Here is a 43,770-nt window from a genome sequence, read left to right as displayed (position 1 = left end):
ATGTCAACAAAAAATTCAAATTTTCCATAAAAAAAGAGGAGCACATTTTTTGTGTTCCCCTCAAAGCCGTCATTTCTTAACTTAATGACATTGGCAAATAGCCAGCCTTTTTTTATAATGAGTTCAGAATAGAGATTCAACGATCTCTAAAACTTCATCAAGAGTGCTTGCCGGGCATTCTTCTTTTAATTTTACTTGCATCATTACCAAATTCAGAATAATTATTTTTTGGTATTTTTGACCATAGAATATCAATATTAAAATTTGATTTTTTAAGTTTTGCAAGCAATGATTGCTCTTTTTGATTAATAAAATCGCTTTTAAAATTTGACTTTGATTTACTGTTAGTGAAATTTCTTATTTCATCTATATCAGTACAACGTAGCAATTCATCTTCAAAATTTTCTACCTGTGGGATACAAATTACTTTATAAACATTTTTTGCTTTGTTTAATCTTGCAATATTTTCTCTCAATCGATTTGTTGCTTCACGATCCGTATCATAAATTAATACTACAATAGTTTTATTTTTCAAAGCACGAATTCTAGTGTTTGAAATGCATTCCTGAGTAGCGTTTATCACATCTATAGCTCCAGAATAAATATATTCATTATTCATTTTAAGAGTTTTAACTAAAGTTTCTTCGCATTTTCCTTCAACATAATAGTGATAAAACTTACTCATTCGATTCCTCACACAATTTTTCTAATTTATAAATTTGATCTAGATTTGGAATAGTATTAAAAATATCGTTCTCTACTGCATTTCGTAGCGATTCTGTTCCTTTTTTTAAATATAAAGATGCGTCAAAAGCTTCAATTTGAGACTTATTGTTAATCATTCTTTTTCTCAAAAATAGAAATGAATGTTTTGGCAAATCCATATCTAATAAATCCGTATTATGGGAAGTGAAAAACAGTTGTTCGATTCCGTTCAATTGGGAAATCATAACCGAAAGAACTGCTTTTTCAATATCAGTTTGAATATATGAAAATAGTTCATCACAATAAAAGAAACCATTACGATGATCAAATATAGCAGATAGTAAAGTTGCAATTTTAATCCCGGATTTAGTTCCGCTAGATAAAAAATCTCCTTTAGTAATCTCACCGTCATGAATTAAAGGTACCTTTGAACTGTTTTTGAATTTTATCGAATAAGCAGCATTATTTTTATCATTTTTAATTTCATTTTTTTCAACAGATTCTATAGATGGATCTAATACCTTAAAAATATTCTCAAGAATATCACTAAAATCAATAGAATGCAAACCAGGGTCAGGTAGATGAATGGAATACTCAACGTCATATGGATAGATAAAATACCATCCAAAACTCTCAATCGGCTTAAGCGCATTTGCCAAATCAGTTGAGTATTCATTATCTTTAATCGTTAATCTTTTTGCGCATCTTTCATAATTGTCTTTCTTTGTTATTTTTGCTTTTTTCAATGCTACTTTTACATCGAATTTTTTGTCATCATTATCTATTGGATCTATTTTTAGAGAAATTCTATATAAATATTGCTTTTGTGGTATAAAATCCATTTCTATATAAGCCTTTTTGCTTGTATTGTTAATTGAATCAATAATTCTAGATACATCGGTTCTATATATGAAATTAAAAACATCCATTAAAGTCTTTCCCAAAGCTGTTTTTCCAGTCGCGTTTGCTCCCATTATTATATTCAATTTTTTATATCTAAAGTTGGGAAAACCATCTAAATATTCACTATCTATCGTTGATCCAGCAACCTTTCTAGGATAAGAAAAATTTACATTAAAGTCTTCAAAAGACCTTATATTATCTAAAACTATATTCATTACTATCATATTCTTGTTCTCCTCGGAAGTATTATAATATCCTCTTATCGGATATTATATAGTCTTATTTTATCTATACCTTTATAAAAAATCAAATATCAAAAAAATCGGGATGACCGCTAAAGCCATCCCTTTTTTACTCGATAGAAAATAGTTGTTTATTCAACAATCGCCGTTTTTAGAAACAGACGCAAAAACAATAAGCATAAATCGACAGAAAAGTATTTGCCACTAATTTGCCACTAATTTGCCAGTGGATTTCACATCATATCACACAATCATATACAATCACCTACTTTTGCCTATTATTACCTATTTTTGCCTACCTATGTGCCTAAAAAAGCTCCTCTGCGAGCTCGTAAGTCTTCTCAAAAACACCGGGCTTGCAAGGATAGTATTCGCCATCCACGCCCTTGATAATGTAATCTCCATAGGAAGCGTACATGCACCCTTCCAAGGTCTGCACATATGCACCAACTAGGTAGCCGTCATCCCACTTGAGTGTGATATACCCTTTCGCGAAGTCGATAATCTTGTCACGATTGCACATATTGAGCTGCATTGCCTCAATTACGATAGGCTTCTTCCGGTAGTGGAGTGCCATCTACTGGCCTTCCTTGGTCTCATTCAGGCATCTAGCTTTTAACCAGTAACCGAGCTCATTGATGTATACGGAATCGCTTGGTACGTCTACTTTTCCAACCGTCATTTCATGTGGAAAAGCGAAGCCCGATCCAACATTAAGGATCTGATCTTTCTTGCCATCACGAGCGTCCACTTCATCAACATCTTTTGACGGGATCCAACCGCCGGCGACGGAGTTGTAGATCATCTGATTGGCCACATCGACCTTTTCTACCAACATACCGATAGAGCGGACCTTACTTCCTACAGTCAAGATCTGATCAGGCAAGTTGCCTTGTACTTGGTTGGTAGTTGGCTTAGATCCGGCCATCATGGCTTTTACATCTTTTACAATTTGTGGCATACGGGCATGAATCCATTCGCCTGGGCATGAAGTAGGTGCGAACATTCTATGTTCCGTAAAGCTTGCATTTGGTGTTCCATCATACGATGGTGTAATTCCATAGCGTCTGCAAATATCGGCGCACAATTCAATTAGTTTGCTATATGCCTTGTCTGAAATGCTCCATGTGGATAGATTGTTATCTGCCACTTCAATAGTAATTGCTTGTTGATCGTTCCAGTTGCTTGAGCTTGTCCATGCTCGGCAATTTTCATCAACGTAACAACCTACACGACCATCTGAACCAATACCATAGTTGCTTGATGCTTGTCTTGCCGTATTCTGAAAGATAGCACCACATTGTTCAATCGAAAGGTTCCCTGCCATGTGATGAATAGTGACCTTTGTTACTTTGCTTGTTCTTTGTCCACTGTTGTTTGGAGATAGAATAATCTTGTTCGTTAAGCTACTGTGCATATACTACTTACCTTCTTTCTTTTCTTCTTCTTTATTGTTTGAAAGTTCTTCTTTTGCTTCGTTGCTTAATTTTTCAAATTCGTCTTTTTCTGCCATATTATTGCCCTTCTTTCTCCTCTAATCGGGCGATTCGCCCACACGCACTGTCCAGATCTTCTTCAATTTTTTCCAGACGGAAGTCATGCTCGATTTGCTTTTTTGTCATTTTTTCGATATCTGATTTCATGCTTTTGAGATCCAGTCTTGTTTCACTTGAATCACGACATAGTGCATCAAGTTTGATGTTAGCTTTTACAACTCCTTCATTGGCTTTAGATACATCTTCTGCATCTTTTTTTGAGTTGTTTTTTATCGTAAAAATAATATTAACAATCAATCCTATAAAGGCCGCCGAAGAAAACAAAAATTCAAACGTCATACCGTCGTTTTGATTAATCATCCGTCTACCTCAGGTAAGCCACCAAGGCTTGTAAGCAGTGATACCAATCCGGCCAAAAGGCTTGCGGATAGCACTACCTTCCAGTCTACTGACTCGATCATGGTACTAGCTCCGATGGTGCCGACCGCCGTTTGACATACCGTTTTGATAGCTCGTGTAAGTGATGCGTCCCACCACTTTTTATTTTTTAATTTATCCATATTAATCTCCTCATAAAAAGGGCTATTGCTAGCCATCGTAAATAATTAATTTGTAATCCATGTTGCCGATGCATTACGCTCAATGCTTCCGGTCGTGTTCGAAAAATCTCCGACACTTCCATCAGTGTCAATATACCATTTTCCGTTACCGTTTGCTGATGAGCCTGCTATGCCTGTATAATAGATTAATTGTTGCTCAATTGGCCTAAAACCTTCAGGTATCGTTGCTAAACCACTATTGTATCCACTTTTTGATACTGTGCCTGACTGCCTTATATTTGCATTAACAACATGTCCACTTTTCCATAATTTTATAGTTATACCATTGTTTGTTACTGTAGCCGTCTGTACGTCAATATCATCTTGTGTAATTACTTTATAAGCGGTAGATTCTGCCTTTGCATTTAGCATGATACCACCGCCTTTTTGACGATTTCTACAAGGTCACTAAGAGTTAATGACCCCCCCCGATTTACACCAATGATGCTATCAATTGCGCATCCATAATTTAAACTTTTCGATACCCACTCTGCAGTATTGATTTTCATGCTTGTGCCTGATTGACTTCCGATTGCTATATATATATTCCGATAATCAGTAGGCGACGAGTTAGTATACCATACGTCACCATGCTTTTTTGCATAGCACATTCTACTGCTATTGGAACTTCCACTAGTTACTAGAATAATCAGATAGGCGAAAGTGGATGGGTCCTCGCTCAGGGTCACATTATGTTCATAACCGACACTAGTTTTTGACTCAAACAGTACGGTTTCTTTTATATCTTTCTGCTCCACAAGATTGTGGATCATGTTATTCATTTTTGCGATTATCATTAAGATTCCTCCTCGAAAATCATTAATGTGGTTTCTCCGGCCAGTACCGCTTGTTTCCAAGCATTGAGCGTGTCCACCTGAGCTTTGTAAGGCTCGAGTGCTGTTACCTTATCCTGTAGTGTCGTGATCTGATTGGCCAGTTTTGCGGCCGTGTCACCATCAAGCGTGCCCTTGATGGACTCAAACCAGGTATTGAATTCGCTCTGATTGGTCTGCATAAATTCGGCCAACTGGCTGGCGTATGAGTCTGTTGGTATCTTAGTAAGCGTATCCACGCATAGGCCACAGTACTTGCTGTCCATACGTGTATCCGTGATATCTGTTGTCAAGATGCTTTCTGACGACGCACGTACGTGTACGATAGCTACGATGATCTCCCATATCTGCTCAGTCCGTACTGGACTCGGTTTGGTCGTAGTTCCGACCACATATTTTAATTCGACCTTGTTTGATGCTTTTGTGTATCGGACCGCAACATAGTCATATCTGTCATTTGTGTCTGCGATTTGTCCAGTCAGTTCAACGTTTTCGGTCGAGCCGTAGACCAATCCGCCATAAGAGCCTACAGCGTCTCTAATATAGGCGAATCCTGGCGAAACGTTGACGTTGATGCCGTCAATTGGTGTGACCGTAAAGTCTGTGCCAGTCGCATTGATAATCCCGGTCGTTCTACCTATATGCCATAGTCTTAGGTCTTGTGCCAGATACGGGGTATCGTCAAGTGGAAATGCCGTTTGTGACATATGATCCCTCCTATTCTATTTCTTCGAGCACCAAGTTGACTTTGGTACTGTCTTCTATAACTAAGTTTGCGCCTGTGATGCGCATTTTGGTATTGATGCCGTATTTGACGGATTCCGTCGGCACGATATCGCCGACGAAATAATCTTTTCTGTACGTGTACAGAGAGTCGTTACTGTTTACGGTACATTCAAACTCACTTTTTGCGCGATGTTCCATCAGCTTGCTATAGCCGTAGTTATATACGACCTGATGATACTGATCGTCTGTATACGTCTGCTGTTTCCCGTTCGCATCGGTATAGGTTCTCTGCACGTTCTTGGCATCAACATAGAGCTCTCTTCTAGGCTCCCCATTTTTGCGCAGATCGATCTCGATCACATATCTTTCATCGGATTTTCCAGCACCCGCCACGTAAGCATAGTTATAGTAATCTGAGGTATCTCGTAGGAAAGATTGCGCCTGTATGTTGCCGATCTTGTCAGAAAACTTCACGTTCTCGTTAAGCCCTCTTTCGTACAGTTCTATCTGATTCAATGTATTGCCATTCTTGAGCATCCGATAACCGTAGCCAACCTCCTGGCATATTGCCTGGAAGCTGTCACGCAGTGACTCCCATGTCGTATCATGATCGACCGTAGCCGTAAGGCCTTTGACCGCAGCGCAAGTGATATCCAGATCTCTTTTGTTTTTTTCGACGAGTGCGTATAAATCAGTCTCCACATTCTTGACGGATGACATGGTTGGATTGATACGCAGATCCAGATTATCAAGGTATCCGTGTATCTCCAGTTCGTCATGCCCTTCCATATCAATTGACGGGTATGTATACCGCACGAAACCAATCTCATTGGTATCCGTGTTCCATATCCGGTAGCCATCCCTCAGATATGCAAGGTTCGATTCCGTCGCCTTGCAATGGATCTCAAAGGTACCGGTCGTGTAGTAAGCGGTATGCCACTGGATAGAGCTTACGTTCTGTAAGATATCCACCTTGGTACCGTCAGAATCTAAAATATAAAATTCCATATATCAAATACCCACATATGTATTGTTGAAGATCAGATCGCAATACACGCCACTTTCTCCGGATATCGCGCCGCCACGGACCGAGTTATAGCCGACCGCCAACTTCCAGAAGCTAGCATCATCATCAAAGGCATTGAAGATATTGCTTGTCACGCCATCTCTGATCAGATGCGCGTATTTGTTATCATCATACGTTGATACTTCTACGATATCCCCGGCGCGCATTGAAAGACTCGTAAAGCTGATCGTTTCTTGTGAGTCGACCTTCGTGATCCTCGGCCCTGTCGCATCGGATTGAGCCGTCCATCGTACGATGAATCCGGCATCCGTTGACCCGTTGTTGAATATAGTTTGTAATGGCTTGCTGTTTCGTCTTGATATATACCAATGAACTGTGCTCGAAAAGCTTCGCGGCAGCATGAACGCAGAATCGACCGAAACAAAAGAAACAACTGTATCATTGATGTCCCTCCAGTACGGAAAGAATACGTGGAAAGTAAACTGGAAGCTCTGCCAGGTCGGATTGTTCGAAAAGCTTGGGGTCCGACTTGGCGTGCCTTCGATATATCTGTCAATTCCAGCCAAGTCATCGATATATCGGATCCTTGCCATCTTGCATGGCAGTATGGCGGCAAGGATCGTTGACCGTTTGAGTGGTGTATATCGGATACGGCCTTCAAAGGTGATATTTTTCGGCTTTGTCCGCAGATTATCCCGTGATGATCCGGCCTGTGTAGCAAGCTCCGTTTCATTGATCGTGATGTCGTTGTAAGAGAGCCCGTCAATATCGGTTATATACATCTCTGTATCTGTTGAGAACTCCACACTTCTTGAACCGCATGTATATATGATCCGTATCATACCCAGGCCATCCTCCTTTGCATATCTCTTGCTTCCTGTGCCATTTCGCTCGGCTGTAGTACTTTTGCCGAGTTGATCGTCTGACTGAAGTTGTTATTCGTAATCGTTGCCTTTTGGTCAGATAGACCTGTTCTTTGCGCGATATCCAGTCCGGTCTGCAACATCAAAGCCTCGCTTGATCCATCCAAGGCCTGGCCAAACTTCACACGAAATTGGTCAATCTGTCTGCCAAAGGTCCGCAGTGTTGACGGCATTGCCATATCAACACCCATCGTGATGCCTTTCGGAATCCATTGACCTACCTCACGCGCAAATACTCTTGACGGTGACTCGATCTTTAGCGCGTTCTTGGCGGCATTCAAAGCGTTGGATGCTAGATTTTTCAACGCGTTGAAAAGGCCTCCGGCGGCGCCGTTGATACCGCTGATGATGCCATGTACGATCTGGCTTCCAACGGATGCCATCTGACCAGGTAGACCGGCCAAACCATTACGCACGTTTGATGCTAGAGTGCTTGCCGCTCTTGCACCTGCCGAACCCATTTGGGCTACCCATGAGCTCAGTGACGCCAAAGTCTGTGAGATAAAGCTTGCTACCCTACTAGGTAATTGGCTCATATAAGTAACCACGCCATTTAAGAACCTTGTTCCGGCAGATACGGCCTGTGATGCCATGCTGCCTGCCCAACTAGCCACATTACTAATGATCGACGACAAAAAAGATGCCACCTGGCCAGGAAGACCGCTTATTGTACTAACTACATTGGATACAAAGTTTGATACCGCAGTTACGCCATTGGTGACAAGGTTAGATCCCCATGTGATCACGGCATTTACGATCGTGTCAAAAGCCGTTTGTATATTGGATGGCAGATTGGTAAACCAGGTAATTACCGACGTGATAAAAGTACTGATCGTCGTATAGATCGTTTGTCCAGTTGTCACGATAGTGGTTACCAAATTTGTGATGAAGGTAATGATATTAGTGATCACTGTACTAACCGTTGTAAATACATTTTGTACGGTCTCTTTAAAGGCCTCCCATACGGCATTTACTTTTTCTCTGAAGCCATCGTTAGTCTTATAGAAGTATAAGAAAGCTGCAACTAGCGCACCAATTATGGCAATGACGACCGTTACCGGACCACCTAGCGCGGCAATACCGAACTTAAGAAGCGCAAAAGCGCCGCTTAATGACTTGATCATTGATACGGCTGTCAAAAATCCTTTGATCGCAGTGACCATAGATACGATGACAGTGTAGGCCTTCAGTGCCAGTAAGGCAGTCGCCACACCAAGCAGTGCTACACCGACGGCCTTGATCGGCCCTGATAGGTTTTCCATGATTGATCGTACTTTTCCGGCAACGCCATTGTGTGTCTTCCAATCACTCATCAACTGTTTGACTTTGTCTTTGAGCCCCGACATCTTTCCAGTAAGGCTTTGGATAAGAGGTACCAGGGCATTAAGCACCGGGGTACCAACAACAGCAAGAAATTGCTTCCATGACTCTTTTAGGTTGCCCATGACATTTTCCCAGCCATCAGATTCGCGAGCCGCTTGGCCTACGGCACCGGATGCTTCTTGAGCATCTTTGACCATCTGAAGCAATACTCTTTGCTTCTGGATCTCGGACAGATCCTGATATTTTTGGCCGAACAGTTTCATCGCTTCGGCATTTCGTGTCGTTTCGGTACATGACACACCCAAGGCCGCATCATTCTCAAAATTACCCTTCATAAAGGACTGTAAGGTTTCTGTAGAGTCCTCCAGGCTTGTATCATAGTAAGCGGCGTTATCTGCCGCTACTTGCAGAGCGTCACTCATCAAGTCTAATGACTCTTTTGAGGTACCGCCCGAGGCTTTAGCAAAGCCATATATTCTTGTGGCGGACCCTTGCAGACGGGTATCTAAAATACCCGTATTCTTGCTGATATTACTGATGATACCGTCAGCTTCTTTACGCACCGAAGTGCCTGTCTTTCCGAAGGTCTGCGCGTATTGCGAATTCATGGCCTTTACATCGGCCGCCGCCTCGATCATCTGCACGCCCATATCCTTAACTTTATCGGCAACCATGGCAATTCCTTGCGCGGCAAGATTGGCGGCGATGCCTTTTAAGACCGTGAAGCCTTGGCCTAGCCGGGTCGTATGACCGTCGGCGTCTTGCATATGTTTGCCCATATCATCGGTTTGTTGCCCGGTCTTGCCCATTTGTTCGCCGGCGCCTTGTGCCGATTGCTTTGTTTCATCCAACTTTTTTGCCGTGTTTGAAGACGACTGTCCCAGTGATTCCAATGACTTTTTAGCCGATGCACTCGAGCTTGTCATAGAGGACGACAGCTGTTTTCCAAAAGAGTTGGAGCTTGATTCCAGTGACTTTAGCTTGGATTTGAATTTTGAGTCTTCGATTTCGATCTCAATCGAGATCTTTCCATCAGCCATATGCATCACCTACTTTCCAGTTTTAATTTTTTGCAACAATTCTTTTTCTATTTCTTGTGGTGTTTTCTGAGATACCACTTTTGTGTCGTTTATTTTCCAGTAATTCTTAAGCCTTAATGCTTCCTTGCGCTCGTATTTAGGCAGTTTTGCGATATCCGCTGTCCGATACTGTTGGATCTTGACGAACATCGTATCTGATGTTAAAGCGTCAAATAAGGATTTGTAGTAGAACCAATGCATGTCGGCAGTTAGTAGATTGATCCCGTATTGTTGCCGAAAGGCGGCGCATATCAATCCCCAATCTTCTTTATACCGGTACGCTATATCACTGGTCTGCTTTTGAGGTGCCTTAGGCTCTCTAAAGCACAGAAAAAAAGCCAACATAGCATTAAGTACTGCGTCTGTCGGCTCGTATTCAAAGACATTGATATCCAAACCAACCACTCTGGCGCAAAAGAGCGCCTTGAAGTTGTCCAGGATATTTTTATCTTCGATGATTTCCTGAAATCGGATCCACGCACGAAAATCGGTATCAACTGTGTATTCGTTACCGTTATCGGTTACGATGCTTGTTGGAAGCTCGCTTTTTGCTAACCATTCCGCCATAAGCTTTGTTAAAGTAGTTCATCTGCATATTCATCTGCTTGATCAATTCTGTTTGGTTGCGAATATACTCAGATGCCTCTTTTTCGTCCTTTTCTTGCTTTTCGCGTTGTTCTTTGAACATTTCATCGCGATAGTAGTCAAGCACCTGTACAATTACTTTTAGAGGTGCTAGAGAGCGTGTATCACCAAACAGCTTTTGATATGTACCTTGACCAAAAACGATATCAAGTACCTTTTTGCTTTCTGAAAGCATCAAATCGGTATCATCAAAGTCACCGGCTTCTCTTTTTGCTTCATACTCTTCGAGCGCCGTGATCGATTCAAGGTCGTTCACATCGCAATTAAATATTTGGCCACCAATATCTACTTCTCGAATACTGTCATTCAATTCAATTTTCATGCGTATACCTCATTTCTATCCGGCTTTTGTAAATGTTTTTGTCGAAATGTTAAAAGTTCCCTCTTCCACTTTTCCTTTTTGGGCAAAGGTACCTTCCATGGTCAACTTGCCACCACCTTCACCGGATCCAGGATTGTCGGGCTGTACTTCGTAAGTTCGATGATAGGCATGGTATGTACCGGATGCACTTTCTACCTCGTTCCATGTTTCGACCTCAACCTCGTCAAAAGTCTGGCCAATTTGCTCAGTTTTTCCGAGCGTATACAACCATTGCGCGAATGGGTCAGATGGGTAGGCCGTAGCGCTATAGTCAACACTTGGCGCATAGCCTAAGATCTGACTTTCTTGATTGCTTTCGCCAATATATTGCACACCGTCATCTGTATTCGGGTTCATGGCGGCGGTCCAGTCAGTGATACCTTTATTGGCCAAGACATAGGCATCCTGGCCTTCAAATTTTACATAGTGTAGATTGTCTTCTGTTTTCAATTCTCTTACTGGAACAGTCATTCGAATCTTCCTTTCTTTTCATAACTTAATGTATATCCGGCCATAAATGTGGTCAGTTTAACGCCGTCTCCCTCATATTCGGCCGGAACGGATGTCATATCCAAGCCAATCGGCTTGGTCTTTTCATCAAATTTCAATGTTGGAAAATCATTGGCTTCCTCATTCTGCATATAGGCTTCTAGCGCATAAAGCAAACGCGACACATCAAGCAGATTCTTTTTGTCTCGGCGTGACAGTTGGACCAATATAGAAAAGGTCACATCTGCCTTATATCCGCCGCCAATGTAAGCTTCTCGCACAACGGTGTCGGCGTTACGTTTGACGCACATGGCCGTGTTCTTGGAGTCCGGAAAGTACTCCAGATAAACAGGTATCCCAACCGACTTTCCAAATTTTTCAATAAACGCTAAAAAGCCATCGATTACTTGATTCTGATCTAATCTCATTGAAAATGCTCCTTAAATGATCGTTTTGCCACGTTTATCCACTTGCTTTTAAAAGCATCCATCGCTTTATTGATCCAGTCTTTACCGCCTTGCGAGTAAGTAAGGTCTCTACTCGTATAGATCTTTGTTTCTCCGTGATGCGCCCATGGGCTATGACTTTTAGATCCGATCATGACCTTGCCGTACCATTGGAAGTGCGCATACGGTGTATCCCACGTCAATTTAGGATTCGTGCTTCCAATATCCTTCATGACAGAGTTTCGTAGCGTTCTGGATGTACCAATAGGAACATATTTATTCGTACTTTGCGCAATGGCTTGCTTTAGGTCTATAATTGCACGATTCTTCGCGTTTCTCTCTTTGGCCATAATAGCGCCTGTATTTAACTTTACGCTTATGTTCATCTTCATGATGCATACACCTCAATAAAATCGGGGTCTGTCCCTCGTGGGCTGATCTCTTTAATCTGATTGATCATATAGGTATCGCCTTCATACACGATCAGATCATTTGTAGCAAATGTGAATTGTGTACTTGGATCGGTAAGCTTCTTACTATACGTCTTGTCCGATTGGTAGTCGTGCATATCAATGACTACTACTACAGTATCGGAGCTTGTGATACCACGACTAGATTGCGTGATACCGTAGGTACCATCAAACTTGACGCGTCCAACAGTGGTATCAATTAACTGCTCTTCGCCGTCTTCATTCTCTCCGACATGATTACGGACGATGATTGTATGAGGTCTTAAAAAACGTGGTGATCTTACCATACACACATACCTCCTAACCCACTGCGAAGCAATTGACTATCTATCAAGCTCATGACCATCGGGTCCATTGGTACGCCGTGATAGTCCATCAATCGGCTGTTATCTACCTCATAAGAGAAGCCACTCGTTGATGCAGATGTGAATACAAGGTCTGATTTTCCATTAAAAGAATCGACTCCGCCATTGTTAGAGACGAAGTCAATTTCTAATGTGATGATTTTATTCAGGTCCAAACCATAGTCGTCAAGATTGTCTTTTTGTTTCCAAAAAGGGACCTTATCCGCGATGATGCACTTTATCAGGTCAACGACTTTGGGATACAGCTCGGAGTAGTCTTCCTCAAGCAATACGCCGCCATTGTCGGTGTAATCATCATAGGTCATCATCGTTCACCTCCTGACTAGGCGGCCGCGTCTGCTACGATTGCCACGCCGGCTTTCTTAGCCTCGATCAAGAACAAGTCGCCGTACTTGCGGTTTTGATAGATATATCCGTCTGCCGTACGGCTGTCACTGCCAGGAGAGAAAGTACGGATATAGGCATACTTGTCAATCGCCAAAACACAAGACGGCTCAACCAGAATCATATTGATCTGTACGGCATCGGATGTGGCCGTATAAGCGCGGTCTACACCAGATCCGGTGTCTTGGTATGCTGATTTCATTCGGCTTGAAGGCACCTTGATGATCTCTACGTCATCTAAAGAATGGATCGTACGATTTGCTTCTTTGGTATTGCGACCTGTAATCTCGATAGTGCGTTGGATGCCTTCGGCGGTCTTCAATAATTTGTAAACTTTAGGTGTTACATAAAGCAAACGACCTTCTTCTTTAACTTCGGCCTCGTCCATGGCTTCCATCAAATCGTCAAATTTACCTAATACATTGGCTACTGTTAAGGCCGTAGTATCAATAGTGACGCCTTTAGCCTTTGCTTCTTTATACAACTTCGAGAAACGATATTTGTCACGTTCCGGAATGGCCACGTCTTCCTCAAATGCGTTCTGGATATTTGCAATAGACAACGCTTGGTTAGTTTCATCGATGTCCATAGGGTCGATGAAAAATTCTACATCGCGATCAAACGCCAATTTGTATGGTACATAGGCGTTAGATAATGCAGATGTGTTAAATCCAGCTGTTGAACGGTCATGATCTCCATATCCGCCTAATTTGATTTCTGGTACTTGCACGATCTGCGCTCCGGAAAAGCGGACTTGTGCCGGGTTGGTTGACAAGCCTTCCGATTTGCTTTCTACCGCATACTTTTCTTGCAAAACACTTTCAAAGGTTTGTGCATAGTTTGTTACTGTCATAGTTTATGTCCTTTCTATTTTGCTTTAAGACCAAACGCTCCTCTTAATTCTGCCTCCTCGCTTTCCGTAGAATTGGTATGCTGTCCGCCAAGGTTCACTTGCTTTGGTTTAGTACCCCCGCCATTATTCTCGGCAAACAAGAAGGATTGGTCTTTCTTAGCTTTCTCAATTTGTTCATTCAGTCCGACCAGATTGCCTTCTTGGTCAAACTTGATAATGCTTTTATCGATATAAGGCATCAATGCCTTTGAATCAATTGGATTGGCCTTGGCCACTGCCAATTGGATCGCAGAGTTTAATTTTGTTTCACTGATGTCTTTATCATATTTTTTCTGCCATTCGGTCACTTGATTTTTTAAGCTATCGATATCAACGCCATCAAACTTTTTGACGGAGTCCGTCAATTCTGAGATCTTTGCGTCTCTTGCTTTGATATCGTCGTCATATTTTGCTTTTGACACATACTCACCACTAGCCAAATTGGCAAGGTTGACATCCTTGTTATCTTTTAGTTTCGCTTCAACTTGTTCGTACAGTTCATCACCCAATACAGGTTTTAAAAAATCTAAGTGTCCCATATGTTACCTCCGCGTTTTTTATATCTGGTTCACTCCAGTAGTAGGGCCGACAATTTATATCTCTTGTCATCGAGTAGTTTGGCCGTTTTATATCTCTTGCCGTTGAGTAGGTAAGCCTTTTATATGCCATGCTCAGGGCATAATAAAAAGACCTAAGCGTCACTTAGATCTTCGTGAATGAATTTAGGTAGCTTTCGCTTCGGCGGATCTTTCACGTATATCGTCTCCTTTTCTGTCTTTCCGCAAAGAATACACGTACGTACTCTCTTTTCTGCTCTGCATTGCAAATTTTGATCGTAATAAGATTTCTCAATCGATTCAGTATAAATATGTCTGCACATAAGTTTTATCTCACTAAAAAAGCACACCGTTTCAGATGTGCTAACTAACGATTTCTGCAATTCCTTTTGCAAGGTTTGCCGCTTTTTTCATCAGGCTGTTGTCTTCCAGATATTCAAGACCGTCAATTGTTATCTTGATGTTTTCAATACCAATCACAGTATTGTATTTGTCGCCAATATATTTTTTAACTTCGATGCCATCTATATATCCTTTTTTCAATAGCATTTCTAACAGAGCATCACGACGACTTGCAGAAATACCGAGTGCTTCAGGGCTCAATCTATCGACATCGAATTCAGGATAATCCATGGATTGTTCAAGTATCTTGAGTATCTTGTAAATTAATTTAATACTTTCGGACATAATTAATAGCTTTCCAATTTCATTTTTGCGTTTAAAGAATCTTTACTTTTTATGCTTCATTAATCATGAAAAGTTACATCTTTATTAACAAAATTTCCACTGCCTTTAATACCGATACAGTTGGGTAGATCGTAAGCAATTGCAGTAGGGTACTCTTTACCATCAATTACGGCGTAATTTCCAAAATACGTTTTTTCTGACACTTCAATAACCGTATATTCTCCCGCGGGCAATTGTTTAACTATTTTCATGCCATTTTCCTTCTTTCTTAAGTTTTTCCTTTTCTTTCTTATAAGATTCCAATTGCTTTTTTGTAAGTTCTACCTCTTCTAATGGTATTTTATATTTTTTAGCGGAAGATAGCAAATATTCCTTTGCGTCAATTTCATTTAAAATAGCGCGTTCTTTTACTCCTAAATGATCATTCATGCCCTTCTTATTTTGATAAAAATGGTGAATTTCTTCTAATACATCGGAAACCGTAGCTTCTTTACTAAAAAAAATAATATTTCCAATCGATACTGCGCTAGCTTGCTGATTTTCTAAATGCTTTTGCCATTTATCATCCGCAATACGTATATCAGCACCCGCCTTTATAGCTGGTTTAGTTATTCTATTGTATAAAGCCTTATCAATAATTTTTCCACCATTGTGAGCCGTTTTTCTGTGGGTATGCCCTTTTCTTCTATACATTTCTATCGGCATGACAGCATAACCTTTTTCATTCGCATACTGTCGCTTCAAATATTTGCTTGACTTGATCAACGCATTGTTTCGTTCTGTCCATTCACGGATTTTTTGGTTTTCCAACGTAGTATCTAATCCGGCTTTTTCATAAACGGCTTTACGACGCTTCCATTTGCGGATCATGCGCTCGTTGTATCTTTGCTGTTGCGTTAGTTCATATACTTCCTGATTACCATTCGTATCAACGTCTTCATAAGGGTTACCCATCTCCGGATAATATGCAAAGAATTGATGGCGGCAGTTCCATCCGCCAAGTCCCGCGCCCGTCCCATATCCGGTTGCTTCTTCGAAATTTTCGTAATCGCCTTCCGGATGATCGCGCCAATATATCTTTCCTTGCCATTCTGCATGACTTGGTCGGGCGCCCATATGTGCAGATACGACTACTAAGTTGTGCTCCGTAGCTTCAAGTAGCTGCTCTTCACACTTCAACGCATTTTGATTTACGCCAGTGCGAACGGCAACCCTAACGGCCGTATCTATGTTTCGCTTAGTTCCGGACCTGTAAGTTACCTGTCCGATACCTGTGTCGATCAACTCTTTAATAGCTTGATCAACGGCCTGATTCAATGAATAAGCTCCACTTGATACTTTCATGTAGGCGTCATCAAACGTACGAAGCATGGTATTTGTGGCCATCCGTGCTGTTGAATTGGTCAGATTCTTAAGTTCCGCATTTATGGCTGTCTTGCTTTGCAATATCTGCTCATCAAAGCTAATTGACGAGCCATCCACAGATTCGTACGTCTTTGCTCTTTGCAAACTGTCACGCATGGATTGATACGTACTGTCGTCAAGTATCTGACTTACTTTCTGTTCAGATATGTTCATGATCGAGGCCAGTCTCCTCTGGATATATTCATGTTGGTATCCCATCTGCTCAAGCTTCATGACCAGATACTCGGCCGTGGTGGTCATACGATCGCCATTGATCTTTAAGCGCTCAGCAATATCGGCAATGATCTCCGTTTCAAGATCATAATATAAATCCGATAGATCAGAGCCGACCTGTTCCAGGTACTCCGGTGTAAGCATCAGGCAGTACCGCCGGATCCGCCAAAGAACATATCATCTATACCGGCCGATGCCGCCGAACTGCTTTCCGCCGCTCTTGCTCTTGCGGTCTCTTCATCTTCGCCAAGATATTTCATCCGGTACTCATACTTGTTGACGATTCCGGCCGCTATCTCTTGCATCATACGCAAACGCTCGGATTCTTCGTCCGCAAACATCGTGTCGTCGAACTTGATCGTGATGCGTGCATCCGGATTGACCGGTGCGCCGCACTTTTCTTTGCCGATGATAAGTATCGCTCTTGTCAGGTCTGTAAGAGCTTCCTGTATCTGGATCCGTTGCTTCCAAACCGACTCAGTCAGGTCTTTATTTGATGCGCGTACCTCTGTGGCAGTTGCCATGGATTGCGTTCCAAATTGGTATCGATTCTGCCCAAATCCAACCTTGGCGGATAGAATATTTAAATTCAATTGGATGTTCTCCTTGTTTTCATCCACGCGTAGGCTCGGATTGTAATCCTGGATAAATTGTTGCTGATCTGGTAACCGGTCACCGGTAACAACGTATAGGCTTGATTCTATCGTGCCCGGGATATCAAGCGTCAGGTTACCTTTTGCGTCGTCACCGTCGACATACGCACTCTTGAGCTTATACATGGCCTGATTCATGAACACACGCTTTTTGCCAAGCAAGATATCGTTATACAGATTGTCGTACCCAAGATCACAGCCTTTCAACTGGTCGATGGCGTTGGCATAGATCGATAGTCCCATAGGAACCGGTGCGATATTATTCTCAATATTTGGCGTCAAGACAACAAACGGCTTGCACGGAAGCAGATAACTCTCTGCCTCGCCGTTAAGGTTCGGCACTCTCTCATAGTTGCCGTTAGTCTTGATCAGGTAGTAGTAGTTACGTACTTCATACTGTCCTCCATCCGCTTTGCAAAAAATCTGTATGTAAAAATACTTATTTCCCTCTCGCATATGTTCGGATGCCAAAGCCAACTCAGTAATCTCGCCATTATCATGAGAAAGCGGCACGATCATACGTGCGTCACTGATGTACTTGATCCGCACGCTTGAAGCGCTCAGTGTCTGCCCGTCATACACCGGGCTCACAAGGTCCAGATACATACAGGCCGTCCCTGTCGCGAATTCTTTTTCCACCGTACGATTGCCGAGCTTCCAGAACTTAGACGCACCAAGTACACCACCACTCTGATCCACATCGTCACCGGTCAAAAAGACTTGACTAGCGTCATCTGACACTTCGATATATGTCTTGTCATTGAGCAATAGATTGGCCCAATCTTCGCAAACTTTCTTCGCCATCTTCATAGTCTTTCGTTTCATGACGATCGCATGACTATTGCTAACGATCTTGTATCGATGAAACTCTGGATCGAACCCTCGCCACCAGGCCATCCAGGTATCAATCTCTGAGTAATAATTCTGTAAATCATTGGAAACTGTGTATCCAAGATTCTCTATGATCTTAAAAAGTACTGACATTACATACCTCCATAACCTGTGATGTACTCCATATATCGGCTCCAGCTATAAAAATGGGCATCGAAAGTATCGATGTCCGTCGTGAAATCGTCGAGGATCGTATCCTCCTGCTTTTTCGTATCATATAAGGCCGTACTTAGTGACTCGATTACGTTAGGTACGGCCCGTGTAAATTTCATTCGGTTCTGATTTAGGAGTTGATTATATATCAATATCCTTGTCTTTCCGGTAACCTTGCGGCAATCAACCACCTGTGTTGGAAGCCCAGCACCAAATACCGCCGCCCGGATAGAGTTAAGAAGTACCTGTTCGGCATTGTCCACGAACACATAGCTTGCCACGATACCGGATTGATACAGTGCCAGGATCATCGATACCGTTTCATCGCACAAACGCTTGGCATCGATAGTGCCCTTGCTATGTACGATCTTGCGCTCTGCGAACGTCACTATCGATTTATATCCAACTTCTATACCAGTATCAACCAAAGTACTGTGCGATCTTGTCCCTCCAATATCAAGCCCAATGTTGACCTGTTGGAACAAAGGAAGATCGTCCACTATCCACTTATCCGGATTATCGGCAAACTGGGGGAATAGCAAACCTTCGGCATTGCACCACTCACCAAGGATGTATCGATTGTAGTATACCGTTCCGCGGTACTCTGCTTTCAACGCGTCCACGAAGTTTTGAGGCAGAAAAGGATTGTCATCAATCGTGTATTTCTGCTGGAATATATCGGCGCCCGAATCAAGAAACTTCTTAAACCAGTGATTCTTATTGTCCGGGTTACACGTCCCATCAAAGCACGAATACGGTTTATCAAGACGTGATTTCAACATCTCGAATATCTCAGGGCTCCAGGTCGCTACCTCATCACCGTAACAGTATGAGATGCTCGCCCCTTGAATGCGCTTGGTCTGTGTCTTCTTGTCAGCGCCCAAAGCATAGCACTCAACGCCAAACAAACGCACCTTGTTATCATTGCGGATGCCTCCTACCAGGTCACCATATAACCGCCGCATCGGCTCCAAAACATTACGTTCAAGGGTTGCTTGCGTGTTGCCCAATAGAACTACAGTACCGGGCTTTCCGCGCCTCTCCCGTATTCTTCTAGGAATCATATAATAATCTAGCCATGTCTTCCCAGAACGCGTGGCACCTGTCTTAACATTCCAACGATGGTTGGCGTCATTCCAAAACTCTTTCTGCTTGATCGACAGTTCAAAGCTCATGAGCCGTCACCCTTTGCAACATTGGTTATATCCGATAGCAGCTGATCAAGCTTAGACAGTTCTTCTTTCTCGCTCTCGATCTGGAATCGGTCCGTAAAGAGTCCATATCTTTTGCCAATCAATTCCGCCGCTTTTAGTCTGTCTCTTTCTTCCGGTTTTTTCTCGATAACTTCCTGGCAGCCGCTTCCACACAAGGAAAGCACCTCAGATTTAGACTCGCCACGCATGACCGATGTGAGGTACTCAATGACTTCTTTAGCATCTGCGGTTTTTTCGTCGTGAATTTTTTCCAGTCGGTCTTCTATATAGGCTTTGACGTTAGCTTTTGTTAACAATTTAGAAGCACAAGCACTTGCAACGCGCTCACTTTTAACGTTTTTATAAACCGCCAAATAAGCTCTTGTCGCATTCAGGTCTTTCAAGTACTCTTCTGCAAATAGCATCTGCTTTTCAGTCACGCAATACCTCCTTTCGTTCAAATAGGCACGATAAAAGGCGGCATGCTTATTGCATCCGCCTCGTGTGCTTATTTGTTAAAGTCCGACGAAACAAGGTTGAACATGACCGTTTTCCGACCGCCTTAATGTACCTATACGACGGCCTCTTTTCGTTGAACTTCGTACACTACCATATTACCAAATAAAAGTGTGACATAGTATGACATGTTTTACATTTTATCCAAAATTCTTTGGAACTCGCCAAGTGCTATCGCATGAAGACGATGCACGTGTCGAACCGAGTAATTGAGATCCGTACTTATGCTTTCCCATGACTCAAATCGGACATATCTCAGTCGGAGTATGCTCTGTGATAGTGGGTCATCCATCTGCGCTATCAGCCGGATTGCCTTCTCCATTGCAAGTATAAGCATGTCCGACTGGTGATCCAGTTCGTCTTTCAAGGCCGTAAGGTCCATGATCATGTGGGCATTCCGCTCTGTATCGGTGTGACCGGACTGCGTCCCGTCGGATTCAAAACCAATGCTGCCTCCCTCTATCTGAGCCTGCAGTGTTGCAATCTCTTCACGCTTTTCCTTTATCTGGTAGGATATCTTCCTAATGCCTCTTAAATACTCTTTTGCATCCATTTGATCACTCCTCTATCCTGGCCAGTGTCTTTCTGCCGTGAAAAACGATCGGCATCTCGCCCGTCTTGCCGTCGTGCTTTTTCTTATAGTGCGATATGCTAGAATACAAGCTATTTACCGAACGTTCCAGATACCGTGCCACCTCACATGTATTACCAACAAAGAGGCAGTCATCGCCATCATAGACGGCATATACTCTTGCTTTCACATTGATTTCCTCCAGTTGATCGCATCAAATGCCTTGGAAGACTCATACACCTTTTTGCACGATTTCAAGGTCATATGATGTTCGATGATATAATCAACAAGCTCCTGTTTGCCATATTTTCGAATCGAGTCCATCTACATAAGATCCGCTTTGGTAAGGCCGTACTGGATACATAATCCTCCAAGTTCCATTTGTCTCTTCATATTCCTTTTCTGTATGTCATTCTGCGATGATTTGTTGCCCGTAGGCATATGCCCCCCTGGCAATCGAATCACCATACAGAGTATCCTCTACAGCCTGCCACGATCCCAAGCTGTTCAGATGCCGTATCGCATCAACAAGGCGCCTTACTGTCGTCGGTCTAACGCTCTTGCCCTTCTTGATCTTCTCGTATGTTGCATAGGCTATGCCTGCATAGTCATACAGCATACGCTCTTTCAGCTCCGGGTATTTCTCCAGGATCTCATATATCATTGCCTGTTCCGTAGTCTTGTATTTTTTCGTCATTTGTTTTCTCCATCGTCATATATCCCACTCCTCCGGAAGATCGGGTGCAAAGCGCCACATCAGTACGTCAAACGGGTGCTTTGACAGCAGACGCCCGTCAATACCAATCAGCGATCCACGATGTAAATATTGTGCCATGGCCTCCGCCTGCCGATTCCATGCAACACAGTTGATAAAATCAGCTTCAGGTTGGCCTTCTACCTTTCGGCTCCGGTCAACGGCAAGTGCAAAGGATACATACGTCTTTCCTGTCTTTGTTGTCCTTGGCTCAGGATCTTTGGTCAGACGACCGGTCAATACGATTCGATTGATCATAATACTTTATCCTCGTTCGATTCAATGTCATTATTCAGTTCTCTATCAATCGCTTTTGCTTGAGCCAAAAACAGCAAAGCTATTACTTTTTCTGTACCTAGATCTTTTTCCACAAGCTCGCAAAACCTTGAAAATAAATTTATCGAAAATTTTAATTCAATTTTTGTTTTTTCCAATTCAGTCATTGTTTTTCCTCCGCATTTTTATTTGATCGAAGATATGTAACTGTAATATCATTAATGTTATTTTTATCATCGGGTTCATATTTGATATCCAAATCTTTAATTTCTTTTAATCCAAAGCCATAACCACAAATCGCTTTTATCTTGCACCCCGAACAATCGCAATCGCTATCATTGATTGTTGCTTCACAAAAGTTTTTGAGCACGGAAAGTAGTACATATTCATTTAAATCATCTGTTTTGATCATTTCCAAAAGTCCTCCAATTCTTTCACTTGTTTTTCAATTTTGCTTGGATGTTTCTCTTTCATCGCTTCCAACTTGCTTTTTGGGAATGCTTCATCTGGAAGCAAGATATCTGCTTCGTCGCCATACTTCATCAGTTGTTCCCATTGCAGGGATATGGCACGCATTACGTGAGGAAAGCGCTTGGCCGAATAGCATCCGTTAAATTTCATATAATCGTGATGATTGGCCAACCACTCGGTAACGTCGTAGATAGCTTTGTGATATCCTTTGCGATATTCTGCATACGGTTTGAATGCACTAAGCCTTGTCATGATCGTTCCTCCTCACTCATTTTCATATGTGTCATCCTCCTCGTATCTGTCGACCCATCGTTCTTCGTAGTTTGGCGACCGCCAGTCTAATGAATCTTCTGCTTCACGTTCTTCATCAATCAATTTAAGCTCTTCGTCTGTGATTACTCCATACATGGTTCCACTCCGAAGATATACTTTTTAATTCTATCTTCTCCAATTTCATAGATTACGTTTTCTGCATCTTCACATTTTTCAAACAAAATCGCACCTTGTGGAAACCAACAAGTATCGTTTGCCCATTCGACGTCTAATGAACCACCACAGGTAATGAACACAGGGTCATTCCACTTATTAATTCGGCTTCCACCGAATCTAAGCATTTCCGTTTCAATTTTTCTTCGCTCTAGTTCAAACTCGGCTTCTTCTTTTGTTAAAAAAGCATTGCCCATACTGCGTGAATTAAAATCATATTTTTCACAATCCCAAACAAGTTTGTTCACCTGATTATGACCAATTTCGATATGATAATACTCATCGCCAACTCCTAAATCCCATACAGATTTTTGCACGGGCTTTAAATATATTTCGCTTTCAATATCTGAGCATTTACTGTCTATCGCTTCCATTCCATAGATGTATTCGTCTGAATCAAAACGATATTTTAAAATGTTGCAAATAATGTAAGTTTCACCGTGAATGTCCGTGACTTTATCTCCTACTTTGTATTTTGGTTCACGAATTTCCATGCTGCTTATCCTCCTTTTTTTGTCATAATTTTTGTTCGATTTTTTTCAATTCTTTATACAATTGTTTCAGTTCTTTTGGTGATAGATACCCGCTCAAAAATAATGTGTATTTCTTCTGTACTCGTCTTTTCTGCTTTTTCCACCAATGATAGCTTTTCATTTTATGCACCTCCAATTGCATCATCTACACTGCTTTGACCAAAAACCTCCAATTGCATAGTCTGGACATCCTTTAGCAGTTCCAATCGCTCTGGATCTGAATTATCTGGAACAAACCGCATTCGTTTAGCAAGATCTTCCGGCAGATTGTTCCAGTCCTCAAACGTTGCCCATTCGACATCCCTGTCGTTGTAGATGATCTCTCCTTTTTGCGGAAAGTGAGAATACCAACGCTGGGAAAAAGAATTATCATTTGCCGAGCCTTCGGAGACGTTCATGTATCTTTCCAGTTCACTCACGTAAGGAAAGAACCTGGATACTTCCTCATGCCGTGCAAATGCCTCCTCTACGCTTTGAGATGGCACATTGTCAAAAGCTTTATGCCATTCGTCGATAAGTGCCCATTTCTGTTCTTTGGACAGTCCGGTCAGATAGGTCGTATATTTCGGTTTTTTCTTGTTGATGAATTCGATCACTTCATTTTTCGTCATGACGGCTCCTTACTAAATAAATCCACTGCACTGCTAAGAACGCTCGGCCTTCTTATACATTCTTATTCATTCTTTATACATTCTTGTATGTGGACATCTGTTGGACATCTGTTGGACATTTGTTGGACATTTGTTGGACAAAAATGTATTTTTTTGAGTTTTTGAAGTCTATGAAATGCCTTAAATACGGGCTTTTAGCGAGTTTGGTTTGTTGGACAAAAATCGGACCTTTTTTTAAAATCACATAATTCTTTGACAAAAAACGGCCTTTTTTGCTGGACACGCTATTTATTTTGGTATTTTTCCCAGTTGAGCACGGTGACGATGCTGTATCGGTTCGTTGACCGGATGGACAGCATCTCCATCTCTTCGAAAATCTTCAGCCAGCGGATCAGTGTTCTTCCCGTTACAAAGTCTTCTTCTTTACAGCCTCTGTTAAACTCACGTTCGATATCATTTCTTCCGGTGATAAATTCGCCCTTTTTCAACTGCAGGATCTGATTCCCGACAAGGGCCTTTTGAGGTCTATGACACGCTTTCATAAGGCAATAGGACCATAATTTGAATTTATAAGCATCGCACCATACATCACTATCGATGATCTGACGATACATCTTTATATATCCCTTTCTTGCCATTCGCTACCTCACTAAAAATTTTAAAAATATAAAAATATGAAAAAATTAAAAAATATAAAAATAAAATAAATAATAAAAAAATTAAAAAATAATAATTGTTTTGGCTATATCAGACCAAACTGGTCTTTTGCCAAATACAGATCATGGAAAGCTACGGCAACCGCCATAGCCGACCATATGTCTTTCTTGAATCCATAAAAATAGCCTGGATCCTTCTTTGTACCGACGCCACCGAATCTATCGATCAATGCCTGTCGGATATTGCTATCTTTTGCCCTCATAGAGTGGCATAGACACATTTTTTCATCCTTGCGGTATATAAGTGTCGGGTCCTTGTCAAATATCGTCTGACACATCAATTTGAACTGTCCTATCCATACACATGTATCAAAGACCGTTGCACCGACCGCCATGCCGTAACTGGCTATCATCTCGATCGCGATATGATCTATATCGTGTCTTGGAAGGTTACGGATGATATCCATCAGTTCATCATTGGATACCTTCCCTTTTTTAAGTACCTTATCTAGATCATTCTCAACGACGACAAAGGCGCTTTCCTTGTTCCCCGGGTCGATGGCCAGTATCATACGAGGCTGAACCCTTCTTCGGCATCGATATCGATAGTGTCCGCTTCTTTGTGTTCTTCACTGTTGGTCGCATTGGTCGGTACGTCTTCGATGGCGCTGTTTTCCGTGTCATTGTCTACATATACCGGCTGTGCGTCGAATCCGTCCTTATAGCTCATATCATTGGTGAATGCCTGTTGCATATCGATGCTCATGATGCCCCATTTGGAGATGAGCTGTCTGAGCATGGTCTTGTATGCCATGCCGTCAAAATCCTTGTACCAGAAGCTTGAATACAGCCATTCCGTTCTTGGGTCGTAATTGCCGGATTCAAAGTCTTCAAAAGACACCCTTTTCACCGTTCCATTTCGTGTATTTACCGTTCCTTCATCTTTATGGAATGCCTGACTGTATCTGTCGGCATGATAGAGCATCTTTTCCTTGGACCAGTAGATAGCCTTCCTGAATCCATTGACCAGTTCAAACATGGCGTAATAACCGACCGTAGGCGTGTTCTCACGAATGGTTTCATCCATGATAGGTTCTACATCGATCTGTTCATCAAATGGATTATAGCCAATCAATTCGCCTTCCTTGACAGCGACCACATTGATCCGTTTATACTGTCCGGATCGGATAGCCAACTGGATATAACCTTTATATCCAAGCTGGAAGGTCGCTTTTTTTGCACTGTTCTTCTTGTCGTTGAACGGAACCATGTAATAATGGCCAAGCTGTGGACTTGGTGACAGGTTTAACGCCTCTCCCAGCAATGCGGCGCTCACGATGGATGCCTGATCACATTCGCTCAATGCCGGATTCGTCGAAACCGACGAAATTAAGCTTGCGATAAATTTTTTGCTTTTTGTTTCCGAGCCTAATGTCTCGGTGATGTTCCTCACCACGACCGGTGATTTCATGAAGCTCTGAAAGCTCGGTGCTTGTTTCTTGTTTCTTTTTGTTAGGCTGTTGTTCATTTATGCTTGTCCTTTCTTATCGACCTTCATTTTCATGCCGATCTCTTTTTGTGCCTGAACCAATGTCTTGGTCAAGGCTTCCAACTGGTCTCTTGTTCCTTCGACCGTGAACTGAGCAAAATAGATTGGTTCAGTTTCCATCGGTTGCACTTCTTCTTGTGATGGCTTTTCATCCTGTTGGACCGGTTCAGCTCCTTCACTTGTCTCAACTGTTCCGTTCGTGAAGTTAAGATGTGCCTGTTCGGCCTCTTTCTTTTTTTCGGCTTCTAGTCTTTCCTGTTCATGTGCGTCCCTGATACGGTCCGCTTCTACCTTTGCCAGGGTCACATCCAGGCTTTTTCGATAGACATTGAAAATCATCTTCTGTTCGGCCCGGTCATCCGGGATGAACGTCTTCAGGATAAGGATATCTTTATCGATTTTCTCTTTGGCCTTGGCAATGTCTTTTTCGATATCAGCAAAGGAATAGGATTTGTTGAGCCATTTCTTGTTCCATAGGGCCTGGATATTGTAAAGTTCACCGACTTCTTCATTCCACTTATCGATGATCCTTTGTTCTTTTTCCTGTTTCTCTTTATCATCGATAGCGGTGATGCCTTCACCTAATTTGGCCGAGCTTGCCTTTATCTTTTTCTCGACCTCCATAATATCCTTCTTGTCCTGGATCCAGTTCTTGAATACATCATTCTCGATCCGTTTTCTTTCATCGGAGATACGTGTAGCGATCTTGTTCAAACTTGCTCTGTCAGTCTTTGCCTGTGAGTACGTCTCTTCAGTAACGACGTAGTTGTACTTCTGCAATGGCTTTTCGATCTCTTTCAACAATTCACTTGCATTTGTTTTGATATGCCCATCTTCTCCAATGGATGGCACTAATGTAAATTCCATATCTTTTCCTCCTCCTATAGATCAAACTGGAATGGCGGTTCTTTGTCCGCTAAGAAATATTCATTCCAAACTTCAATTTCCTTATTCTTCAATATCTCAAGATCATCTTGTACATCCTTTGTCTGATAAGAGCGTTCGATGATCTTGGACGATCCATCGACGAATCGAAGCTCGGCAGTGTATATGACAAAGTCGAACTTAGTAACCAAAAGACCGTGCAGGGTCTGGATATAGTATTGGTCAGGCACCTTGTCATCTTTCCAGTTCTGATAGGCCATCGAACTGTTTATCATTGACGTTTTGATCTCCAGGATGCCTTTTCTGCCTGTATCCTTGTCATACAATAGCCCGTCCGGACTGTAACGCATAAATCTGTTTTCATTGGATTCGAGCGTTACATCGTCCATATGCTGGACGTCAAGTTCCGGATGTTTTAATGTGAAAAGTTTCCGTAATGGCGCTTCGGCTTCGGTGCCGTACTTTATGGCATAATTGCTTATTTCCTCTGCACCGTACTTCTTTTCACGCCACAGCTCTTGCAGTGATTTCCATGGGCTCATGCCGATGACGGCCGCCGCATCGCTTCCGCCAATGCCTTTGCCGCGCTCTTTCAGCCATTGTTCATGGCTGTCCATGACGATGGTCGTATAATCATCCGATTCAAATAAATTCATGATTTTTTGGTTTTCTTTCTCCTCTACATCCATGAGCATGACGGGCCAGGCAGACGATATGAATAACCATCAACGATGCAAGTGTGAGCAAATGAAAAAAATATAGAAAGGAGGTGTCACACTAAGATTTCAATCATGCAATCAAAAACTGTAGAATTTGCCTACCCAGTCCGTCATGCTCATGAATTTGTGTTATACTGTTGCTGGATAATTACATATCCAACTGAGCGCTACGTCCGTCAAATCTGTGTAGTCGCTCTTTTCTTTTTTCAAGCTCTTTTAAGCTGATATGCATGTACTTGGCTAGATCCGCCGGATTAATGAAGTACTTAAATCTAGTACTTCCTCGGATCTTGATGGCAATACCGATAGGCAGCTTTTCCTGCTGCAGGGCTATCCGAAGAAAATCCGGGCTTACATCAAGCAGATCTGACGCCTCCATCACCGTTATTCTCATAGCTCATTCCTCCTTTCTAAACGATGTGATTGATCACATCGACGATCATTGCTGTTCCGGAATCTAAACTGACATTGACATGCTTTTGATAGCCGTTGTTGAACGTAGCAATGACAATTTCATCGTCACCTTTACGCTTGTATTCGAGCTCTTCCAGATCGTGAAGATTTCTTGTGCGTCGTAATACCGGTAACAGCAGAGTACAGATCAACTGTTTATCTTCTTCATACATGGTTTCACCACCTTTCTATCCAATTACCCATGCAGTGACTGCAAGCATCAAGTACATCAGTACTGCTGCAATGGCACCTGTATAGGTCAATTCCGCCAAGAAACGAATTGCTCGATGTTTCTTCTTGGCATGCTTCAATTTACTTCGTACACGCTTTGCACTTTCCTCACGTTCGACTGCTAGATCAGTCACATATTCCATCATTCTGTAGTCCATAGTAATTTCCTTTCTATTTACAGTGTTCCATATTTATGGCACATCTCTTTTAAAAAAAATAATGTCTTCTAAAGGTATTTCGACTAAATCACTAAATTTACATGCTTCATCAATATAAAATTTAGTATCACCTTTTTCTTTATTAATATAGGTATTTTCTGAAATACCCATAAGTTTTGCCATTTTTGCTTGCGAAATACCTTTTAATCTTCTGGCTTGCTCTGGGGTGTATTTATCCAATTAAATCCTCTCCCTTCTTTTTCTGTTCCGTATTTATGGCACATCTATACTATACATCACGTTCCGAATATATGCAACAAATTATTGTTGAAATATACCGTTTTTTTGGTACAATTTAATTATAAAGAAATTAAATATATAATTATAAGGATGTGATAATATGCCAGATAAAAACATAATTGATATGGAATTATATGCATCTATAGGTAAACAACTCAAAGCTGCAAGAAAGTCAAAAGGCATCAGTTTAGATACTCTTTCAGATTTGATTGGTGGCATAAAAACTAAATCAACTCTAAAGAGATATGAAGATGGAACATCTCGAATAGAAGTAGATACTTTAAAAATTATTTGTGATCAAATTGGTCTTAATTATTTAAATGTTATATCCAAGGCAAGGGAATCCTTAAATAAAAAATCCCAATGGGGTGATGATGCTGCAAACCGTGAATATCTTGCAGATAAGCCTGAACTATTAGATATATACAATCAAATTGTTAACCGTGACGATATGGTTATTCTATTCAACAAAACGAAAGATTTAGATCCAAAAGACGTTGAGTCAGTTCTAATGTTTGTGCAAACAATTAGAAAGCAAAGAGGACTTGATGATTAGACATAAATAATGTCATTTTAAATCATAAAATCCTTCTGGGTGATTTTATGACATTAGAAGATTTTTGTGCACAGAATAATATACAAATCCAATATTATCCATTTACTACTAAGATTAGAGGAATGTGTATGAAGTATGACGATGGATTCATAATAGCAATTAATCCCAGATTTTGCGATTCAACTATGAAAAACACTTTTATCCATGAAATGATACACATCATGCATGATCATTTATATTGCGAAAAAGACGATTTTGAAAAATGTGAAAAAGAAGTCGAGAATATTATAAAAACTATGAAAAATCAATTTGATTTAAATCATATGCCATAAGATGGAGGTTTTAACTATGGAATTACAAGAACAAATGTATCAGTTAAGTGAAAGAATCAAATCGTTAAAGGACAGTATCCAAACAGAGGAAGCGACCAAGCAATCGTTCATACTACCGTTTTTTCAAATATTAGGATATGACGTATTCAATCCGCTTGAATTTGTGCCTGAATTTACAGCTGATGTCGGCATCAAGAAACGCGAGAAAGTAGACTATGCAATTTTAAGAGAAGGACAGCCAATCATATTGATCGAGGCAAAATCATGCAATGAAAAACTGGACAACCACGATTCTCAACTGTTCAGATATTTCGGTACGACAAAATCAAGATTTGCTATTTTGACCAATGGAATCGAATATAGATTTTACAGCGATCTGGATCAGCCTAATGTGATGGACTCCAAACCTTTCTATACCCTTAATATGGAAGAACTTAGTGATCAGTCCATCAGCTATTTAAAAAACTTTATAAGTGATAATTTGAATATCAGCAGTATCCTTGGAACAGCTTCAGATCTAAAATATCTAGGTCTGTTAAAGACAGCATTCAAGAATGTAGTGGAAAATCCATCTGACGATTTTATAAGACTGATATTGAATGACGGAGTGTATGACGGATTAAAGAATCAGCGCGTAATTGAAAAATTCCGACCATTGACAAAAAGAGCTATCAATCAGTATATCAATGACCAAATGTCCAACAAATTTAAAGAGACACTTGCCAATGCCAATTCTGAAACAGAGGCAGATACATCAGACAATAAAACAGCAGATGAAGATGAAGCAGAACCAGTAAAAAGTAAGATTGTTACAACTTATGATGAACTTAATGCTTTTGCAATCGTAAAGGCCATTCTTAGAAAGAATGTATCAGGCAGTCGTATCACATATAAAGATACTGAAAGCTATTTTGGTGTTCTTTTTGATAACAACACCAGGAAATGGATCTGCAGGATTCATTTAGATTCTAGAAAAAAGTACATCGAAATTTCTGATGAAAATAAGAAGTCAGTCCGTCATGATATAAATTCTCTTGACAATATTTATGATCTAGAAGATGAATTGTTGAAATCCTTACAAAAATATCTATAAGAAACAATCTTGAACTATTAATAAGGAGAGAAAAATGAAAAAAATATTAGCGAGCTTATTCTGTCTATTACTCTTCTTTGCCCCTTTTAATTCTTATCGTGTTTCTGCGAAAAATAGCTTATCTGTTGCAAATAATTATGAAACATTTAATTTTAAGATTGATGATTTACAAAGATGGATAAATAAAAGCGACTCTGAGTATTTCAATAAAAAGAAATATGTATTCAAAAAAAGTGGGAAAGGATCAAAAAGAGTAAAGCTAAAAGAGAAAGTATATATTTATGCATACATAGACAAAGAGAATAAAAATAGAGTTTTTTCTTTGGATATCATTGATAAAGATAATGGAAAAAATGAGGACTATATAAAGAATATTTCTAAACTATTCATTAAGGAATTTGGCGCCGATGATCCAAACCAGGTAATTTCACAGGCTGAAGATGTTTCTAGAAATTGTGACGGTGATAAAGACCAAGGAATTTACATTTTTAATCATGTTAATTATAAAGTTATTTTTAACGGTGAACAAAAGGTCTGCGAAAATGATTTTTCTCCAAGCAAATTCAATATGGATCAAGATTATCGTAGTTCTTCCGATTATGCTTCTTTCTGTGATTCTGTTACGTCAAAAAATGAATATTCAAACACACCATCAGAATCACAAAAACACATTTACGATAATGCAACAGTAGAATCGATAAACAGTGGTTCTGGATCAGAATTGGGAGAATATTCAATCATTCATGTAGCATCATCACAGTGCACGGATGACAATTTATTAGACTGGTATTTAAATTATGTTAAACCACACAGTGAATATAAATATAATATTATTCTTTATACAGACAATTCTGGTTATGGCGTATATTCAGCTAACGGAATCATTCAAAAAAATGTAGGTTTATCCCAGTCAAACGGATCTTATGGTGTTGCTAAAACAGATGGATGTACTACCTATTATGTGACAGAAGATGGCAAACTGCAAACCGTACAATAATAACATTAATATGTTTTAATGCCACATAAAAAAGGGCCCTCACTGAAGGGTCTCCAAGGAAATAATGAATCGAATCGATCGAGAAATAATAAAATCGTACACATCAATTGATTTGACACAAGAAAACGGCTGATATAAGATATGAATGAATCTTGGCTACATACGCAACGTATGGGAGTCACTGATATTTTATCTTGACGACGGATATCCGGGCGTCACTGAGGGTCTATCTTGTGCAAACAGGATAGACCTATTTTTATAAGCTTACAATAAAAAAAAGCGCCCCCACTGGCGACTGGTACTCGTCATAGAGGGCTTGCGCATAAAAAGAATGACTGACAATCATTAATCTTTTTATGTGCTCATTTTAACACAAAGAGAGGAATGAGTACAAATGACAAAGAAATTAAGAAGGTTACCAAACGGGTTTGGACGAATCGACAAGCTGCCTGGTACGAGAAGAAAACCATATAGGGCTAGGGTACTAGTGTCCAAAGAGCTTGATATGGATGATCAGAAAGTTAGAAAAAAGTTTAAGACAGTTGGATATGCAGAGACCTGGACCGAGGCTTTTGAACTTCTCCAGGCATATCACAGTTCGCCGTATGGCTATGAAAAGAGGGTCATGACGGTCAAGGAAGTATATGATGCATGGTCGGCCGACCACTTCCCGATCGTCTCGGAATCGACGCAAAAAGGCTACCGTGCGGCCTTTCAGATCTTGGAGCCTGTCTATGGTATGAAGTTCAAAGATTTGACAGTTCAGGATATCATCCGATCCATAGATACATCCGGCAAGAATGCACCGACCTTGAAGCGCTTCAAGTCCATGATGAATGCCTTGTATAAATACGCGATCGGCCAGGGCATCACGGACCGTGACCTTTCGTCTTATATCGACCTGTCCAGGTACCGCAACAAGAACCCCAATCGCAACGAACATAATCGCTTCACGGCCACTGAGATCAAGCGTCTGTGGAAGCATACGGATGACAGCACCGTGCGTATCATACTGGCCTTGATCTACTCCGGTGTGCGCATCGATGAGCTTCTAAGCCTGAGGCGCGAGGATGTGCACCTTGATGAGCAGTACTTTGATGTGGTCCGATCCAAGACCGATAGTGGTATCCGTACGGTTCCGATTGCCGATAAGGTCTTACCTTTCTACAAGGATTGGATGGCTGTTGGTGCCGATACGCTTATCAGTCGTGACGGCATACGGCCATATACATATACCACTTTCCGAAAGTACCATTGGGATCCGGTACTCAAGTCATTGCGCATGCATCATACACCGCATGATACACGGCATACCTGTGCAAGTATGCTTACGGAAGCAGACGTCAAGCCCGTGGTGATCAAGAAGATACTCGGGCATAGCGCCAAGATGGACGTGACAGAAAAGGTATATACACATCTTGATGTTTCTACGCTTCTGAATGCGGTTAACTCCATCTAATTTGTGGGGCTTTTGTGGGGCTTTTGTGGGGCTTTGATACAAATTGATAGCCTTTTAGGCAAATGAAAACGCCTTAGGTATCGTATTTTAACCCAAGGCGCTTTCAAGAAAGTTTTAAGAAAGGGAATTTGATTATGAAGTGAGCTTTTCCTTAGCTCTGATAAAAGAATACATAATAATCATGGCTTATTTATGCCAAAAATGTGTGAAATTTTGTGATTACTTACGATTCTTTTTACTTGCCTTCCACATCTTTGTTTTTTGAGTGATTTTATCATCCATCTTTTTATTGATTTGAATCGCATACTTATCTTTAAAGACTAGATGTAACGTATGAGATCCAATTCCACCAATGGGTTCTCTTTTTTCAATATCCTTAAATTTAAAGAAACGATCACCAAAGAAAAAACCATCACTCACAAACCACATCCGTTTACTAGCCAATGAAGAAAAGACCATACTAATAAAAATGACAGCAATCATGATATACGCAATACGATACAAACCAACTGAAGCTTTATTCACATTCATCGTTTGAATATTTAATGCGATCACAATACCAACAATAGCCATGATACCACTGGAAATGACCCAAACTTTACTATCATCAAACAATTCTGCATCCGCATTTGTTTTTTTCCATTCTGTTAATGCTTTTCGATGTCTCGAATAGACTTGCACCGTATGAAAAACGGAATAAATCATATACGCGACCAAGATCAGCATGATCAACCAACTTGTCCAATTACCTGACATATTTCATATCCTCCCTGAATCAATAGTCGTATTATAACATACTGTGGTAAACTAGAAACATGAAACCCGAAAATAATCTGAAACTCATTGACCGCATGAATCATTCCACGGCTTTTCTGCAACGTCATAATATGACGATTACTGAAGCTTGGGAAGGGCATGCCCGTGTTGAAATGACCATTGATGAATCCATGTTGAATGTCTTTCACATCGTTCATGGCGGCATTCTTTTCTCATTAGCTGATACCGCTGCCGGTACTGCTAGTTTCGCAACCGGAAGAGAAAGTGTGACCCTCAATGCATCAATCAATTTCATCAAGCCGGCTACTGGCAAAAAAATCACTGCTATAGCGACCGAAATATCCCGAGGACATACGATTGGTAACTATGAAGTTTTCTTATTCAATGAAGATGAAACCATCATATCTCGTGCTACCCTTACCATGTATTTTCTCAAGAAAAAAGAAGAAAAGTAAACTACTCTTCTTCTAAAAAGGCTTTCAATGCTTTTAATTGTTTTACTGCTTCTAATCGACCCATTTTATAGACTCGATCCAATTCATTGGGATCGTGACAAATGGATCCGATATTCAATGGCTCTTTTGGACGAATCACAAAGAGCTTTTTTTGTTCCTCTAACACCTGGATTGCATCCAATGTCGCATTATACGATGTATGCCGATGCTCTAAATCTTTAATCACTTCAGGATATCGTTTCAATAAGACACGCAATGCATTCATATTCTTTTGCGGTTGTTTACGATAAGAAGCCGGTTGTGTCAACAAAACTACTTGTTTCTTATATCCCAAAGAAAACATCTTCTTATAGGGAATCGGATCGGCCACGCCACCATCATAAATTGTATAGCCATCCACATGAACAGGACGAGCAAATACAGGAATAGAGGCCGAACCACGAATCCAAGTCAAATCATTGTCCTTGCCATCGACACAAAGATGATATAACGGATCTCCTGTCTTTGCGTCGGTTGCGACCACATAAAAGTCCATCGGATCTTGTTTAAACGTCGTTGTATCAAATACATCTAATTTTTTAGGCAATCGATCATAATCAAATTCAGCACCATATAGATCTCCTGTCAAAAATAAGGAACGAAAACTGCAATACCGCCAATCTTGACAGTATTTTTTATTGTATCGCAAAACTCGATATGGTTGATGAGATTTGAGATTACAGCCAAACGTTGCCCCAGCTGAAACAGCAATGGCACCATCGAAGATAATGCCATTTTCCATCCAGACATCCAACACCCCGGCTGTAAACATGCCACGCATGGCACCGCCTTCCAGAACTAATCCTGTTTTCATTCGTCATCTTCCTTTCGGAATGCTTGTGCATAGCCATGATCTTCTCTGAATCCTTGATACAAAGGCACTTTTTTGATCTTTTCAATGTGATATGGCGTTGTTTGATAGACATAATTCAACCAATTTCGATACAACAAGTTCGCATGCGATCGCCATGTTAAGATGGGTCTTTGATGCGGATCATCGTTCGGAAAATAATTTTCAGGAACATGAATTGGTTTTCCGGCATTGACATCCCGGAAATATTCTTGGGCTAGGGTTTCTACACCATATTCAAAATGACCCATCACAAAGACTTGACGATATCCTTTTGTCACAATGATCGTGGAACCTGCTTTTTTGGATCGAGATAATACAACCAAACGATCTTCTTTAGCTAGTTCGTTCTCATCAATTTTCGTATGACGTGAATGCGGAACATTATGGATCTCATCAAACCCATTGGTCAAGAAATCATATTCATCACACAATTCATGTGGAAAGATCCCAAATAGCTTTTCTTTTAATTGGTATTTATGAATACCGTAATGATAATACAATCCTGCTTGGGCACCCCAACAAATATGCATAGTGGAAAGCACATGGGTCTTGGTCCAATCAAAGATATGGGTCAATTCTTCCCAATAATCCACTTCTTCAAAAGGCATTTCCTCAACGGGAGCTCCTGTAATGATCATACAATCATAAAAATTTTCTTTTAGTTGATCCCAGTTTTCATAAAATTTCACCAAATGATCTTTACTCGTGTTTTTGGATTCGTGACTGGAAACTTTCATCAAATCAATATCCAACTGTAAAGGCGACTTACTTAAGAGTCGCAAAATTTGGGTTTCCGTTTCAATTTTTTTAGGCATTAAATTTAAAATCACTACACGCAAAGGACGAATTCGTTGACGACGGGCATTTTCATCATCAATCGCAAATATCTTTTCACTTTCCAATATTTCCTTTGCGGGTAATTCATTTGGAATATTAATTGGCATAATTTTGACTCCTTTTTGTGGCTTAGTACTATTCTACAACGAATTTAAAAAAAGAACAGTTTGAACACTGTTCTTACTTAAAAGCACGTTTAAAACGTTCAAACGGAGATTCCGACTGTCCATCACGAATCTTTTCATACAATTCGCGATCTCTTTTTGAAACACGCTTAGGAATTTCCACTTTGACTTCGACATATTCATCGCCCGTACTGCCACGACGAGATTTTACACCTTTTCCTTTTAAACGGAATTTTGTATTTGGTTGGGTGCCTTCTGGAATCTTTAATTCAACATCTCCATAAACAGTTGGTACTTGGATCTTGGTACCAATGGTTACATCAATCGCACTCACAGGTACGGTGATATAAATATCATCGCCTTGACGTTTAAATGTCGAATGTGGTTTCACATGGATCTCAATGTATAAATCACCATTTGGACCACCATTTACGCCACGTTCTCCTTTACCGGCAATACGAATTTGTTGACCGGATTGAATACCTTGTGGAATCTTGATATCCAATTTTTGACGTTTATGTTCATAGCCCTTACCATGGCATTGATGGCAAGCATGTGTCACTTTCTTACCCGTTCCATGACATTCTGGACAAACCGTTTGTTGCTGGATCACACCAAACATACTTCTTTGTTGGGTCATGACATATCCAGTACCATGACAATGAGGACATGTTTGTACATCCGAAGGATTTTCGGCACCTGTTCCATGACAATGACTACAAGGCTCATCCACTTCGAGCGAAATGGTTTCGGTCTTGCCAAAGACAGCATCCATAAAATCAATGCTCATCTGCATGACACGATCATTTCCTTGACGTGGTGTATTGGCTTGACGACGTGATGATTGACCAAATCCGCCAAATCCACTACCAAAGAAGGAGCCAAAAATATCATTTAGATCGCCAAAATCAGCATAACCGCCAGAGAATCCTCCTTGACCAAATTGACCATCCACACCAGCATGACCAAATTGATCATATTGCGCACGCTTCTTTTCATCACTTAAGACTTCATAGGCTTCATTGATTTCCTTGAATTTTTCTTCCGCATCAGGCGCTTTATTCACATCCGGATGATATTTCATAGCCAATTTTCGATAGGCCTTTTTTATTTGATCCGGTGTTGCATCTCTCGAAACGCCGAGCACTTCATAATAGTCTCTTTTTTCATCTGCCATGAGACATCATCCCTTTCTTTCTAGACGCATAGAGTTCCACAAATGTGGAACTCTTGAAAAACTAGTTCTTTTCCGTGTATTCGCCATCAACAACATCATCGTTATTGCTGTTGTTGTGATTTGCATCATTATTGGATTGTTGCTGACCGGCTTGTTGGTACATAGAAGCACTTGCTGCTTGCGCTGCTTTTTCCAATGCATCCAATTTTGTACGGACATCGTCCATGTTATTCTCATCCAATGATTTTTGCAAGTCATCACGCATTTTCTTGACTTCATCAGCTTGTTTTGTATCGATCTTGTCTTTGTTGTCTTCCAAAGTCGCATCGATTTGAGCAATCAAACCTTCGGCACGGTTACGTAAATCAATTTCTTCTTTACGTTTTTCATCGGCTTCCTTGTTATCTTCGGCTTCACGAACCATACGATCGATTTCTTCATCGCTCAAACGAGAAGAGTTCTGGATTGTAATATTTTGTTCCTTACCCGTTGCTTTATCTTTCGCACTAACATTAACGATACCGTTGGAGTCAATATCGAACGTAACTTCAATTTGAGGAACACCACGACGAGCAGGCGCAATACCTGTTAACTGGAACTTACCTAATTCTTTGTTGTCGTTAGCCATTGGTCTCTCACCTTGTAAGACACGGATATCAACGGCAGGTTGGTTATCGGTAGCCGTTGAGAAGATTTGTGACTTACTTGTAGGAATCGTTGTGTTACGTGGAATCAATACAGTCATGACACCACCCATGGTTTCGATACCTAATGACAATGGTGTAACATCCAACAATAAAACATCTTTAACGTCTCCACTTAAGACACCACCTTGGATAGAAGCACCAATTGCAACAGCTTCATCGGGGTTAACACTGTGGTTTGGTTGTTTACCTAATTCACGAGCAACAGCTTCTTGTACAGCTGGGATACGAGTCGATCCACCAACCAACAATACTTGATCCAAATCACTTGGTGACATATTGGCATCACTCAAAGCATTACGGATTGGTTGCATTGTACGATCAACTAAGAATTTAGTCATTTCATCAAAATGCGCACGAGTCAATGTCATATCCAAATGCAATGGACCAGCAGGACCAGCAGAGATAAATGGCAAAGAAATCTGTGTCTGCATAACGCCTGACAAATCTTTCTTGGCTTTTTCAGCGGCTTCTTTTAAACGTTGCAAAGCCATTGGATCTTTCTTCAAATCAATACCATTTTGTTTCTTGAAATCATCAGCCATCCAATCAACCAAAACGTTATCGAAATCATCACCACCTAGGTGGGTATCACCATTGGTTGACAATACTTCGAATGTACCATCGGCTAAATCCAAGATGGAAACATCAAATGTACCTCCACCTAAGTCATAGATCAATATTTTTTGTTCTTTATCGGTTTTATCGATACCATAAGCCAAGGCAGCAGCCGTTGGTTCGTTGATGATACGTTTTACATCCAAACCAGCAATTTTACCAGCATCTTTGGTTGCTTGACGTTGGGAATCGTTGAAGTAAGCTGGAACTGTAATAACGGCTTCGGTTACTTTTTCACCTAAATAATCTTCGGCATATCCTTTCAAATATTGAAGAATCATCGCGGAAATTTCTTCTGGTGTATATTGCTTACCTTCTGCTTCTACTTTCTGACTGGTACCCATCAAACGTTTGATGGATGAAATTGTATTTTTATTTGTGACAGCTTGACGCTTTGCGGCATCACCGATAATTTTTTCGCCATCTTTGAAAGCAACAACACTTGGTGTTGTACGATTTCCTTCAGGGTTTGGAATTACTTTTGGATCTTTACCTTCCATTACGGCAACGCAGCTATTTGTTGTACCTAAATCAATACCAATAATTTTAGACATAATCAATTCCTCCTTTATTCGCTTACTTTCACAAGTGCAGGTCGCAAAATGCGATCTTTCAACATATAACCCTTTTGCATCACTTCAAGAACAATTCCTGGCTCTGTATCTTCTTTCTTTTCTTGCATCAAAGCCTGCATTGTATTGTGATCAAATGGTTTTCCTTCTGCTTCAATTTCTTTTACGCCTTCGTCTTCCAACACACGCTGTAATTGTTGGTAGATCATTTCAAAGCCTTTCACATAGTTTGTGAGTTCTTCATTTTCAGAATCGACTTTGATGGCCATTCCCATATTGTCAACAATTGGCAATAGAGCTAATCCAGCTTGTTGAAAACGATATTTCTTTGCATTGTCGGCTTCTTTTTGCAGACGCTTTTTCATATTTTCCGCATCCGCATACGCGCGAGCACGATCATTCTTGGCTTGTTTCAGTTGTTCTTCCAATTCTTTGATTTTTTCATCTTTTGGATCGACCTTGTTGATCTTCTCTTTTACTTTGTCTTTGACCGACTTCTTTTCTACTTTTTCTTTTGTATCTTTCGGTGATTTTACATCTCCCGTTTTGACTTCTTCATCATTTGTCTTCTTTGTTTCCTGATCCATCGGACGAGCCTCCTTCCGTAAACACATCTTCAATTACATCACTCATATAATCCATTAGTGCAACTACTTTCGAATATTGCATCCGGTTCGGTCCAACGACCATCAGTTGCCCTTCTTCGTCATTCTTCACATGAAATTTGGTTGATATCACAGAAACATCACCAATTTGTAAGACTTCATTTCGTTCACCTACATGAATGGCAACATTTCCTTCTTGATCGGTCCATTTCTGGAACAAATCACTGTTTTCCAAAATTTTCATCAATTGCTTCAATTTTGAAATATCGCTAAATTCCGGTTGATACAACATATTGCTTCGACCAGATACGGCAACTTTCTCTGTCGCAAATTTCATAAACGCAGTCACAAAGGCTTCAAACAAGACTTCACTTCGAGCAATTTTGGCACTCATCAATGGCTTGATTTCTTGCATCTTGGATACCACCTGATTGATCGGTGTATCCTTCAATTGATCATTGAAGATATCACAACATGTTTTCATGTCATTGACTGAAACATCTTCTCCAAATTGAAACATCTTATTTTCAATATGACCGGTATCCGTTACGATAATGGCAACAGCACTTCGTGAATTGATGGGAATCAATTGCACATTTTGTAAGGTTTGTTGCGAACTATCCGGTCCCAATACAATACTTGTAAGATTGGTCATATCACTTAAAACATCACAACTTTTCTGAACAACTTCATCCAAAGAAAATTGACGTTCGGAAAAGACTTGTTGTAAAGATGCTTTGGTTGGCGTATCCAAATCCGTGACCATTAAATGCTCGACGTAGTATCGATATCCCAATTGTGAAGGAATTCGACCACTCGAAGTATGCGTTTTTTCTAGTAATCCGAGTTTTTCCAATTTTGCCATTTCATTACGAATCGTAGCTGAAGAAACGGGAAAATCTAATAATTCCATCAACGTCTTCGAACCAATCGGTTCTGCACATCGAGTAAACTCTTCAACAATGGTTTTGAATATAACTTTTTGTCGTTGTGTCAACTCCATGAAGGGACTCCTTTCTAGCACTCTTATTCCACGTCTGCTAACAGTATATCACAATAATTAGCACCGTCAACTAAAAAGTGCTAAAAAATTAAAAAAGAGAGCGAATCAAAAGATTCCACTCTCTAAGCAACTTGTTCAAACTGACTATTGTACAATTTGGCATAAAAACCATTTTTTTTCAATAATTCTTCATGATTGCCTTGTTCCACGATATCCCCATCATTGATGACCAAAATTGTATCGGCATCTTTGATCGTCGATAAACGATGCGCAATCACAAAGCTGGTTCGACCTTCCATCAAATGATCCATGGCTTTTTGAATCAAGCCTTCGGTACGTGTATCCACACTAGAAGTGGCCTCATCCAAGATCAAGATCTTATGATCGGCCAAGATAGCTCGAGCAATTGTCAACAATTGTTTCTGTCCTTGCGAAATATTGCTAGACTCTTCATCCAATACGGTTTGGTAGCCATCGGGCTGTTGCATGATAAATTCATCGGCATGAGCAGCTTTGGCAGCGGCAATGACTTCTTCATCCGTTGCATCCAAACGTCCATATCGAATGTTTTCCATGATCGTACCATGGAATAACCAGGTATCTTGAAGCACCATACCTAATAAAGAACGTAAGCCATTACGATCAAAGGTTCGAATGTCGTGTCCATCGATGGAAATGCTTCCGCTATTGACATCATAGAATCGCATCAACAATTTTACGAGTGTGGTCTTACCTGCACCTGTTGGTCCCACGATGGCTATTTTTTGACCATTCAATACGTTCGCTGAAAAATCATGAATGACAATTTGATTGGGATCATAACCAAAGCGTACGTGATCAAATGTCACTTGACCATCCAAATTTGTTGGATTGGTTGGATTTTCCACGGTTTGTGGTTCTTCTTCTTCGTGTAAGAATTCAAATACTCGCTCACTGGCTGCGGTACTGGATTGCAACATATTCAAGATTTGGGCAATCTGTTGGATGGGTTGTGTAAAGTTACGAATATATTGGAAGAAGGATTGGATATCTCCTACTTCAATGGCATTTTGAATAACTAAGAAACCGCCTAATATCGCAATGACGACATAACCAACATTACCGATAAACTGCATCATAGGCATCATCATGCCAGAGAAGAACTGACTTTTCCAAGCACTTTCATATAAAGAATCATTGGCTTCTTTAAACACTTGCAAGACATCTTCTTCTTGATTGTAGGCTTTGATCACATTTTGTCCGGCAAACACTTCTTCCACTTGACCATTGACATCACCTAGATATCTTTGTTGGTCACGGAAATAGCGTTGAGAATGATGCATCACAAAAGCAACGATCACAATAGATATAGGTAAGATGCAAAGAGCTGCCAATGTCATCCAACCATTGATCGACAACATCATGATGATGACACCAATGATTGTGGTGACACTGGTGATCAACTGCGTAATACTTTGGTTGATTCCTTGTTGGAGAGTATCCACATCATTGGTGATGCGGGATAATACTTCTCCATAGGGACGACTTTCAAAATATTTTAGGGGCATTCGATTGATCTTGGTCGAAATGTCTTTTCGTAAGTTGTAGCCGACATCATTGGCAATACCAGCCATCACAATACCTTGAATAAAGGAGAATAAGGCACTGACTGCATATAAGATCATGACACGAGCCAAAATCATCGTGATCTTATCAAAGTTGATACCGCCTTTTTCTTGTACTTTTCGAACCAAACCGTTGAATAACTCGGTCGTGGCTTGTCCTAAGATTTTTGGTCCAACGATAGTAAATATAGTTCCTAAAATGGCACAGGCTACCATGATCAACAAGCGAAATTTATAACGCATCATATAGGATGCCAATTCTTTGAAGGATTTTCGAAAATCTTTTGGTTTTTCAACGACACGGCCACCACGACCACGTCTTTGTTGACGATCACTCATATGCTAATTCCTCCTGTGATAATTGCGATTGGGCAATTTGTTGATAAACATCACATGTTTTCATCAATTGTTCATGGGTACCTTGACCGACCACTTTACCATGATCCAATACTAAGATTTGATCGGCATGCATGATCGTGCTAATACGTTGGGCAACGATGATCGTTGTAACATCGGAAGCTTTTTCTTTTAAGGCTTTTCGCAATCGTGCATCGGTCGCAAAATCGAGGGCACTAAAACTATCATCAAAAACTAAGAATTCAGGATGTTTCACAATCGCGCGGGCAATGGCCAATCGTTGTTTCTGTCCACCGGAAACATTGGAACCACCTTGAGCAATATGGGAATCCATTCCATGCTCTTTTTCACTCACAAAATCTTCGGCTTGTGCCATATCAATGGCATCCCATAATTCCGATTCCAAGGCATCTTTTTTTCCAAAACGTAAGTTCGATGCGATTGTACCAGAAAATAACACGGATTTTTGCGGTACAAAACCAATGCGATCCCGCAAAGTCTTCAAATCGATATTGCGAATATCAACATCATCCATTAATATAGATCCTTCAGTTACGTCATAGAAACGTGGAATCAAGTTGACCAATGTCGATTTTCCGGATCCGGTACTACCAATCAAGGCAATGGTGTCTCCTTGATGTGCCGTAAAGTTGATATCATCCAATACTTTTTCTTTGGCATGGCCATAACTAAAGGACACATGATCAAAAACCAATTTGCCTTGTTTTTCTGGTGTTTGTGGATGTTCGGGTTCTTTA

General features: G+C 40.7%; 62 protein-coding genes (1 of these 62 only partly in view). 6 read left to right on the top strand and 56 right to left on the bottom strand.

Going from position 1 to position 43,770, the window contains the following annotated elements:
• Positions 1 to 157: 157 nt before the first annotated feature.
• From EDX97_RS07965 to EDX97_RS07740, 47 genes are all read right to left on the bottom strand, one after another.
• Positions 158 to 685 carry a hypothetical protein gene (locus EDX97_RS07965; protein ID WP_128520624.1) on the bottom strand — a complete coding sequence of 176 codons (528 nt, stop codon included), beginning with the start codon at positions 683 to 685 and terminating at the stop codon, positions 158 to 160.
• Complete coding sequence (locus tag EDX97_RS07960; RefSeq protein ID WP_128520623.1) at positions 678 to 1,832, bottom strand: AAA family ATPase; 1,155 nt, start codon at positions 1,830 to 1,832, stop codon at positions 678 to 680. Before EDX97_RS07960 ends, EDX97_RS07965 begins: the two co-directional genes overlap by 8 nt.
• Positions 1,833 to 2,157: 325 nt before the next feature.
• Complete coding sequence (locus tag EDX97_RS07955) at positions 2,158 to 2,427, bottom strand: hypothetical protein (protein ID WP_128520622.1); 270 nt, start codon at positions 2,425 to 2,427, stop codon at positions 2,158 to 2,160.
• Positions 2,428 to 3,267, bottom strand: coding sequence for a peptidoglycan recognition protein family protein (locus EDX97_RS07950; protein WP_128520621.1), 840 nt, complete (start codon positions 3,265 to 3,267; stop codon positions 2,428 to 2,430).
• 97 nt (positions 3,268 to 3,364) lie between these two features.
• Positions 3,365 to 3,706: a hypothetical protein gene (locus EDX97_RS07945; protein ID WP_128520620.1), complete on the bottom strand. Its 342-nt coding sequence runs from the start codon at positions 3,704 to 3,706 to the stop codon at positions 3,365 to 3,367.
• Positions 3,703 to 3,906: a holin gene (locus EDX97_RS07940; RefSeq protein ID WP_128520619.1), complete on the bottom strand. Its 204-nt coding sequence runs from the start codon at positions 3,904 to 3,906 to the stop codon at positions 3,703 to 3,705. Before EDX97_RS07940 ends, EDX97_RS07945 begins: the two co-directional genes overlap by 4 nt.
• 45 nt (positions 3,907 to 3,951) lie before the next feature.
• Entirely contained in the window at positions 3,952 to 4,317 is a 366-nt protein-coding gene (locus EDX97_RS07935) for a hypothetical protein (protein WP_128520618.1), read from the bottom strand.
• Positions 4,311 to 4,742, bottom strand: a complete 432-nt coding sequence (locus EDX97_RS07930; protein WP_128520617.1) for a hypothetical protein — start codon at positions 4,740 to 4,742, stop codon at positions 4,311 to 4,313. The genes EDX97_RS07935 and EDX97_RS07930 overlap by 7 nt, the downstream gene beginning before the upstream one ends.
• Positions 4,742 to 5,485, bottom strand: a complete 744-nt coding sequence (locus tag EDX97_RS07925; protein WP_128520616.1) for a hypothetical protein — start codon at positions 5,483 to 5,485, stop codon at positions 4,742 to 4,744. The genes EDX97_RS07930 and EDX97_RS07925 overlap by 1 nt, the downstream gene beginning before the upstream one ends.
• A gap of 10 nt (positions 5,486 to 5,495) precedes the next feature.
• Positions 5,496 to 6,512, bottom strand: a complete 1,017-nt coding sequence (locus EDX97_RS07920) for a siphovirus ReqiPepy6 Gp37-like family protein (protein ID WP_128520615.1) — start codon at positions 6,510 to 6,512, stop codon at positions 5,496 to 5,498.
• Positions 6,513 to 6,515: 3 nt separating this feature from the next.
• Positions 6,516 to 7,373: a phage tail family protein gene (locus EDX97_RS07915; protein ID WP_128520614.1), complete on the bottom strand. Its 858-nt coding sequence runs from the start codon at positions 7,371 to 7,373 to the stop codon at positions 6,516 to 6,518.
• Positions 7,370 to 9,817: a phage tail protein gene (locus EDX97_RS07910; protein ID WP_128520613.1), complete on the bottom strand. Its 2,448-nt coding sequence runs from the start codon at positions 9,815 to 9,817 to the stop codon at positions 7,370 to 7,372. Before EDX97_RS07910 ends, EDX97_RS07915 begins: the two co-directional genes overlap by 4 nt.
• Positions 9,818 to 9,826: 9 nt before the next feature.
• Positions 9,827 to 10,423 carry a Gp15 family bacteriophage protein gene (locus tag EDX97_RS07905; RefSeq protein WP_128520612.1) on the bottom strand — a complete coding sequence of 199 codons (597 nt, stop codon included), beginning with the start codon at positions 10,421 to 10,423 and terminating at the stop codon, positions 9,827 to 9,829.
• A complete protein-coding gene (locus EDX97_RS07900) occupies positions 10,371 to 10,823 on the bottom strand; it encodes a hypothetical protein (RefSeq protein WP_128520611.1) in 453 nt (150 codons plus the stop codon). Before EDX97_RS07900 ends, EDX97_RS07905 begins: the two co-directional genes overlap by 53 nt.
• A gap of 15 nt (positions 10,824 to 10,838) precedes the next feature.
• Entirely contained in the window at positions 10,839 to 11,333 is a 495-nt protein-coding gene (locus EDX97_RS07895) for a hypothetical protein (RefSeq protein WP_128520610.1), read from the bottom strand.
• Complete coding sequence (locus EDX97_RS07890; RefSeq protein ID WP_128520609.1) at positions 11,330 to 11,779, bottom strand: ABC transporter permease; 450 nt, start codon at positions 11,777 to 11,779, stop codon at positions 11,330 to 11,332. The genes EDX97_RS07895 and EDX97_RS07890 overlap by 4 nt, the downstream gene beginning before the upstream one ends.
• Positions 11,776 to 12,189 (bottom strand): minor capsid protein, encoded by a 414-nt coding sequence (locus EDX97_RS07885; RefSeq protein WP_128520608.1) that lies wholly within the window; start codon positions 12,187 to 12,189, stop codon positions 11,776 to 11,778. Before EDX97_RS07885 ends, EDX97_RS07890 begins: the two co-directional genes overlap by 4 nt.
• On the bottom strand, positions 12,186 to 12,554 hold the full coding sequence (locus tag EDX97_RS07880) for a hypothetical protein (protein WP_128520607.1): 369 nt from the start codon (positions 12,552 to 12,554) through the stop codon (positions 12,186 to 12,188). Before EDX97_RS07880 ends, EDX97_RS07885 begins: the two co-directional genes overlap by 4 nt.
• On the bottom strand, positions 12,548 to 12,940 hold the full coding sequence (locus EDX97_RS07875; protein WP_128520606.1) for a hypothetical protein: 393 nt from the start codon (positions 12,938 to 12,940) through the stop codon (positions 12,548 to 12,550). Before EDX97_RS07875 ends, EDX97_RS07880 begins: the two co-directional genes overlap by 7 nt.
• Positions 12,941 to 12,954: 14 nt before the next feature.
• Positions 12,955 to 13,869, bottom strand: coding sequence for a capsid protein (locus EDX97_RS07870; protein WP_128520605.1), 915 nt, complete (start codon positions 13,867 to 13,869; stop codon positions 12,955 to 12,957).
• 14 nt (positions 13,870 to 13,883) lie between these two features.
• Positions 13,884 to 14,447, bottom strand: coding sequence for a phage scaffolding protein (locus EDX97_RS07865; RefSeq protein WP_128520604.1), 564 nt, complete (start codon positions 14,445 to 14,447; stop codon positions 13,884 to 13,886).
• A 381-nt stretch (positions 14,448 to 14,828) separates the two neighbouring features.
• Entirely contained in the window at positions 14,829 to 15,152 is a 324-nt protein-coding gene (locus tag EDX97_RS07855; RefSeq protein ID WP_128520602.1) for a YjcQ family protein, read from the bottom strand.
• 59 nt (positions 15,153 to 15,211) lie between these two features.
• The gene (locus EDX97_RS07850) at positions 15,212 to 15,403 is read right to left on the bottom strand and encodes a dsRNA-binding motif domain-containing protein (RefSeq protein WP_128520601.1); all 192 of its coding nucleotides are present in this window, start codon (positions 15,401 to 15,403) and stop codon (positions 15,212 to 15,214) included.
• Positions 15,390 to 16,934 (bottom strand): phage minor capsid protein, encoded by a 1,545-nt coding sequence (locus EDX97_RS07845; protein WP_128520600.1) that lies wholly within the window; start codon positions 16,932 to 16,934, stop codon positions 15,390 to 15,392. Before EDX97_RS07845 ends, EDX97_RS07850 begins: the two co-directional genes overlap by 14 nt.
• A complete protein-coding gene (locus tag EDX97_RS07840; protein WP_128520599.1) occupies positions 16,934 to 18,427 on the bottom strand; it encodes a phage portal protein in 1,494 nt (497 codons plus the stop codon). Before EDX97_RS07840 ends, EDX97_RS07845 begins: the two co-directional genes overlap by 1 nt.
• Positions 18,427 to 19,662, bottom strand: coding sequence for a phage terminase large subunit (locus EDX97_RS07835; RefSeq protein WP_128520598.1), 1,236 nt, complete (start codon positions 19,660 to 19,662; stop codon positions 18,427 to 18,429). The genes EDX97_RS07840 and EDX97_RS07835 overlap by 1 nt, the downstream gene beginning before the upstream one ends.
• On the bottom strand, positions 19,659 to 20,120 hold the full coding sequence (locus tag EDX97_RS07830) for a terminase small subunit (protein WP_128520597.1): 462 nt from the start codon (positions 20,118 to 20,120) through the stop codon (positions 19,659 to 19,661). Before EDX97_RS07830 ends, EDX97_RS07835 begins: the two co-directional genes overlap by 4 nt.
• 209 nt (positions 20,121 to 20,329) lie before the next feature.
• On the bottom strand, positions 20,330 to 20,749 hold the full coding sequence (locus EDX97_RS07825; protein ID WP_128520596.1) for a DUF1492 domain-containing protein: 420 nt from the start codon (positions 20,747 to 20,749) through the stop codon (positions 20,330 to 20,332).
• A 4-nt stretch (positions 20,750 to 20,753) separates the two neighbouring features.
• Positions 20,754 to 20,957 carry a hypothetical protein gene (locus EDX97_RS07820; protein WP_128520595.1) on the bottom strand — a complete coding sequence of 68 codons (204 nt, stop codon included), beginning with the start codon at positions 20,955 to 20,957 and terminating at the stop codon, positions 20,754 to 20,756.
• 219 nt (positions 20,958 to 21,176) lie between these two features.
• Positions 21,177 to 21,464, bottom strand: coding sequence for a hypothetical protein (locus tag EDX97_RS07815; protein ID WP_128520594.1), 288 nt, complete (start codon positions 21,462 to 21,464; stop codon positions 21,177 to 21,179).
• 15 nt (positions 21,465 to 21,479) lie between these two features.
• The gene (locus tag EDX97_RS07810; protein ID WP_128520593.1) at positions 21,480 to 21,779 is read right to left on the bottom strand and encodes a single-stranded DNA-binding protein; all 300 of its coding nucleotides are present in this window, start codon (positions 21,777 to 21,779) and stop codon (positions 21,480 to 21,482) included.
• Complete coding sequence (locus EDX97_RS07805; protein ID WP_128520592.1) at positions 21,776 to 21,964, bottom strand: hypothetical protein; 189 nt, start codon at positions 21,962 to 21,964, stop codon at positions 21,776 to 21,778. Before EDX97_RS07805 ends, EDX97_RS07810 begins: the two co-directional genes overlap by 4 nt.
• Positions 21,961 to 22,209: a hypothetical protein gene (locus EDX97_RS07800; protein WP_128520591.1), complete on the bottom strand. Its 249-nt coding sequence runs from the start codon at positions 22,207 to 22,209 to the stop codon at positions 21,961 to 21,963. Before EDX97_RS07800 ends, EDX97_RS07805 begins: the two co-directional genes overlap by 4 nt.
• On the bottom strand, positions 22,206 to 22,520 hold the full coding sequence (locus EDX97_RS07795; RefSeq protein ID WP_128520590.1) for a hypothetical protein: 315 nt from the start codon (positions 22,518 to 22,520) through the stop codon (positions 22,206 to 22,208). The genes EDX97_RS07800 and EDX97_RS07795 overlap by 4 nt, the downstream gene beginning before the upstream one ends.
• 12 nt (positions 22,521 to 22,532) lie before the next feature.
• A complete protein-coding gene (locus tag EDX97_RS11745; RefSeq protein WP_183164312.1) occupies positions 22,533 to 22,676 on the bottom strand; it encodes a hypothetical protein in 144 nt (47 codons plus the stop codon).
• Positions 22,664 to 23,248, bottom strand: coding sequence for a hypothetical protein (locus tag EDX97_RS07790; protein WP_128520589.1), 585 nt, complete (start codon positions 23,246 to 23,248; stop codon positions 22,664 to 22,666). Before EDX97_RS07790 ends, EDX97_RS11745 begins: the two co-directional genes overlap by 13 nt.
• 22 nt (positions 23,249 to 23,270) lie before the next feature.
• The gene (locus tag EDX97_RS11740) at positions 23,271 to 23,408 is read right to left on the bottom strand and encodes a hypothetical protein (protein ID WP_183164311.1); all 138 of its coding nucleotides are present in this window, start codon (positions 23,406 to 23,408) and stop codon (positions 23,271 to 23,273) included.
• 1 nt (position 23,409) lies between these two features.
• A complete protein-coding gene (locus tag EDX97_RS07785) occupies positions 23,410 to 23,898 on the bottom strand; it encodes a hypothetical protein (protein ID WP_128520588.1) in 489 nt (162 codons plus the stop codon).
• Between the two features lie 284 nt (positions 23,899 to 24,182).
• On the bottom strand, positions 24,183 to 24,440 hold the full coding sequence (locus EDX97_RS07780; protein ID WP_183164310.1) for a hypothetical protein: 258 nt from the start codon (positions 24,438 to 24,440) through the stop codon (positions 24,183 to 24,185).
• A gap of 200 nt (positions 24,441 to 24,640) precedes the next feature.
• Positions 24,641 to 25,126, bottom strand: coding sequence for a hypothetical protein (locus EDX97_RS07775; RefSeq protein WP_128520586.1), 486 nt, complete (start codon positions 25,124 to 25,126; stop codon positions 24,641 to 24,643).
• Positions 25,123 to 26,082, bottom strand: coding sequence for a recombinase RecT (locus EDX97_RS07770; RefSeq protein WP_128520585.1), 960 nt, complete (start codon positions 26,080 to 26,082; stop codon positions 25,123 to 25,125). Before EDX97_RS07770 ends, EDX97_RS07775 begins: the two co-directional genes overlap by 4 nt.
• Positions 26,083 to 26,970 carry a DUF1351 domain-containing protein gene (locus EDX97_RS07765; RefSeq protein ID WP_128520584.1) on the bottom strand — a complete coding sequence of 296 codons (888 nt, stop codon included), beginning with the start codon at positions 26,968 to 26,970 and terminating at the stop codon, positions 26,083 to 26,085. It lies immediately after the preceding gene.
• A gap of 14 nt (positions 26,971 to 26,984) precedes the next feature.
• Positions 26,985 to 27,677 carry a YqaJ viral recombinase family protein gene (locus tag EDX97_RS07760; RefSeq protein WP_183164309.1) on the bottom strand — a complete coding sequence of 231 codons (693 nt, stop codon included), beginning with the start codon at positions 27,675 to 27,677 and terminating at the stop codon, positions 26,985 to 26,987.
• A gap of 178 nt (positions 27,678 to 27,855) precedes the next feature.
• Positions 27,856 to 28,101 (bottom strand): hypothetical protein, encoded by a 246-nt coding sequence (locus tag EDX97_RS07755; RefSeq protein ID WP_128520582.1) that lies wholly within the window; start codon positions 28,099 to 28,101, stop codon positions 27,856 to 27,858.
• Positions 28,102 to 28,117: 16 nt separating this feature from the next.
• On the bottom strand, positions 28,118 to 28,333 hold the full coding sequence (locus EDX97_RS07750) for a hypothetical protein (RefSeq protein ID WP_128520581.1): 216 nt from the start codon (positions 28,331 to 28,333) through the stop codon (positions 28,118 to 28,120).
• Between the two features lie 15 nt (positions 28,334 to 28,348).
• The gene (locus EDX97_RS07745; protein WP_128520580.1) at positions 28,349 to 28,549 is read right to left on the bottom strand and encodes a hypothetical protein; all 201 of its coding nucleotides are present in this window, start codon (positions 28,547 to 28,549) and stop codon (positions 28,349 to 28,351) included.
• Between the two features lie 33 nt (positions 28,550 to 28,582).
• On the bottom strand, positions 28,583 to 28,789 hold the full coding sequence (locus EDX97_RS07740) for a helix-turn-helix transcriptional regulator (protein WP_128520579.1): 207 nt from the start codon (positions 28,787 to 28,789) through the stop codon (positions 28,583 to 28,585).
• Between the two features lie 160 nt (positions 28,790 to 28,949).
• Between EDX97_RS07740 and EDX97_RS12060 the strand changes: the two genes are divergently transcribed.
• From EDX97_RS12060 to EDX97_RS07715, 5 genes are all read left to right on the top strand, one after another.
• A complete protein-coding gene (locus tag EDX97_RS12060) occupies positions 28,950 to 29,405 on the top strand; it encodes a helix-turn-helix domain-containing protein (protein WP_245978028.1) in 456 nt (151 codons plus the stop codon).
• Positions 29,406 to 29,452: 47 nt separating this feature from the next.
• Positions 29,453 to 29,737, top strand: a complete 285-nt coding sequence (locus EDX97_RS07730) for a hypothetical protein (RefSeq protein WP_128520578.1) — start codon at positions 29,453 to 29,455, stop codon at positions 29,735 to 29,737.
• Between the two features lie 16 nt (positions 29,738 to 29,753).
• On the top strand, positions 29,754 to 30,830 hold the full coding sequence (locus EDX97_RS07725; RefSeq protein ID WP_128520577.1) for a type I restriction endonuclease: 1,077 nt from the start codon (positions 29,754 to 29,756) through the stop codon (positions 30,828 to 30,830).
• 34 nt (positions 30,831 to 30,864) lie between these two features.
• Positions 30,865 to 31,827 (top strand): hypothetical protein, encoded by a 963-nt coding sequence (locus EDX97_RS07720; protein ID WP_128520576.1) that lies wholly within the window; start codon positions 30,865 to 30,867, stop codon positions 31,825 to 31,827.
• Positions 31,828 to 32,332: 505 nt separating this feature from the next.
• Positions 32,333 to 33,286 (top strand): tyrosine-type recombinase/integrase, encoded by a 954-nt coding sequence (locus EDX97_RS07715; protein ID WP_183164308.1) that lies wholly within the window; start codon positions 32,333 to 32,335, stop codon positions 33,284 to 33,286.
• Positions 33,287 to 33,505: 219 nt separating this feature from the next.
• Here the strand turns inward: EDX97_RS07715 and EDX97_RS07710 are convergent, their stop codons facing one another.
• A complete protein-coding gene (locus tag EDX97_RS07710; RefSeq protein WP_128520574.1) occupies positions 33,506 to 34,042 on the bottom strand; it encodes a hypothetical protein in 537 nt (178 codons plus the stop codon).
• Positions 34,043 to 34,101: 59 nt separating this feature from the next.
• Between EDX97_RS07710 and EDX97_RS07705 the strand changes: the two genes are divergently transcribed.
• Complete coding sequence (locus EDX97_RS07705) at positions 34,102 to 34,518, top strand: PaaI family thioesterase (RefSeq protein WP_128520573.1); 417 nt, start codon at positions 34,102 to 34,104, stop codon at positions 34,516 to 34,518.
• Between the two features lies 1 nt (position 34,519).
• Here the strand turns inward: EDX97_RS07705 and EDX97_RS07700 are convergent, their stop codons facing one another.
• The 8 genes from EDX97_RS07700 to EDX97_RS07665 all read right to left on the bottom strand — a co-directional run.
• A complete protein-coding gene (locus EDX97_RS07700) occupies positions 34,520 to 35,371 on the bottom strand; it encodes a patatin-like phospholipase family protein (protein WP_128520572.1) in 852 nt (283 codons plus the stop codon).
• Positions 35,368 to 36,354 carry a homoserine O-acetyltransferase MetA gene (gene metA, locus EDX97_RS07695; RefSeq protein WP_128520571.1) on the bottom strand — a complete coding sequence of 329 codons (987 nt, stop codon included), beginning with the start codon at positions 36,352 to 36,354 and terminating at the stop codon, positions 35,368 to 35,370. Before metA ends, EDX97_RS07700 begins: the two co-directional genes overlap by 4 nt.
• A 73-nt stretch (positions 36,355 to 36,427) precedes the next feature.
• The gene (gene dnaJ / locus EDX97_RS07690; protein ID WP_128520570.1) at positions 36,428 to 37,549 is read right to left on the bottom strand and encodes a molecular chaperone DnaJ; all 1,122 of its coding nucleotides are present in this window, start codon (positions 37,547 to 37,549) and stop codon (positions 36,428 to 36,430) included.
• A 61-nt stretch (positions 37,550 to 37,610) separates the two neighbouring features.
• Positions 37,611 to 39,425, bottom strand: coding sequence for a molecular chaperone DnaK (dnaK, locus tag EDX97_RS07685; RefSeq protein WP_128520569.1), 1,815 nt, complete (start codon positions 39,423 to 39,425; stop codon positions 37,611 to 37,613).
• A 14-nt stretch (positions 39,426 to 39,439) separates the two neighbouring features.
• Positions 39,440 to 40,030, bottom strand: a complete 591-nt coding sequence (gene grpE, locus EDX97_RS07680) for a nucleotide exchange factor GrpE (RefSeq protein WP_128520568.1) — start codon at positions 40,028 to 40,030, stop codon at positions 39,440 to 39,442.
• Positions 40,002 to 41,051 carry a heat-inducible transcriptional repressor HrcA gene (gene hrcA, locus EDX97_RS07675; protein ID WP_128520567.1) on the bottom strand — a complete coding sequence of 350 codons (1,050 nt, stop codon included), beginning with the start codon at positions 41,049 to 41,051 and terminating at the stop codon, positions 40,002 to 40,004. The genes grpE and hrcA overlap by 29 nt, the downstream gene beginning before the upstream one ends.
• 122 nt (positions 41,052 to 41,173) lie before the next feature.
• Positions 41,174 to 42,994 carry an ABC transporter ATP-binding protein gene (locus EDX97_RS07670; RefSeq protein WP_128520566.1) on the bottom strand — a complete coding sequence of 607 codons (1,821 nt, stop codon included), beginning with the start codon at positions 42,992 to 42,994 and terminating at the stop codon, positions 41,174 to 41,176.
• Positions 42,987 to 43,770: the 3' portion of an ABC transporter ATP-binding protein gene (locus EDX97_RS07665; protein WP_128520565.1), read on the bottom strand. It continues 1,325 nt past the right edge of the window; the window shows 784 of its 2,109 coding nt (coding positions 1,326-2,109); the start codon falls outside the window, past its right edge; the stop codon is at positions 42,987 to 42,989. Before EDX97_RS07665 ends, EDX97_RS07670 begins: the two co-directional genes overlap by 8 nt.

It is taken from the genome of Absicoccus porci (assembly GCF_003725415.1).
GTDB lineage: Bacteria > Bacillota_I > Bacilli_A > Erysipelotrichales > Erysipelotrichaceae > Absicoccus > Absicoccus porci.
This window is presented reverse-complemented; position numbering and strand designations above follow the sequence as displayed.

Coding starts and splice junctions, on each gene's coding strand:
- EDX97_RS07890 (WP_128520609.1), bottom strand. CDS start 11,779: ATGAGATTAGATCAGAATCAAGTAATCGATGGCTTTTTAGCGTTTATT.
- metA (WP_128520571.1), bottom strand. CDS start 36,354: ATGCCAATTAATATTCCAAATGAATTACCCGCAAAGGAAATATTGGAA.
- EDX97_RS07835 (WP_128520598.1), bottom strand. CDS start 19,662: ATGAGCTTTGAACTGTCGATCAAGCAGAAAGAGTTTTGGAATGACGCC.
- EDX97_RS07850 (WP_128520601.1), bottom strand. CDS start 15,403: ATGAAAATAGTTAAACAATTGCCCGCGGGAGAATATACGGTTATTGAA.
- EDX97_RS07705 (WP_128520573.1), top strand. CDS start 34,102: ATGAAACCCGAAAATAATCTGAAACTCATTGACCGCATGAATCATTCC.
- EDX97_RS07710 (WP_128520574.1), bottom strand. CDS start 34,042: ATGTCAGGTAATTGGACAAGTTGGTTGATCATGCTGATCTTGGTCGCG.
- EDX97_RS07755 (WP_128520582.1), bottom strand. CDS start 28,101: ATGAGAATAACGGTGATGGAGGCGTCAGATCTGCTTGATGTAAGCCCG.
- EDX97_RS07715 (WP_183164308.1), top strand. CDS start 32,333: ATGGATGATCAGAAAGTTAGAAAAAAGTTTAAGACAGTTGGATATGCA.
- EDX97_RS07885 (WP_128520608.1), bottom strand. CDS start 12,189: ATGAAGATGAACATAAGCGTAAAGTTAAATACAGGCGCTATTATGGCC.
- EDX97_RS07855 (WP_128520602.1), bottom strand. CDS start 15,152: ATGTCCGAAAGTATTAAATTAATTTACAAGATACTCAAGATACTTGAA.
- grpE (WP_128520568.1), bottom strand. CDS start 40,030: ATGGATCAGGAAACAAAGAAGACAAATGATGAAGAAGTCAAAACGGGA.
- EDX97_RS07795 (WP_128520590.1), bottom strand. CDS start 22,520: ATGACAAGGCTTAGTGCATTCAAACCGTATGCAGAATATCGCAAAGGA.
- EDX97_RS07670 (WP_128520566.1), bottom strand. CDS start 42,994: ATGAGTGATCGTCAACAAAGACGTGGTCGTGGTGGCCGTGTCGTTGAA.
- EDX97_RS07870 (WP_128520605.1), bottom strand. CDS start 13,869: ATGACAGTAACAAACTATGCACAAACCTTTGAAAGTGTTTTGCAAGAA.
- EDX97_RS07895 (WP_128520610.1), bottom strand. CDS start 11,333: ATGACTGTTCCAGTAAGAGAATTGAAAACAGAAGACAATCTACACTAT.
- EDX97_RS07950 (WP_128520621.1), bottom strand. CDS start 3,267: ATGCACAGTAGCTTAACGAACAAGATTATTCTATCTCCAAACAACAGT.
- EDX97_RS07750 (WP_128520581.1), bottom strand. CDS start 28,333: ATGTATGAAGAAGATAAACAGTTGATCTGTACTCTGCTGTTACCGGTA.
- EDX97_RS11745 (WP_183164312.1), bottom strand. CDS start 22,676: ATGTATGGAGTAATCACAGACGAAGAGCTTAAATTGATTGATGAAGAA.
- EDX97_RS07765 (WP_128520584.1), bottom strand. CDS start 26,970: ATGGAATTTACATTAGTGCCATCCATTGGAGAAGATGGGCATATCAAA.
- EDX97_RS07920 (WP_128520615.1), bottom strand. CDS start 6,512: ATGGAATTTTATATTTTAGATTCTGACGGTACCAAGGTGGATATCTTA.
- EDX97_RS07930 (WP_128520617.1), bottom strand. CDS start 4,742: ATGATAATCGCAAAAATGAATAACATGATCCACAATCTTGTGGAGCAG.
- EDX97_RS07935 (WP_128520618.1), bottom strand. CDS start 4,317: ATGCTAAATGCAAAGGCAGAATCTACCGCTTATAAAGTAATTACACAA.
- EDX97_RS07815 (WP_128520594.1), bottom strand. CDS start 21,464: ATGACGAAAAAATACAAGACTACGGAACAGGCAATGATATATGAGATC.
- EDX97_RS07760 (WP_183164309.1), bottom strand. CDS start 27,677: ATGGATGTAGAGGAGAAAGAAAACCAAAAAATCATGAATTTATTTGAA.
- EDX97_RS07840 (WP_128520599.1), bottom strand. CDS start 18,427: ATGTCAGTACTTTTTAAGATCATAGAGAATCTTGGATACACAGTTTCC.
- hrcA (WP_128520567.1), bottom strand. CDS start 41,051: ATGGAGTTGACACAACGACAAAAAGTTATATTCAAAACCATTGTTGAA.
- EDX97_RS07775 (WP_128520586.1), bottom strand. CDS start 25,126: ATGATACTGGCCATCGACCCGGGGAACAAGGAAAGCGCCTTTGTCGTC.
- dnaK (WP_128520569.1), bottom strand. CDS start 39,425: ATGTCTAAAATTATTGGTATTGATTTAGGTACAACAAATAGCTGCGTT.
- EDX97_RS07700 (WP_128520572.1), bottom strand. CDS start 35,371: ATGAAAACAGGATTAGTTCTGGAAGGCGGTGCCATGCGTGGCATGTTT.
- EDX97_RS07845 (WP_128520600.1), bottom strand. CDS start 16,934: ATGCTTACACCGGAGTACCTGGAACAGGTCGGCTCTGATCTATCGGAT.
- dnaJ (WP_128520570.1), bottom strand. CDS start 37,549: ATGGCAGATGAAAAAAGAGACTATTATGAAGTGCTCGGCGTTTCGAGA.
- EDX97_RS07770 (WP_128520585.1), bottom strand. CDS start 26,082: ATGAACAACAGCCTAACAAAAAGAAACAAGAAACAAGCACCGAGCTTT.
- EDX97_RS12060 (WP_245978028.1), top strand. CDS start 28,950: ATGCCAGATAAAAACATAATTGATATGGAATTATATGCATCTATAGGT.
- EDX97_RS07910 (WP_128520613.1), bottom strand. CDS start 9,817: ATGGCTGATGGAAAGATCTCGATTGAGATCGAAATCGAAGACTCAAAA.
- EDX97_RS07810 (WP_128520593.1), bottom strand. CDS start 21,779: ATGATCAATCGAATCGTATTGACCGGTCGTCTGACCAAAGATCCTGAG.
- EDX97_RS07900 (WP_128520611.1), bottom strand. CDS start 10,823: ATGAAAATTGAATTGAATGACAGTATTCGAGAAGTAGATATTGGTGGC.
- EDX97_RS07790 (WP_128520589.1), bottom strand. CDS start 23,248: ATGGAAATTCGTGAACCAAAATACAAAGTAGGAGATAAAGTCACGGAC.
- EDX97_RS07745 (WP_128520580.1), bottom strand. CDS start 28,549: ATGGACTACAGAATGATGGAATATGTGACTGATCTAGCAGTCGAACGT.
- EDX97_RS07780 (WP_183164310.1), bottom strand. CDS start 24,440: ATGAAAGCGTGTCATAGACCTCAAAAGGCCCTTGTCGGGAATCAGATC.
- EDX97_RS07965 (WP_128520624.1), bottom strand. CDS start 685: ATGAGTAAGTTTTATCACTATTATGTTGAAGGAAAATGCGAAGAAACT.
- EDX97_RS07730 (WP_128520578.1), top strand. CDS start 29,453: ATGACATTAGAAGATTTTTGTGCACAGAATAATATACAAATCCAATAT.
- EDX97_RS07800 (WP_128520591.1), bottom strand. CDS start 22,209: ATGATCAAAACAGATGATTTAAATGAATATGTACTACTTTCCGTGCTC.
- EDX97_RS07925 (WP_128520616.1), bottom strand. CDS start 5,485: ATGTCACAAACGGCATTTCCACTTGACGATACCCCGTATCTGGCACAA.
- EDX97_RS07915 (WP_128520614.1), bottom strand. CDS start 7,373: ATGATACGGATCATATATACATGCGGTTCAAGAAGTGTGGAGTTCTCA.
- EDX97_RS07945 (WP_128520620.1), bottom strand. CDS start 3,706: ATGATTAATCAAAACGACGGTATGACGTTTGAATTTTTGTTTTCTTCG.
- EDX97_RS07865 (WP_128520604.1), bottom strand. CDS start 14,447: ATGGGACACTTAGATTTTTTAAAACCTGTATTGGGTGATGAACTGTAC.
- EDX97_RS07940 (WP_128520619.1), bottom strand. CDS start 3,906: ATGGATAAATTAAAAAATAAAAAGTGGTGGGACGCATCACTTACACGA.
- EDX97_RS07960 (WP_128520623.1), bottom strand. CDS start 1,832: ATGATAGTAATGAATATAGTTTTAGATAATATAAGGTCTTTTGAAGAC.
- EDX97_RS07955 (WP_128520622.1), bottom strand. CDS start 2,427: ATGGCACTCCACTACCGGAAGAAGCCTATCGTAATTGAGGCAATGCAG.
- EDX97_RS07805 (WP_128520592.1), bottom strand. CDS start 21,964: ATGACTGAATTGGAAAAAACAAAAATTGAATTAAAATTTTCGATAAAT.
- EDX97_RS07880 (WP_128520607.1), bottom strand. CDS start 12,554: ATGGTAAGATCACCACGTTTTTTAAGACCTCATACAATCATCGTCCGT.
- EDX97_RS07720 (WP_128520576.1), top strand. CDS start 30,865: ATGAAAAAAATATTAGCGAGCTTATTCTGTCTATTACTCTTCTTTGCC.
- EDX97_RS07875 (WP_128520606.1), bottom strand. CDS start 12,940: ATGATGACCTATGATGATTACACCGACAATGGCGGCGTATTGCTTGAG.
- EDX97_RS11740 (WP_183164311.1), bottom strand. CDS start 23,408: ATGAAAAGCTATCATTGGTGGAAAAAGCAGAAAAGACGAGTACAGAAG.
- EDX97_RS07825 (WP_128520596.1), bottom strand. CDS start 20,749: ATGGATGCAAAAGAGTATTTAAGAGGCATTAGGAAGATATCCTACCAG.
- EDX97_RS07725 (WP_128520577.1), top strand. CDS start 29,754: ATGGAATTACAAGAACAAATGTATCAGTTAAGTGAAAGAATCAAATCG.
- EDX97_RS07785 (WP_128520588.1), bottom strand. CDS start 23,898: ATGACGAAAAATGAAGTGATCGAATTCATCAACAAGAAAAAACCGAAA.
- EDX97_RS07905 (WP_128520612.1), bottom strand. CDS start 10,423: ATGGCGGAATGGTTAGCAAAAAGCGAGCTTCCAACAAGCATCGTAACC.